This is a genomic window from Pseudomonas sp. Pme6b (genome assembly GCF_058129925.1).
Genome location: NZ_CM176704.1, coordinates 4,286,545 through 4,342,655, shown reverse-complemented (window position 1 = coordinate 4,342,655; position 56,111 = coordinate 4,286,545). Strand labels below are relative to the sequence as shown.

General features: G+C 59.1%; 51 protein-coding genes, 4 tRNA genes and 2 pseudogenes (2 of these 57 only partly in view). 39 read left to right on the top strand and 18 right to left on the bottom strand.

Annotation, left to right across the window (positions count from 1 at the left end):
* Window positions 1-1,359, top strand: partial view of a DEAD/DEAH box helicase gene (locus tag AC4ANE_RS19665; RefSeq protein ID WP_005731303.1) — the 3' portion only. The gene continues 321 nt to the left of window position 1, outside the view; 1,359 of the gene's 1,680 nt are visible here — the last part of the coding sequence; its start codon lies off the left edge, out of view; it ends in the stop codon at window positions 1,357-1,359.
* A gap of 98 nt (window positions 1,360-1,457) precedes the next feature.
* On the opposite strand, the gene AC4ANE_RS19660 is transcribed toward AC4ANE_RS19665, so the two are convergent.
* The 3 genes from AC4ANE_RS19660 to AC4ANE_RS19650 all read right to left on the bottom strand — a co-directional run bounded on the left by AC4ANE_RS19660 (window position 1,458) and on the right by AC4ANE_RS19650 (window position 4,903).
* Window positions 1,458-2,225: a DODA-type extradiol aromatic ring-opening family dioxygenase gene (locus tag AC4ANE_RS19660; RefSeq protein WP_002554538.1), complete on the bottom strand. Its 768-nt coding sequence runs from the start codon at window positions 2,223-2,225 to the stop codon at window positions 1,458-1,460.
* Between the two features lie 312 nt (window positions 2,226-2,537).
* Window positions 2,538-3,425, bottom strand: coding sequence for a protease HtpX (gene htpX, locus AC4ANE_RS19655; RefSeq protein ID WP_002554536.1), 888 nt, complete (start codon window positions 3,423-3,425; stop codon window positions 2,538-2,540).
* A gap of 266 nt (window positions 3,426-3,691) precedes the next feature.
* Window positions 3,692-4,903: a pyridoxal phosphate-dependent aminotransferase gene (locus AC4ANE_RS19650; protein ID WP_460408477.1), complete on the bottom strand. Its 1,212-nt coding sequence runs from the start codon at window positions 4,901-4,903 to the stop codon at window positions 3,692-3,694.
* A gap of 190 nt (window positions 4,904-5,093) precedes the next feature.
* Here AC4ANE_RS19650 and msrB point away from each other — a divergent pair, with 190 nt between their 5' ends.
* Together msrB and AC4ANE_RS19640 are read left to right on the top strand one after the other, a co-directional pair.
* Window positions 5,094-5,489, top strand: a complete 396-nt coding sequence (gene msrB, locus AC4ANE_RS19645) for a peptide-methionine (R)-S-oxide reductase MsrB (protein ID WP_002554534.1) — start codon at window positions 5,094-5,096, stop codon at window positions 5,487-5,489.
* Window positions 5,490-5,639: 150 nt separating this feature from the next.
* On the top strand, window positions 5,640-6,125 hold the full coding sequence (locus AC4ANE_RS19640) for a glutathione peroxidase (protein ID WP_004665941.1): 486 nt from the start codon (window positions 5,640-5,642) through the stop codon (window positions 6,123-6,125).
* A 6-nt stretch (window positions 6,126-6,131) separates the two neighbouring features.
* Here AC4ANE_RS19640 and AC4ANE_RS19635 read toward each other — a convergent pair whose 3' ends face one another.
* Window positions 6,132-8,480, bottom strand: a complete 2,349-nt coding sequence (locus AC4ANE_RS19635) for a hybrid sensor histidine kinase/response regulator (protein ID WP_002554532.1) — start codon at window positions 8,478-8,480, stop codon at window positions 6,132-6,134.
* Window positions 8,481-8,560: 80 nt separating this feature from the next.
* Between AC4ANE_RS19635 and AC4ANE_RS19630 the strand changes: the two genes are divergently transcribed.
* Window positions 8,561-9,451: an ATP-binding protein gene (locus AC4ANE_RS19630; protein ID WP_002554531.1), complete on the top strand. Its 891-nt coding sequence runs from the start codon at window positions 8,561-8,563 to the stop codon at window positions 9,449-9,451.
* Window positions 9,448-9,930 (top strand): GAF domain-containing protein, encoded by a 483-nt coding sequence (locus AC4ANE_RS19625; RefSeq protein ID WP_002554530.1) that lies wholly within the window; start codon window positions 9,448-9,450, stop codon window positions 9,928-9,930. Before AC4ANE_RS19630 ends, AC4ANE_RS19625 begins: the two co-directional genes overlap by 4 nt.
* Window positions 9,931-9,984: 54 nt before the next feature.
* On the opposite strand, the gene AC4ANE_RS19620 is transcribed toward AC4ANE_RS19625, so the two are convergent.
* Window positions 9,985-10,743 carry a hypothetical protein gene (locus AC4ANE_RS19620; RefSeq protein WP_031595469.1) on the bottom strand — a complete coding sequence of 253 codons (759 nt, stop codon included), beginning with the start codon at window positions 10,741-10,743 and terminating at the stop codon, window positions 9,985-9,987.
* 294 nt (window positions 10,744-11,037) lie between these two features.
* On the opposite strand from AC4ANE_RS19620, the gene AC4ANE_RS19615 reads away from it, so the two are divergent.
* From AC4ANE_RS19615 to AC4ANE_RS19600, 4 genes are all read left to right on the top strand, one after another.
* Window positions 11,038-11,113, top strand: a tRNA-Glu gene (locus AC4ANE_RS19615).
* Between the two features lie 2 nt (window positions 11,114-11,115).
* Window positions 11,116-11,191 (top strand) — tRNA-Gly (locus AC4ANE_RS19610).
* A gap of 100 nt (window positions 11,192-11,291) precedes the next feature.
* Window positions 11,292-11,367 (top strand) — tRNA-Glu (locus AC4ANE_RS19605).
* Window positions 11,368-11,371: 4 nt separating this feature from the next.
* A tRNA-Gly gene (locus AC4ANE_RS19600) sits at window positions 11,372-11,447 on the top strand.
* Window positions 11,448-11,537: 90 nt separating this feature from the next.
* Here AC4ANE_RS19600 and AC4ANE_RS19595 read toward each other — a convergent pair.
* Both AC4ANE_RS19595 and AC4ANE_RS19590 read right to left on the bottom strand, forming a co-directional pair.
* Complete coding sequence (locus tag AC4ANE_RS19595; RefSeq protein ID WP_223216185.1) at window positions 11,538-11,894, bottom strand: cupin domain-containing protein; 357 nt, start codon at window positions 11,892-11,894, stop codon at window positions 11,538-11,540.
* Window positions 11,895-12,127: 233 nt separating this feature from the next.
* A complete protein-coding gene (locus AC4ANE_RS19590; protein ID WP_002554527.1) occupies window positions 12,128-12,850 on the bottom strand; it encodes a pirin family protein in 723 nt (240 codons plus the stop codon).
* Between the two features lie 188 nt (window positions 12,851-13,038).
* Here AC4ANE_RS19590 and AC4ANE_RS19585 point away from each other — a divergent pair, with 188 nt between their 5' ends.
* The 3 genes and pseudogenes from AC4ANE_RS19585 (at window position 13,039) to AC4ANE_RS19575 (ending at window position 17,355) form a co-directional block, all read left to right on the top strand.
* On the top strand, window positions 13,039-13,947 hold the full coding sequence (locus tag AC4ANE_RS19585; protein WP_460408476.1) for a LysR family transcriptional regulator: 909 nt from the start codon (window positions 13,039-13,041) through the stop codon (window positions 13,945-13,947).
* Window positions 13,948-14,062: 115 nt separating this feature from the next.
* A pseudogene (locus AC4ANE_RS19580) lies at window positions 14,063-15,056 on the top strand (ABC transporter substrate-binding protein).
* A gap of 28 nt (window positions 15,057-15,084) precedes the next feature.
* Complete coding sequence (locus AC4ANE_RS19575; protein ID WP_031595464.1) at window positions 15,085-17,355, top strand: molybdopterin guanine dinucleotide-containing S/N-oxide reductase; 2,271 nt, start codon at window positions 15,085-15,087, stop codon at window positions 17,353-17,355.
* A gap of 7 nt (window positions 17,356-17,362) precedes the next feature.
* Here AC4ANE_RS19575 and AC4ANE_RS19570 read toward each other — a convergent pair whose 3' ends face one another.
* Genes AC4ANE_RS19570 through AC4ANE_RS19555 form a run of 4 tightly spaced genes read right to left on the bottom strand, consistent with a single transcriptional unit; the run spans window position 17,363 to window position 21,829 of the window.
* Window positions 17,363-18,556, bottom strand: a complete 1,194-nt coding sequence (locus AC4ANE_RS19570; protein ID WP_002554521.1) for an acyl-CoA dehydrogenase family protein — start codon at window positions 18,554-18,556, stop codon at window positions 17,363-17,365.
* Between the two features lie 32 nt (window positions 18,557-18,588).
* Window positions 18,589-19,578 carry an ABC transporter substrate-binding protein gene (locus AC4ANE_RS19565; RefSeq protein ID WP_002554520.1) on the bottom strand — a complete coding sequence of 330 codons (990 nt, stop codon included), beginning with the start codon at window positions 19,576-19,578 and terminating at the stop codon, window positions 18,589-18,591.
* Window positions 19,579-19,634: 56 nt separating this feature from the next.
* Complete coding sequence (locus tag AC4ANE_RS19560) at window positions 19,635-21,218, bottom strand: rhodanese-related sulfurtransferase (RefSeq protein ID WP_002554519.1); 1,584 nt, start codon at window positions 21,216-21,218, stop codon at window positions 19,635-19,637.
* A complete protein-coding gene (locus tag AC4ANE_RS19555) occupies window positions 21,215-21,829 on the bottom strand; it encodes a cysteine dioxygenase family protein (protein WP_002554518.1) in 615 nt (204 codons plus the stop codon). The genes AC4ANE_RS19560 and AC4ANE_RS19555 overlap by 4 nt, the downstream gene beginning before the upstream one ends.
* Window positions 21,830-22,048: 219 nt before the next feature.
* Here AC4ANE_RS19555 and AC4ANE_RS19550 point away from each other — a divergent pair, with 219 nt between their 5' ends.
* On the top strand, window positions 22,049-22,954 hold the full coding sequence (locus AC4ANE_RS19550; protein WP_031595462.1) for a LysR family transcriptional regulator: 906 nt from the start codon (window positions 22,049-22,051) through the stop codon (window positions 22,952-22,954).
* Window positions 22,955-23,015: 61 nt separating this feature from the next.
* Here the strand turns inward: AC4ANE_RS19550 and AC4ANE_RS19545 are convergent, their stop codons facing one another.
* Window positions 23,016-24,104, bottom strand: coding sequence for an LLM class flavin-dependent oxidoreductase (locus AC4ANE_RS19545; protein WP_002554516.1), 1,089 nt, complete (start codon window positions 24,102-24,104; stop codon window positions 23,016-23,018).
* A gap of 257 nt (window positions 24,105-24,361) precedes the next feature.
* Here AC4ANE_RS19545 and AC4ANE_RS19540 point away from each other — a divergent pair, with 257 nt between their 5' ends.
* The 4 genes from AC4ANE_RS19540 to AC4ANE_RS19525 all read left to right on the top strand — a co-directional run bounded on the left by AC4ANE_RS19540 (window position 24,362) and on the right by AC4ANE_RS19525 (window position 27,296).
* Window positions 24,362-25,219: an ABC transporter permease gene (locus AC4ANE_RS19540; RefSeq protein ID WP_002554515.1), complete on the top strand. Its 858-nt coding sequence runs from the start codon at window positions 24,362-24,364 to the stop codon at window positions 25,217-25,219.
* 2 nt (window positions 25,220-25,221) lie between these two features.
* Window positions 25,222-26,028 carry an ABC transporter ATP-binding protein gene (locus tag AC4ANE_RS19535; RefSeq protein ID WP_460408473.1) on the top strand — a complete coding sequence of 269 codons (807 nt, stop codon included), beginning with the start codon at window positions 25,222-25,224 and terminating at the stop codon, window positions 26,026-26,028.
* 51 nt (window positions 26,029-26,079) lie between these two features.
* Window positions 26,080-26,382: an Rdx family protein gene (locus AC4ANE_RS19530; protein WP_002554513.1), complete on the top strand. Its 303-nt coding sequence runs from the start codon at window positions 26,080-26,082 to the stop codon at window positions 26,380-26,382.
* Window positions 26,383-26,474: 92 nt separating this feature from the next.
* Entirely contained in the window at window positions 26,475-27,296 is an 822-nt protein-coding gene (locus tag AC4ANE_RS19525) for a UDP-2,3-diacylglucosamine diphosphatase (RefSeq protein WP_002554512.1), read from the top strand.
* Between the two features lie 9 nt (window positions 27,297-27,305).
* On the opposite strand, the gene AC4ANE_RS19520 is transcribed toward AC4ANE_RS19525, so the two are convergent.
* Window positions 27,306-27,617 (bottom strand): Mpo1-like protein, encoded by a 312-nt coding sequence (locus tag AC4ANE_RS19520; RefSeq protein ID WP_002554511.1) that lies wholly within the window; start codon window positions 27,615-27,617, stop codon window positions 27,306-27,308.
* Window positions 27,618-27,985: 368 nt separating this feature from the next.
* Here AC4ANE_RS19520 and AC4ANE_RS19515 point away from each other — a divergent pair, with 368 nt between their 5' ends.
* Window positions 27,986-29,194 (top strand): MFS transporter, encoded by a 1,209-nt coding sequence (locus tag AC4ANE_RS19515; RefSeq protein ID WP_002554510.1) that lies wholly within the window; start codon window positions 27,986-27,988, stop codon window positions 29,192-29,194.
* Complete coding sequence (locus tag AC4ANE_RS19510) at window positions 29,194-30,474, top strand: arsenic transporter (protein ID WP_004665931.1); 1,281 nt, start codon at window positions 29,194-29,196, stop codon at window positions 30,472-30,474. Before AC4ANE_RS19515 ends, AC4ANE_RS19510 begins: the two co-directional genes overlap by 1 nt.
* On the opposite strand, the gene AC4ANE_RS19505 is transcribed toward AC4ANE_RS19510, so the two are convergent.
* From AC4ANE_RS19505 to AC4ANE_RS19495, 3 genes and pseudogenes are all read right to left on the bottom strand, one after another.
* On the bottom strand, window positions 30,440-31,423 hold the full coding sequence (locus AC4ANE_RS19505) for a DUF1853 family protein (RefSeq protein WP_002554507.1): 984 nt from the start codon (window positions 31,421-31,423) through the stop codon (window positions 30,440-30,442). The two genes, AC4ANE_RS19510 and AC4ANE_RS19505, sit on opposite strands and share 35 nt — an antisense overlap.
* A 63-nt stretch (window positions 31,424-31,486) precedes the next feature.
* Window positions 31,487-31,924: a hypothetical protein gene (locus AC4ANE_RS19500; RefSeq protein WP_005731325.1), complete on the bottom strand. Its 438-nt coding sequence runs from the start codon at window positions 31,922-31,924 to the stop codon at window positions 31,487-31,489.
* Between the two features lie 79 nt (window positions 31,925-32,003).
* A pseudogene (locus AC4ANE_RS19495) lies at window positions 32,004-32,507 on the bottom strand (PAAR domain-containing protein); the annotation flags it as partial.
* Between the two features lie 236 nt (window positions 32,508-32,743).
* Between AC4ANE_RS19495 and AC4ANE_RS19490 the strand changes: the two are divergent.
* The 16 genes from AC4ANE_RS19490 (at window position 32,744) to AC4ANE_RS19415 (ending at window position 50,168) form a co-directional block, all read left to right on the top strand.
* Window positions 32,744-33,634 carry an NAD(+) kinase gene (locus tag AC4ANE_RS19490; RefSeq protein WP_002554505.1) on the top strand — a complete coding sequence of 297 codons (891 nt, stop codon included), beginning with the start codon at window positions 32,744-32,746 and terminating at the stop codon, window positions 33,632-33,634.
* Entirely contained in the window at window positions 33,634-34,605 is a 972-nt protein-coding gene (locus AC4ANE_RS19485) for a metallophosphoesterase (RefSeq protein ID WP_002554504.1), read from the top strand. The genes AC4ANE_RS19490 and AC4ANE_RS19485 overlap by 1 nt, the downstream gene beginning before the upstream one ends.
* Entirely contained in the window at window positions 34,602-35,474 is an 873-nt protein-coding gene (locus AC4ANE_RS19480) for a rhomboid family intramembrane serine protease (protein ID WP_002554503.1), read from the top strand. Before AC4ANE_RS19485 ends, AC4ANE_RS19480 begins: the two co-directional genes overlap by 4 nt.
* 28 nt (window positions 35,475-35,502) lie before the next feature.
* Complete coding sequence (locus tag AC4ANE_RS19475) at window positions 35,503-35,763, top strand: YeaC family protein (protein WP_002554502.1); 261 nt, start codon at window positions 35,503-35,505, stop codon at window positions 35,761-35,763.
* On the top strand, window positions 35,760-36,593 hold the full coding sequence (locus tag AC4ANE_RS19470) for a DUF2797 domain-containing protein (protein WP_004665926.1): 834 nt from the start codon (window positions 35,760-35,762) through the stop codon (window positions 36,591-36,593). The genes AC4ANE_RS19475 and AC4ANE_RS19470 overlap by 4 nt, the downstream gene beginning before the upstream one ends.
* Window positions 36,594-36,605: 12 nt before the next feature.
* Window positions 36,606-39,272, top strand: a complete 2,667-nt coding sequence (gene pepN / locus AC4ANE_RS19465) for an aminopeptidase N (RefSeq protein ID WP_002554500.1) — start codon at window positions 36,606-36,608, stop codon at window positions 39,270-39,272.
* Between the two features lie 235 nt (window positions 39,273-39,507).
* Window positions 39,508-40,161: a YjfI family protein gene (locus tag AC4ANE_RS19460; protein ID WP_002554499.1), complete on the top strand. Its 654-nt coding sequence runs from the start codon at window positions 39,508-39,510 to the stop codon at window positions 40,159-40,161.
* A gap of 26 nt (window positions 40,162-40,187) precedes the next feature.
* Window positions 40,188-40,895 carry a PspA/IM30 family protein gene (locus AC4ANE_RS19455; RefSeq protein WP_002554498.1) on the top strand — a complete coding sequence of 236 codons (708 nt, stop codon included), beginning with the start codon at window positions 40,188-40,190 and terminating at the stop codon, window positions 40,893-40,895.
* Between the two features lie 30 nt (window positions 40,896-40,925).
* On the top strand, window positions 40,926-41,480 hold the full coding sequence (locus tag AC4ANE_RS19450) for a rhomboid family intramembrane serine protease (protein ID WP_002554497.1): 555 nt from the start codon (window positions 40,926-40,928) through the stop codon (window positions 41,478-41,480).
* Window positions 41,481-41,560: 80 nt separating this feature from the next.
* Window positions 41,561-42,226: a DUF2491 family protein gene (locus AC4ANE_RS19445; RefSeq protein ID WP_002554496.1), complete on the top strand. Its 666-nt coding sequence runs from the start codon at window positions 41,561-41,563 to the stop codon at window positions 42,224-42,226.
* Between the two features lie 13 nt (window positions 42,227-42,239).
* Window positions 42,240-42,665 carry a DUF350 domain-containing protein gene (locus tag AC4ANE_RS19440; RefSeq protein ID WP_031595452.1) on the top strand — a complete coding sequence of 142 codons (426 nt, stop codon included), beginning with the start codon at window positions 42,240-42,242 and terminating at the stop codon, window positions 42,663-42,665.
* Window positions 42,666-42,692: 27 nt separating this feature from the next.
* Entirely contained in the window at window positions 42,693-43,439 is a 747-nt protein-coding gene (locus tag AC4ANE_RS19435) for a DUF1190 domain-containing protein (RefSeq protein ID WP_002554494.1), read from the top strand.
* Between the two features lie 11 nt (window positions 43,440-43,450).
* A complete protein-coding gene (locus tag AC4ANE_RS19430) occupies window positions 43,451-44,608 on the top strand; it encodes a glutathionylspermidine synthase family protein (RefSeq protein WP_002554493.1) in 1,158 nt (385 codons plus the stop codon).
* Between the two features lie 504 nt (window positions 44,609-45,112).
* Window positions 45,113-46,468 (top strand): DUF1329 domain-containing protein, encoded by a 1,356-nt coding sequence (locus AC4ANE_RS19425; RefSeq protein WP_460408471.1) that lies wholly within the window; start codon window positions 45,113-45,115, stop codon window positions 46,466-46,468.
* 232 nt (window positions 46,469-46,700) lie between these two features.
* On the top strand, window positions 46,701-47,750 hold the full coding sequence (locus AC4ANE_RS19420) for a WD40/YVTN/BNR-like repeat-containing protein (RefSeq protein WP_080718877.1): 1,050 nt from the start codon (window positions 46,701-46,703) through the stop codon (window positions 47,748-47,750).
* A gap of 27 nt (window positions 47,751-47,777) precedes the next feature.
* On the top strand, window positions 47,778-50,168 hold the full coding sequence (locus AC4ANE_RS19415; protein ID WP_031595448.1) for an efflux RND transporter permease subunit: 2,391 nt from the start codon (window positions 47,778-47,780) through the stop codon (window positions 50,166-50,168).
* 249 nt (window positions 50,169-50,417) lie between these two features.
* Here AC4ANE_RS19415 and AC4ANE_RS19410 read toward each other — a convergent pair whose 3' ends face one another.
* Window positions 50,418-51,131 carry a FadR/GntR family transcriptional regulator gene (locus AC4ANE_RS19410; RefSeq protein ID WP_002554489.1) on the bottom strand — a complete coding sequence of 238 codons (714 nt, stop codon included), beginning with the start codon at window positions 51,129-51,131 and terminating at the stop codon, window positions 50,418-50,420.
* A gap of 93 nt (window positions 51,132-51,224) precedes the next feature.
* A complete protein-coding gene (locus AC4ANE_RS19405) occupies window positions 51,225-52,967 on the bottom strand; it encodes an IlvD/Edd family dehydratase (protein WP_002554488.1) in 1,743 nt (580 codons plus the stop codon).
* A 214-nt stretch (window positions 52,968-53,181) separates the two neighbouring features.
* Between AC4ANE_RS19405 and AC4ANE_RS19400 the strand changes: the two genes are divergently transcribed.
* The 4 genes from AC4ANE_RS19400 to AC4ANE_RS19385 all read left to right on the top strand — a co-directional run.
* The gene (locus tag AC4ANE_RS19400) at window positions 53,182-54,495 is read left to right on the top strand and encodes an MFS transporter (protein ID WP_002554487.1); all 1,314 of its coding nucleotides are present in this window, start codon (window positions 53,182-53,184) and stop codon (window positions 54,493-54,495) included.
* Between the two features lie 35 nt (window positions 54,496-54,530).
* On the top strand, window positions 54,531-55,523 hold the full coding sequence (gene araD1 / locus AC4ANE_RS19395) for an AraD1 family protein (RefSeq protein ID WP_002554486.1): 993 nt from the start codon (window positions 54,531-54,533) through the stop codon (window positions 55,521-55,523).
* Window positions 55,524-55,650: 127 nt separating this feature from the next.
* On the top strand, window positions 55,651-55,935 hold the full coding sequence (locus AC4ANE_RS19390; RefSeq protein ID WP_005781808.1) for a DUF5629 family protein: 285 nt from the start codon (window positions 55,651-55,653) through the stop codon (window positions 55,933-55,935).
* A gap of 80 nt (window positions 55,936-56,015) precedes the next feature.
* Window positions 56,016-56,111, top strand: the 5' end (the start) of a protein-coding gene (locus tag AC4ANE_RS19385; protein WP_002554485.1) for a lactonase family protein. Its footprint extends 1,077 nt past the window's final position; 96 of the gene's 1,173 nt are visible here — the first part of the coding sequence; it begins with the start codon at window positions 56,016-56,018; the stop codon falls past the right edge of the window.

Here is a 56,111-nt window from a genome sequence, read left to right as displayed (position 1 = left end):
GCGGTCTACGGCGGCGCGCCAATGGGCCCGCAGCTCAAGGCCATCCGCAACGGCGCACAAATCGTTGTCGCCACCCCGGGCCGTCTCTGCGACCACCTGCGTCGTGACGAGAAAGTCCTGGCAACCGTGAACCATCTGGTTCTCGATGAAGCGGACGAAATGCTCAAGCTGGGCTTCATGGACGACCTCGAAGTCATCTTCAAGGCCATGCCTGAAACCCGCCAGACCGTACTGTTCTCGGCAACGCTGCCACAGTCGATCCGTGCCATCGCCGAGCGCCATCTGCGCGATCCGAAGCACGTCAAGATCCAGACCAAGACCCAGACCGTTACCGCGATCGAGCAGGCTCACCTGCTGGTTCACGCTGACCAGAAGACCTCCGCTGTACTGAGCCTGCTGGAAGTCGAAGACTTCGACGCCCTGATCATGTTCGTCCGCACCAAGCAGGCGACCCTGGACCTGGCAAGCGCCCTTGAAGCCAAAGGCTACAAGGCTGCTGCACTGAACGGTGACATCGCTCAGAACCAGCGCGAGCGCGTTATCGATTCCCTCAAGGATGGCCGTCTGGACATCGTTGTAGCGACCGACGTTGCTGCCCGTGGTCTTGACGTTCCGCGTATCACCCACGTATTCAACGTGGACATGCCTTACGATCCAGAGTCCTACGTTCACCGTATCGGCCGTACCGGTCGTGCCGGTCGCGAAGGTCGTGCACTGCTGCTGGTAACTCCTCGCGAGCGCCGTATGCTGCAGGTGATCGAGCGTGTAACCGGTCAGAAGGTTGCTGAAGTCCGCCTGCCGGATGCCCAGGCCGTTCTGGATGCCCGCATCAAGAAACTGACCAACAGCCTGTCGCCACTGGTTGCCGATGCCGAATCGACTCATGGCGATCTCCTGGATCGTCTGACTGCCGACATCGGTTGCAGCCCGCGTGCCCTTGCTGCTGCACTGCTGCGCAAGGCTACCAACGGTCAGGCTCTGACCCTGGCAGCCATCGAGCGCGAGCGCCCGCTGGTTCCGAACAACGCCCCTCGCGGTGATCGTCCAGAGCGTAGCGGCAGCAGCGATCGCGGTGATCGTCCTGAGCGTGAGCGTCGTGCGCCGGTCCCGCTGGCCGAAGGTCGTGCTCGTTGCCGTACCGCGCTGGGTGCGCGTGATGGTATCGCTGCCAAGAACCTGCTGGGTGCCATTCTCAACGAAGGCGGCCTGGCCCGCGAAGCTATCGGCCGCATCCAGGTGCGTGACAGCTTCAGCCTGGTCGAGCTGCCGGAAGATGGTCTTGAGCGTCTGCTGACCAAGCTCAAGGACACCCGTGTTGCTGGCAAGCAGCTCAAGCTGCGTCGCTATCGCGAAGACTGATCGGCTTCTGAGCTGATAGGTCAATAAAAAAATCCCCGACTGGTTCGGGGATTTTTTTGCGCTGAATTCAGGATTCAGGCGGGAAGGCGTTTTCGGTATCAGCCGAACCGGTAGATGTCCATTCCGAGCGCACCCATGGTGAAGCCTTGATGGGCAACACTGAATGCTCCGCCTGCGCCCCGTGCGAAATACAGCGGCAGCAAATGCTCGTCACTCGGGTGTGCTCGCACCGCATGAGGAGCAAGACTGCGGTAGTGGTGCAGTGCGGCGTCATCGTCGTTTTGCAGCTTGTCGATCATCCAGTCACGAAACGTTGCAGCCCATGGCTCTGTGCTTCCAGGGCCGGCGTTCCAGTCCAGATCGCGCAGGTTATGCGTGATGCTACCGGAGCCGATAATCAATACACCCTGTGCGCGCAGGCTGGCCAGCGCGCGGCCCACCCGTGTCTGTAGCTCGGGGCCCTGGCGGCTGGGCAGTGAGACCTGAACCACCGGAATATCGGCATTCGGGTACATCAACGACAAGGGCACCCAGACACCATGGTCGAACGGTCGTCTGCTGTCGATGCGTGCGGGCAGATCGCTGGCGGCCAGCAACTCGACTATCGTGCGGCTCAGCTCAGGCAGACCTGGTGCCGGGTACTGCACCGCAAACAGTTCAGCCGCAAAGCCACCGAAATCATGCCAGGTCTCGGGCTCAGGGTTGGCGTTAACGGTAAGTTCGTGGCTTTCCCAGTGTGCAGACACCACTATGATGGCGCGAGGCCTGGGCAGGCTGGCGGCCAATCGCGTCAGGGCGGGGCCACTCTCGCCGGGCTCCAGCGCGAGCATGGGAGAGCCATGGGAAATAAACAGGCTTGGGAACATTTACAGCTCCAGAATATGAGAATGCCCCATAGTCGGTCATTCTCATGATCTAAATCTAATATAAGTTCTGGCGCTTTTTGATCTAATTTTCAGGAGGTTTCATGCAGGCGGAGTTTTGGCTGCAGCGTTGGAAGGCAGGGTAGATTGGCTTTCATCAGGCGCAGGTCAATCGGGACCTGCGACAGCACGATATTGGTCATTTCGCAGCCTTTTACGACCGTGCCGCCTTTCCTGCCGTGCCATTCACTCAGGACCGGACGCAGAGCGTCCATAACGGCGTGCCGACGCAGAGCGCCGATCTCGAAACCTGAATCAACCGCGGCGGCGCAGCGCCTCGATACGTTGCTCCAGCGGCGGGTGGCTCATGAACAGCCCTGCCAGGCCTTTCTTCAGGCCGGCGTTGATGCCGAACGCCGTCAGGCTGTCAGGCATGTTCACCGGTACGCCCTGCTCGGAACGCAGGCGTTGCAGCGCACCGATCATCGCGTCCGTACCGGCCAGTCGAGCCCCTGCGTCGTCAGCGCGGAATTCGCGTTTGCGCGAGAACCACATGACGATGGCGCTGGCCAGAAAGCCCAATACCAGCTCGGCGAAAATCGTCGTGATGTAGTAGGCAATACCCTGACCGTTCTCGCTCTTGAAGATCACCTTGTCGACGAAGTTACCGATGATGCGGGCAAAGAACATCACGAACGTGTTCACCACACCCTGCACCAGCGCCAGTGTGACCATGTCGCCGTTGGCAACGTGGCCGATTTCGTGCGCCAGTACGGCTTTCACCTCATCCGGCGAGAACCGCTCGAGCAGGCCCTGGCTTACCGCAACCAGTGCATCGTTCTTGTTCCAGCCCGTGGCGAATGCGTTGGCTTCATACGCCGGAAAAATACCGACTTCCGGCATCTTGATGCCCGCATCGCGGGACAGTTGTTCAACGGTCTGCAGCAACCATTGCTCATGGCGGGTGCGAGGCTGACTGATGATCTGAGTGCCGGTACTCATTTTCGCCATCCACTTGGAGATGAACAGCGAGAACAACGAGCCCGCGAAACCGAACACAGCGCAGAAAACCAGCAGCTGATTGAGGTTCAGATCAACCCCGTTGGCCGCCATGAACCCATTGAAGCCAAAAAGGCTCAGGGTGATGCTGGCAATCAGCACGACCGCAAGGTTAGTGGCCAAAAACAGCAAAATGCGCATCATGGTCGAAACGTTCTCCTCAGGTAAATATGTAACTCGATGCCGGGTATATAAGGTGATGCCCGCTGCTATTCAACAGAGGGACTATTTCAAACTGTGTCCTCTTCACGCAATCGATGGTAATCCTGCAAAGCTGAACGGGGCCTGAGCCAGAGTGGTCGATGCCTGAAGGGTTGAGGGCGGGGCGCTCATGCTGTTTTGGCAGGGCACAAATAAACTGCCCCGAACAGGTCGGGGCAGGGATGCGGCGCGAGAGGGGCGGTGTCTGTTTACTGACGATAACCCTTCAGAAAGTTACCGATGCGGCCAATGGCCTGCTCCAGCTCATCAACGTGCGGCAAGGTCACGACGCGGAAGTGATCAGGGTATGGCCAGTTGAACGCGGTGCCCTGAACTACCAGCAGTTTTTCCGAGAGCAGCAGGTCGAGGACGAATTTTTCGTCGTTGAAGATCGGGCACACCTTCGGGTCGATGCGCGGGAATGCATACAGCGCGCCCATCGGCTTGACGCAGCTGACGCCGGGAATATCGTTGAGCAGCTCCCAGGTGCGGTTGCGTTGCTCCAACAGACGGCCTGGCGGCAGGATCAGGTCGTTGATGCTCTGATAGCCGCCCAGCGCAGTCTGGATGGCGTGCTGGCTCGGCACGTTGGCACACAGGCGCATGTTGGCCAGGATGTCGATGCCTTCGATGTAGCTCTGTGCGTTGTGTTTCGGTCCGGAAATGGCAATCCAGCCGGAGCGGAAGCCTGCGACCCGATACGACTTGGACAGACCGTTGAAGGTCAGGCACAGCAGGTCCGGTGCCAGCGAGGCAGTGCAGATGTGCACGGCGTCGTCGTAGAGGATCTTGTCGTAGATTTCGTCGGAGAACACCACCAGATTATGCTGGCGAGCCAGCTCCAGCATGCCCAGCAATACCTCGCGGGAATATACTGCGCCGGTCGGGTTGTTGGGGTTGATGATCACCATGGCCTTGGTGTTCGGCGTGATTTTGGCCTTGATGTCTTCAAGGTCCGGCCACCAGTTGGCCTGCTCGTCGCACAGATAATGCACCGGGCTGCCGCCGGACAGCGCCACTGCCGCAGTCCACAATGGGTAATCGGGTGCCGGAACCAGCACTTCGTCGCCGTTATTGAGCAATGCTTGCATCGACATCACGATCAGCTCGGACACACCGTTGCCCAGATAGATGTCTTCGATGCCGACGCCTTCGACCTGCTTCTGCTGGTAGTACTGCATGACGGCCTTGCGGGCGCTGAACAGGCCCTTGGAGTCGCTGTAGCCCTGGGCAGTCGGCAGGTTGCGGATCACGTCCTGCAGGATTTCGTCCGGCGCCTCGAAACCAAACGGTGCCGGGTTGCCGATGTTCAGCTTGAGGATGCGATGGCCTTCCTCTTCCAGGCGTTTGGCGTGCTTGAGCACCGGCCCGCGAATGTCGTAGCAGACGTTTGCGAGCTTGTTCGATTTGTTGAACTGCATGGTGATGATCCCGAAAATGGACGAGCTGTTGCCGGCTTGCAATGAAGGTCGCAGCACGTTCGCCATGAAAATGGGTTTGTATGCGACAAACGCGGGTGCCAGACTGACGTCTGACCTGGCGCAATCATACGTGCCACCTGATCTGTGGAAAAGGTACAGATCGGGGTTTTTCGAATTTGGAGGTGTACCTGTGGACAAGTTGCAGAAAACGCTTGAAGAGTGGAAAGAGATGCTCGACCCGGCGCAGTATCAGGTTTGCCGCCTGAAAGGCACCGAGCGGCCGTTTTCCGGTAAGTACAACGAGACAAAGACAGAAGGCGTCTACCACTGCATCTGCTGCAATGAGCCGCTGTTCGATTCCACTACCAAGTTCGATTCGGGCTGCGGCTGGCCCAGCTTTTACGCGCCGCTGGAAGGTAGCGCGGTGGTCGAAGTGCGCGATGTCAGCCACGGCATGATTCGTACCGAAGTGGTCTGTGCCAAATGCGACGCTCACCTGGGTCATGTGTTTCCCGATGGTCCGCCACCGACCGGGTTGCGTTACTGCATCAACTCGGTGTGCCTGGACCTGGTCCCGCGCCAGTAGCCGGGCGATTGCTGTGCCGCTGCGCGCAGCGGCTCCGGGCTTATCGACCTGTATCAATACCGAAAATTGGCGTGCGCCGCACGCCGTTGCAGGCTAACGTCAGTGCTCACATTCCGATCCAGCCACCGCCTGGTCTTGAGGCCTCTTTTGATGAGCGAAAACCTGCTGAGTATCCCGGTCACTACGATCAAGGGAGAACAGAAAACCCTCGCCGACTACGCTGGCAAGGCGGTGCTGGTGGTCAATACAGCCAGCAAATGCGGCTTTACCCCGCAATATAAAGGCCTGGAAAAACTCTGGCTGGACTACAAGGATAAAGGGCTGGTAGTGCTGGGCTTCCCTTGCAATCAGTTCGGCAAGCAGGAGCCGGGTGACGAGGGCGCGATTTCCGGGTTTTGCGAACTGAACTACGGGGTCAGCTTCCCGCTGTTCAAGAAGATCGACGTGAACGGCGCTCAGGCCCATCCCTTGTTCGTTCAGCTCAAGCAGCAGGCACCGGGGTTGCTGGGGACCGAGCGAATCAAGTGGAATTTCACCAAGTTCCTGATTGGCAGGAATGGCGCGCTGGTCAAGCGTTTCGCCCCGTTGACCAAGCCCGAGGAACTGACCGGTGAAATCGAAGCGCTGCTGCGCTAAGCCGTTTCAGCGGATATCAGCGATGGGAATCCACTGGTCCAGAATGCCCGCCAGTTCGGCGCGCCGGAATGGCTTGGCCAGGTAGTCGTTCATGCCTGCCGCCTTGCAGCGCTCACGTTCATCGGGCATGGCGTTGGCGGTAAGCGCCACGATCGGCAGGTTTGGCCAGCGGCCGCTGCTGCGGATCTGGCGGCTGGCTTCATAGCCGTCCATAACGGGCATGTTGCAGTCCATCAACACCAGATCAAAGTGGCCTTGCTCCAATTGTTCCAAGGCCTCGCCGCCGTGACTGCTGATGATCACTTCGCACCCCAGCTTGCCAAGTATGCCCTTGGCCACCAGCTGATTGACCGGGTTGTCTTCCACCAACAGTACTCTGGCCATGCGCTGAGCCGTTTGCTCTGGCGCTTTTGTGTCCCTGACGCCTGTCTCTTCCTGACCCAGTACACGCCGCAGCGTGTGGTAAAGCGCGTTGCGCGCCAGTGGTCGAGCCTGCTGTTGCAGCGGGGCAAGGGCTGTAACCTGTTCGCCGGGCATGAAATTGCCATAGGCAGTGACCAGCAGGATCGGCACGGGTGTAGTGGGGCGAATCGCAAACAGGCATTCGGGGCAGTCGGTAATGACCAGGTCCGGGCTGCTGTCGAGGTCCACGTCTTCCGGGCGATCATCAATGCTGCGTCGCTTGAGATCGACCCCCCAGGTTGGCAGCAGGTTGCCAAGCAGCTCCACCAGGCCGCTGCCGGCCGAGCTGACCACAGTGACCCGGCCCCTGAGCGCGGTCTGAGTGACAGCGGACACATGCACCGGCAGCGGCAGCTCGGCGCAGAACTGACTGCCGAAGCCGGACTGTGACTGGATACTCAGCGTGCCATTCATGGCCTCGCAGAGATTGTTGGTCAGCGCCAGACCCAGCCCGGTGCCGCCATACTGCCGAGTGATGGCGGTTTCTGCCTGAGTGAACGGCTGGAATATTTTCGCCTGGGCGTCCTGCGCAATCCCGATGCCGGTGTCACGGACTTCGATGCGTACCCGGTTTTCTCCGCTGACATCTTTATGGTTAGTCAGACGCACATCCACGCGCCCAAAACGGGTGAACTTGAGTGCGTTGGACAGCAGGTTGCTGACGATCTGCCGCACCCGGGTAGGGTCGCCGGTAACCATGGCCGGAAAGTCCGGCGCAATCAGGCAGGTCAGCTCCACGCTGGGGGCCGCATTCTGTGACAGCAGGTTGGCGGTGTCCTCGATCAACACCCCAAGGTCGAAGGGAATGCGCTCGATCTCCAGATGACCTGCGTCGAACTTGGACATGTCGAGAATATCGTTAAGCAGTTCGACCAGCACCTTGCCGGAGTCGTGGGCGATCATCAGTTGCTGGCGCTGCTCGGCGCTGAGCGGGCTGTCCAGTGACAGCGCCAGCATACCAAGCAGGCCGTTGAGCGGGGTGCGGATTTCGTGGCTCATGTGCGCCAGAAACGCCGAGCGCGCATGGGCCATATCCAGCGCCGTACTGCGCGCTATCTGTAGTTCCTCGTTGGATTCGCGCAGGCGTATGTTGCTGGCCTTGAGCTCATTGGTGCGTGCCGAAACAATGTTTTCCAGTTCGTTGAGATGTTCGGTCAGCCGATCTTCGGCCGCGCGTCGTCTGGAGAACTCGCTGCCCATGGTTTCGAATTGACGGTTGAAGGTCGCGACCAGTACGCCGATTTCATCCTGCTCATGGTGAGGCGGGCAGGTTATTTTCCCTTGGTCGGGGTTGCGCGGGTCGCGACTGCTCAGTTCGCGGATCACCCTTACCAGCGGCTTGGTCAGGGTGGCGTAGAACAGAATGGTCAGAATGCCGGCCAGCGCCAGGCTGCGCACGAAGCCGTTGAGTAGAGTGATCTCGGCGCGCTGCAGAAAGTGGCTGCCGAAAGCGAAGGTGTCCACGGTCAGGTACAGTGTGCCGATGGTTTCATCGGGCAAATGGTTAAGGTGCAGTTTTTCCTGAAACTGACGGCTTTCACCGAACAGCCAATCGCTGAACACTCGATAGCGCCCTGTCGCCATGGGGCGTTCAACGCTTGCAAGCACGGCGTCATTGTTATCGGTCAGTCTGGCGCTGACCACGGCAGGCGAGCGCAGCAGCCCGAGTGTCAGCTCCTGAGCCAGCTCCGAGTCGATGTTGTAGGCAATGCGCGATGCCGGGTTCTGGATGATTTCCAGCAGTGATTTGATTTCACGATTGATGGACGCGTCTTCGCTGGCATAATCGATTGCAATCTGGAACAGGCTCAGCAAGGTCCCCAGCGCGAAGCCGATCAATACAGCCAGGCGCGCCTGCTTGAACGAAAGCCTGTTTTTGAGCGATATATCCATGAGTACTTACTGCCACTTCTGGTTGGCCAAGCATAGCTGATAGGCACTGCTGACCAATCAGTTAAATATAAGGGGATCCCGTGGATTCTCGGTTGGATGCTTTTCTGCAACGCGCCGATGCCGTGCTGGCCCGGCTGGAACCGCTGTTGCCAGCCGTGCGCGAGCCGGTCGACTGGTCACAGACGCTTGCGGCGCGCTGGGTTCAAGAGGGCCGTAGCGGCTACCTGATGCCGTTGCAGGTGAGCCTGGATACGCGCCTGACCGATCTGATCGGCGTCGACCTGCAGCGCGATCAGTTGGGGCGCAATACACGTCAGTTTATCGATGGCCTGCCTGCCAACCATGCCTTGCTCTGGGGCTCGCGCGGCACCGGCAAGTCGTCCCTGATCCGCGCTCTGCTGGCCGAGCACGCCTCGGCCGGTCTGCGCCTGATCGAGATCGAGCGTGATCATCTGGGCGACTTGCCGCGTGTGGTCGAACAACTGCACAAACTGCCGCAGCGCTTTGTACTGTTCTGCGATGACCTGTCGTTCGAGTCGGGCGAGGGTGATTATCGCGTACTGAAAAGCGTGCTTGACGGCTCGCTGGAGCAGGCACCGGATAACGTATTGCTGTATGCCACCTCCAATCGCCGCCATCTGGTGCCCGAAAAGGAAAGCGACAACGTTGACTGGAAGCACGTCGACGGCGAGCTGCACCCCAGCGAAGCCGTGGAAGACAAGATCGCATTGTCTGACCGCTTCGGCCTGTGGCTGTCGTTTTATCCGTTTACCCAGGAACATTACCTGAACGTGGTCGAGCACTGGATCACGCAGCTGGCAGACAAGGCCGGCTTGCAATGGCAGCGCGACGAAAGCCTGGAAAAGGCTGCGATTCGCTGGGCGACCGCGCGTGGCAATCGCAATGGCCGCTGCGCGTATCAATTTGCACGTTACTGGGTAGGACTTGAATTGTTGGAGCAACACACATGATCGATTTGCAAAACACCGGTGCCGGCCTCAATGGCTACGGTCTGCTGGCGGCCCAGCTTGAGGCATTGCTGGCCGACGAGCGCGACTTCATCGCCAATGCGGCGCAGTTCTCGGCATTCCTCTATACGCAGATCGACGATCTGAACTGGGCGGGTTTTTACCTCAATCGCAATGAAGAGCTGGTGCTGGGTCCGTTTCAGGGGCAGATTGCGTGCGTGCGCATTCCATTTGGTCGCGGCGTTTGCGGTGCAGCAGCGCAGAGTCGGCAAACCCAGCGTGTTCAGGACGTTCACGAGTTTCCCGGACACATCGCCTGCGACAGCGCATCGAACAGCGAGCTGGTGGTGCCGTTGGTCAAGGATGGGCGTCTGATCGGCGTGCTGGACCTGGACAGTCCGAGTGTGGGGCGTTTCAACGAGGTGGATCAGGCGGGGATCGAACGTCTGGCGGCTATCTTTCTGGCATCGACCGACTGTTGAGTCGCTCGACCTGCCGCTGTCCGGAGCACAGGTCCGGCAGCGGCGGGGCAGTCATCAATCGTAGATGACTTTCTTCTTCCATTCGGATTCGGTTTCGTCTGCCTTCAAGCCTTCGGTCAGCGCGTTGTCGTCGTCTTCGGATGGCGCGGTATTGGTCAGTACCATTGAGTTGGCGCGGGCCAGTTGTTTTTCCATCGCCAGCAACTGCTGTTGGTACGTCACCGGGTCCGGCTGGTTGCGCAGATACTGCACGCCGCGTTCGAACGCCAGACGAGCCTGGCCCGGCTGGTCCTGGCTGAGGGCCATCTGACCGAGGTTGTTGAAGAACTCGATGTGCAGCGTGACCAGAATCGTGCGGATTTCGCGGATCCAGTGTTTGGCTTCGCTGGTTTGCAGAAAGCCGTCATGTGCAGCTCGGGTCACCTGACCATGCAGGGCTTCCAGAAGGAAACGCACGTCCTTGGCCTTGGCTTCGGTCTGGATCGGCGTGACCTGGTTGGGGATGTCGATGCGTTCGCCTTTGCCGATCTGCTCTTCCAGCTCGCCGATGCGGTGCTTGAGTTGAGCGTTACCCTTGTCCAGGCTGAGCATGCGCTGCACGACGTTCAGTTCCAGACGCGTAAGCAGCAGCTTCAAGGCTGGTGACATCAACTGGCCGGGGAATACTTCGGTGATTTCGCTGCAGCGACGCAAGCGATCACTGAGTTCGACCTTGGTGCGGGCCTTTTCCAGTTTGCCGTTTTCAGCGACGTGATTCAGGTAGCCGATCGCGATGAGCAGAGCGATACCTGCTAATACCATCAGCGTGATCATGAGTGGAGTCACTGTGCAAACCTCATTTGTTCAATTAGTTTTAGTGCGAGTGTAGTGGCTAAGCACTACTGCGCATAGATGTCCCTCCTGGAGTTTGTCGGCATCTCTTCTATATAGATTAGGCAGCTGAACGATTGGCGACAGTCGGTCAGCGTCCGAACGGCATCGAAGTTATTGATTTCAATAAATTTTCACATGGGGGTTGACGACCCCTCAATCCATCCATAGAATGCGCGCCACTTACAGCGTAAAGCACACAGCGTAGCGCAAATAAGTAGTGAATGTTGTACGTGTGTCCCCTTCGTCTAGTGGCCTAGGACACCGCCCTTTCACGGCGGTAACAGGGGTTCGAGTCCCCTAGGGGACGCCATTGCGGGAATAGCTCAGTTGGTAGAGCACGACCTTGCCAAGGTCGGGGTCGCGAGTTCGAGTCTCGTTTCCCGCTCCAATTTTAAGCAGCTTTGCCTCAGGGCAGGGTTGAGTGAAACCAGAATACATCTTCGGATGATGTCTGGAACTGAAACACACACCATTGTGTTTCAGGCAGTGTCCCCTTCGTCTAGTGGCCTAGGACACCGCCCTTTCACGGCGGTAACAGGGGTTCGAGTCCCCTAGGGGACGCCATATTGCGGGAATAGCTCAGTTGGTAGAGCACGACCTTGCCAAGGTCGGGGTCGCGAGTTCGAGTCTCGTTTCCCGCTCCAAACTCACAAAAACGCCGCTCATCAGAGCGGCGTTTTTGTTTGTGTGTTTTGAGCATCTTTATAAAAGATCATCTTTCTCGCATGTCACGCTCAGTCCTGTCTGGATGCCAGTAACTCGTCGAGCTCCGGCATCAGGGTCACGCTCTCCTGCTCATTGGGATCAGTACGCGCGACCAGAACCGTTGCTTCGCGCTCGTTGCTGCGGTTATAGGGCACATGCGGCATTCCCGCCGGGATATAAAAGAAGTCGCCTTGTTCCACGATGGCATGCTTTTCCAGCGACTCGCCGTACCAGCAGCCGGTGGCTTCACTCAGGGCATAGATGGCGGTTTCATGCTCCTGATGTTTGTGAGCCTTGCCCCTGCCTCCAGGGGCAATTGTCATCAGCTGCATATGGATATGTCGGGCACCTGCACTTTGTGCGGAGATGCCGACCTGATAATCCATACCCTGCTTGCCTTGAGAGGGTTTGGCGGGTTTCAAAAGGATACAATCAAGTTGATCACTGGCCACGGTTTTCTCCTCGCCTGATGCTCGATAGCGCTGACCCACCCGGCCCGCTGCACGGCAAGGGCAGGGGGGAGTGAATACTATGCCTTGTAGGGCGAAGCGTGGCTCAGGCGCAGGCGTCGATCAAGTGAAAGAAACGCCATGTCGATCCCGGTAACGGGCCCGATACATCAGGGCATTTGCGGCAGTTCATTGGGCCGCATGTCAAAGACCAACACTTCTGCGTCAACGCCTTCGCTCAGGCTAATGACCTGTTCGTTGCGCAAACGCACCCCGTCACCTTCGTCAAGCGGCTGCCCATTGAGCACCACACTGCCACGGGCCACATGCACGTAGGCATATCGGTTGGCAGCCAGTTCCAGGGTCGCAGTTTCATTGCCATTGAACAGACCGGCATACACACGAGCGTCCTGACGGACCTTGAGCGCACCGTTCTCGCCTTCTGGCGAAATGATCAGCTGCAAATGACCGCGTTTCTGTTCAGCGCTGAAATGCTCCTGCTGGTAGTTCGGGGTTGCGCCTGCAACATTCGGCACGATCCATATCTGCAGAAAATGCACGCCCTCGGTGTGCGAATGATTGAACTCGCTGTGCGCCACGCCGCTGCCGGCACTCATCAATTGCACGTCGCCAGGGCGAATCACCGACCCGGTGCCCAGCGTATCCTTGTGTTCCAACGCACCTTCCAGAACGTAGGAAAAGATTTCCATGTCACGGTGTGGGTGCTGGCCGAAACCTTTGCCCGCAATCACGCGGTCGTCATTGATCACCAGCAGATCGGAAAAGCCCTGCTCCTGGGGGTTGCGATAACCGGCAAAGGAAAAGGTATGAAAGGATTTCAACCAGCCATGGTTGGCAGCGCCGCGGTCGGAAGCTTTACGAAGAGTCAGCATGATTCTTTCTCCATCCGTCTATCGACGCTGCACATTCAGCAATCGATCAAGTGAGACAAAGGTTACGGCTTATCGACTGTCGCAATAAGTAGCTGGAACATGAATGACTGTCTCGCTGTGGTTGACAGTGCCGGGTGGCACGTTACGCTCTGTCGAACAGCACCCAGCGTTCACTCAGGCCACGACACATGAACCCTTTTGAAGACATGCGGATTTTCTGCCAGGTCATGGAGTCCGGCAGCTTCACGGCGGCGTCCGACAAGCTGGGCCTGTCCAAGCAATTTGTCAGTCGGCGCCTGATGCAACTGGAGGAACGGCTGGGCGTACGTTTGCTCAACCGCTCGACGCGACGTCTGGATGTCACGCCGCTGGGGCAGAGTTACTACGAGTCTGCCCTGCGCCTGCTGGCCGAGGTCGAACAGGTCGAGCAGGGGATTACCGGGCAGAACAACGAGCCACGCGGCACCCTGCGCCTGAGTGCGCCGCTGTCGTTTGCCGTTGCGCATCTGGGCTGTCTGCTGCCGCTGTTTTTGCAGCGCTACCGCGACGTGGCGGTGGAGGTGGACCTGAGCGACCGTGCGGTGGACTTGATCAGCGAAGGCTATGACCTGGTGCTGCGTATCGGGGTGCTGGAAGACTCCAGCCTGATCGCCCGGCGCATTGCCTCGATTGATCGGGTCTACTGCGCCAGCCCTGCCTACCTGGCCGAGCGCGGTACGCCGCAAAAACCCGAAGATCTGCACGCTCATGATTGCCTGCCCTATTGCCACAGCCGTCAGGCGCAATGGCGTTTTCAGGTGCAGGGCAAGCCTTTGATATTGAACATCAGCGGGCGGATGCGCGCCAATAATGGCGAGCTGCTGAGAGACACGGCTGTGGCCGGGCTGGGCATCACCTACCTGCCGACGTTCATTGTTGGCGCGGCGCTGCGTGACGGCAGCCTGGTGCGGGTGCTAGATGACTTGCGGCCCGAGCCCTTGACGCTGTCAGCGGTTTATCCCCAGCACCGTCAGGCCTCACGTCCAGTGCAGGCATTCATCGAATTCCTGCGCGAGCGTCTGGAATCAGCTATCGAGCTCAATGAACCGCCTGGGTGAGCGCTTCGTCGGACAGGTTTAGATAATTTTTTTGCATCTTAGGCTAGAACAAAAATGAATTTAGCTAATTTTTGTTCGGGTGTTAGGGTCGTTGCCGATCAATTCGATCTGCCCGATGCTTCTGGAGACCCTGCCTGTGCCGACAACTATCATCTGCTGGAGCCAACGCCTGCTGACGGGCCTGGCGCTGGGCCTTGTGGCCACGCTGAACACCCAGGCTGCCGACCTGATTGTCGGTGATCAGAGTTACAGCGCCCGGACCGTGATGGAAGCGGCCGGTGTACTCAAGGATCTGCCCTACGAGCTTGAATGGAAGCAGTTCACCGCAGGCTCCCCGGTCGCCGAAGCGTTGAACGTCGGTAGCCTGGACATCGGTTTGCTGGGCGATTCGCCTGCGCTGTTCATGGGCGCGCTGGGTGCGCCGATCAAGGTCATCGGCGTATCGCGGCAGAACCTCGACGGCGTTGCGATCGTAGTGCGCAAGGATTCGCCGATCAAAACCGTCGCGGATCTGGCCGGCAAGAAAGTCGCCATCTGGAAGGGCTCGTTCAGCCAGCAATTGATGCTCACCGCGCTGGACAGGGCGGGTGTCGCCCGCGATGCCGTGGACTATCGCTACCTTAGTGCACTGGATTCCTCTCACGCGCTGGATGGCTGCTCGGTGGACGCGATTGCGACCTGGGAGCCCTTATGTCACTCAACAGGAGCGTCAGGGCGCACGAATCATTGCAACTGCCGACGGCTTGATCCCTGCGCAAAGCTTTATTGTCGCCAACGATCAGGCCATCAAGGACAAGCGCGCGCAGATCAGCGATTTCCTGCAGCGCCTGCAAGCTGCGCGCGCCTGGTCGGTCAGCGACCCGCAGCACAATGAAATCTACGCCAACGCCTGGGCTGCGCTGACCAAAGCCGATGCTCAAGTAGCGCGCCGCTGGTTTTCCCGCGCTCAGGTCGTGGTGGTGCCGATCACCCCGCAAGTGGTGGCAGGCGCACAGCAGACTATCGATTTTTTCAACCACGCCGGGCTGACCAAACGCTATCCTGCTGCCAGCGTGTTTGACGAGTCGTTCAATGCGGCGCTGGACAGCCAGACGCAGGTTGCCCGCTGAACGACTGCCTTGTCCTGGAGCCTTCATCATGAGTTTTACGTCATTGCATTGGGGTGTTTATCGCCCGCAGGTCGAGGAAGGCAAGTTGAAAGCCCTGCTGCCTGCGGAGTGGGACAAGGACCCTTCACCGATTGGCGATTCGGTTGCCGATGCCATTACCTCGCCCACACGCGTCATGCGCCCGGCGATACGTCGCAGTTTTCTTCAGCAAGCCGGCGGGCGACCCGATCTGCGTGGGCAGGAGCCGTTCGTCGAGGTCTCCTGGGAGGTGGCGCTGGATCTGGTCGCCAGTGAGTTGCAGCGCGTCAAAGGCGAGTATGGCAATCAGGCAATTTTTGGCGGCAGCTACGGCTGGGGCAGCGCGGGGCGTTTTCATCACGCACAAAGCCAGCTGCATCGCTTCCTCAACTGCATCGGCGGTTATGTATTCAGTACCGACAGCTACAGCCTGGGGGCCGGGCGGGTGCTGATGCCGCACATTGTCGGCAACATGGACTGGCTGCTGGCGGCGCATACGTCCTGGAAGAACCTCGCCGAGCACTGCGAGCTGTTCGTCGCCTTCGGGGGGTTGCCCGCCAAGAATGCGCAAACCAGCCCCGGCGGTGCCAGTGACCATCTGCTCGCCGACGCTTTGCAACGCATGTCCGACGCGGGCGTGGAGTTCGTCAACGTCAGCCCGCTGCGTGATGACCTGGCTGGCCCGGCGCCCAACCAGTGGCTGGCGGTACGCCCCGGCAGCGACACGGCGTTGATGATGGCGCTTGCCTGGGTATTGATCAGCGAAGGGCTGCACAACGAAGATTTCGTTCAGCGCTACACCGTGGGCTATGAGCGTTTTCGCGATTATCTGCTGGGTCACGTCGACGGCCAGCCTAAGGGCCCGCAGTGGGCCGCTGCATTGACTGATATCGCTGCGCAGCAGATTGTCGACCTGGCGCGGCGCATGGCCAGCAAACGCACCATGATCAACGTCGCTTATTCATTGCAGCGTTCTATACATGGCGAGCAACCGTTCTGGATGACCGTCACCCTGGCGGCGTTGTTGGGGCAGATCGGTTTGCCCGGTGGCGGCTTTGGCCTGGGTTATGGCTGCATGAACAACACCGGCAGCGGCCGCAAGGCGTTCTCCGGGCCGCGCTTTTCCCAAGGCAGTAATCCGGTCAAGGACTTCATTCCGGTTGCGCGGGTGACAGATATGTTGCTCAACCCCGGCACACCCTTCGATTACAACGGGCAGCAGCAGACTTACCCGGATATTCGCCTGGTGTACTGGGCGGGTGGCAATATCTTTCACCACCATCAAGACCTCAATCGGCTGCTGGAAGCGTGGCAGCGGCCGCAAACCATCATCGTTCACGAGCAGTTCTGGACCGCTCAGGCACGCTATGCCGACATCGTGCTGCCAGCCACCACGGCGCTGGAACGCAATGACATCGGCAGCTCGGCGTCTGATCGTTTCATGATTGCGATGCAGCAGGCCATCGCACCGGTGGGCGAGTCTCGTGATGACTATTCGATTCTGGCCGGGCTGGCCGAGCGGCTGGGTGTGGCGCAGGCGTTTACCGAAGGACGTGATGTCCAGGCCTGGCTGCATTTTATTTACGATGAGTCTCGGCAGCGCGCTGAAACCTTTGGTATTACCCTACCGGATTTCGACCAGTTCTGGCGTGACGGATTACTGGAAATAGACTATCCCCAGACCGATAACGTACTGCTCAAGTCCTTTCGCGATGACCCTGACGCGCATCCACTGCCGACGCCGTCCGGGCGTATCGAAATTTTCTCCGAGCGCATCGCAGGCTTCGCTTATGCGGACTGTCCTGGCCATCCGGTATGGCTGGATAAACCTGCGCCTACCCACGCGCTGCACCTGCTGTCCAATCAACCCAAAACCCGCCTGCACAGTCAGTACGACCACGGCAGCTACAGCCGTTCCTCGAAAATTCAGGTACGCGAGCCGCTGACCCTGAACCCGCTGGATGCGCAAATGCGCGGGTTGGTCGATGGTGATGTGGCCAAGGTCTTCAATGAGCGGGGGGCGTTTCTGGCTGGAGTAATCGTATCGGACAGTATTCGGCCCGGCGTTGTGCAGATTGCCACCGGTGCCTGGTTCGATCCATTGGTGCATGGCGAGCCGGGCAGTCTGGAAAAGCACGGCAACCCTAATGTGATCACCCAGGACATCGGTGCTTCCAGCCTGTCGCAAGGGTGTGCGGCGCAGACCGCGTCGGTGGATATCGTCAAATGGGATCAGGCACTGCCGCCCGTGACGGCGTTCGAGCCGCCGTCACTGCTCTGAGCGCGTTTTACTGCTCTTTATTACGCGCCGCAAAAACCGCCTTGCCCACACCCGCCAATACCGCATCGTTCTGCGGCGTGTGCACCCGGCCGCACAGCACGTTGCGGTAATGGCGCTGCAGCGGGTTGCTGCGTGACAGTCCTGGATTCCCTGAGGCCTCGATGGCCAGTTCCACCGCACGGATAGCGTTGCCGGTCACCAGGTATTTGATCTGCGCAGCATGCTGTGCGGGCGTGTGGCCCTGGGCCGCGGATTGCAGCAGGCTCTGGTTGGCGAACAGCAAGGTGTCGATCTGCCCGACGGTTTCCTGAAAGCGCGGCAGGGTCGACAGCGCGGCCCCGAGGTTGGACGGCTTGCGCTGTTCCAGCCAGTGCACCAGCCAGTCGCGGGCGGAGTGGGCGATGCCGTCGTAGACTGACGACAGCAGCACCGACATCCACAGCATGCCCGACCCATCAAGTTCGGATTGCGGGGCGCTCCACGGGCTGACGCTGACGGCATGATCGAGCGGCACCAGCACGTCGTCGAAGCGGACTTCGTGGCTGCTGGTGGCGCGCATGCCCAAGTGGTCCCAGTCCTCGATGATCCTGATGCCCGGCGTGTCCTTGTGGACCAGCCAACTGCCCACCAGCGGGTCATCGTCGTCGCTGCGCGCCCATACGGCGAACCAGGTCAGGCCATGACTGCCGGTGGAGTAGATCTTGCTGCCGCTGATGCGCCAGCCGTCGGCGCTGCGGCGGGCGACGGTGCCCGGCAGGCCGCCACGCGCAGGGGTGCCCAGGTCAGGCTCGACGCGCAGGGCGTTGATCAGCGCACCTTCGCGTACCGCCTCTTCGGCAACTTGTACACGTAGATGGCTCGGCCAGTTACGGTTCTCTTGCAGCCTTGAATGCTGCAGGTATTGCATGACCAGAATCAGCGCCGTCGACGGTTCGCCCTTGGCCACTGCGCTGACTACTTGCTGCGCGCGCGGCAGATCGGCACCGCCGCCGCCCAGTTCAGCCGGTACGGTCAGGCCGAGCAGGCCGTGGGTGTGCAGTAACTGAAAGTTGGCATGCGGGAACTGGGCGCTGATGTCGTACTGCTCGGCAGTTTCAGCCAATGTGGCGGTCAGCGTAGCCAGTCGTTCGCTGAAGTCTTCAGCCGACTCGGCTGCCGGATAATGCTGGCGCGGGGTAGGGCGCAGGGTCGAGAGTGTCATGCGGGGTCCTTTTCGCAGCGGTTATGCAGCGGTCATTGCGTGGCGGCCTGAGCGATCTGCGCGCGCGAGGCGTTGAAGCTCTTGTCGAAGCCGGTTGAAACGTCGATTTTTTTAGTCAGGATGCCTTCAGCCAGATAGGTGTCCGCAGTGTTCTGCAGTCCCTGAACGATCTGATCATCAATCGGCGTACGTTGCATTTTCGTCGCCTTGGCCACCGCCAGATGCACCGCCAGCGGCAGGCCGGTGACTTTCGCCTGAGCGGCCGCGTACTCTTCGGGATGAGCATTGGACCAGTTGAAGGCGCGCTCCACGCGGGCTACAAAATCATCCAGTTGGGCACGTTTGCCTTCAATGGCCTTGCTGGTGGCGGCGAGGTAGAGGTGATTGCTCAGCAACTCGCTGCCACTGACCAGCACACGAGCGTCGCTTTGCGCGATGGAAATCGTCGTGTAAGGGTCCCAGGTCGCCCAGGCATCGGCGTCGCCGCTGTCCAGCAACAGACGCGATTCGCTGGGCAGCAGGTTGATGAAGGTGACGTCACTGGTTTTCAGCCCGGCTTCATGCAGGGCGCGGATCGCCAGGTAGTGGCCGATGGAGCCGCGCCCGGTGACGATGCGCTTGCCCTTGAGGTCGGCAACGGTCTTGATCGGCGAGTCCTTCGAGACCAGCACCGCCGTGGTGAAACGGCCCTGGGCATGGGTAATGCTGACCACTTTCAAGGGCGCACCCGCGCCCAGCGCGAACACATAGGGCGCATCACCCAGCGCACCGATATCCACAGCGCCAGCGTTCAATGCCTCTCCCAGAGGGGCCGCCGAGGGGAACTCGGAAAACTGGATCTGGTAAGGCACGTCCTTGAGTTCGCCGGAGACCTGCAACAGTATTTTCAGCAGCGACTTCTGATTGGCGACCAACAGCGGAGCCTGCTCGGCAGCCACCACCTGCTGGCCTGCCAGCACACTGAGCAACGCGCCCAGCAGCAGGCTTTTGAGCGGTAGAGGTGATTTGAAAAAAGGCAGCATTGAGGTGTTTCTCCATTGAGTTGATCGGTCGGCCAGACACTTATCGTTCCTCACGCTCAAATCACGTAAAACCCGTGCGTCCCGTCCCGGCCCAATTGCTCCACCAGGCCAAACTCCCAGTCCAGGTAGGCCTGCATGGCTTCGCGCGGCGCATCGGTGCCTTCGTACGGGCGGCGATAGCGATCGATGCGTGGCGAGGCCAGTCGGCTTTCGACATGCTCCAACGGCAGGCCAGCCTTGATCCAGCTGGCGGTGCCGCCATCGAGCAAAAACACCGGCTTGTCGGTCAGCGCTTCGACGTCGGCCACGGCAAAGCGCGCCAGACGGCTGCTGCCACAGGTCAATACGTAGCGGTCGGCGGCAGGTATTTTTTCCAGCGCCTGTTTGAGGTCGGCGCGCAAGGTCCACCAGGCACCGGGAATGTGCTGGTTGACGTAATTGGCGCTGGCGGTGAAATCCAGCACCGCCACCTTGACCTGTGTCTGCCATTGAACAAGCGTCTCGACGCTGATCGCCTCCACTTGCGGTGGCGCAGGGAACGGCGCATCCCAGTCACCCGTTTCGCTGAAGTCTGCTGCATGCAGATCATCGAGCACCCACACGTCCCAGCCCAGTTGCGCCAGCCAGGAGGCCGACATGTTGGCGCGCACGCCGTCGTCGTCCACCAAGGCTATTCGTGCGCCGCGTACGCTGGCGAAGTGATCGGTTTCCTGCACCAGTTGCCCGCCCGGTGTGGAGCGCGCACCGGGCAGATGGCCTTTGGCAAACTCTTCCGGTGTGCGCACATCGAACAGGTACGTGGTGCGCGAAGTCTCGGCTTGCCAGCGTTGCAGGTCAGCGCGGCTGGCGCGTTTGACCTTGGCGCGATCAGCCACCTTGCGCGCATCGGCACTGGCGGTTTCGCGGGTTTCCTCACTGACTGCTGCAAAACGCCGGTCTTGACCATGATCCAGCGTCTGACCGGCCAGTAACCAGCCAATCGTGCCATTGCGCAGCGCATTGATCTGATTGGGCAGGCCCGCATTGACCAGTGACTGAGTGCCGATGATGCTGCGCGTGCGACCGGCGCAATTGACGATGATTCGCGTGTTCGGGTCCGGTGCCAGCTCCCGTGCCCGCAGCACCAGTTCCGCGCCCGGTACGCTGATGCCACCGGGGATGCTCATGGTCTGGTATTCGTCGTAGCGCCGGGCATCGAGCACCACTACATCGGCGTTGTTGTCGAGCAGGGCCTTGACCTCTTCAGCCGCCAGAGACGGGGTAGCACGATGGTGTTCCACCAGTTCGCCAAACGCCTTGCTCGGCACATTCACATCGATGAACAACTCGCCGCCAGCCTCACGCCAGCCTTGCAGGCCGCCGTCGAGCAGTCTCACATCGCTGTAGCCCAGCGCCTGTAAACGTTGCAGCGCAACCTGCGCCAGGCCCTCGCCATCGTCGTACAGGGTTATGGCTGTGTCGCGTCGCGGGATGCGCGGGAACACCTCCAGCTCCAGCTTCGACAACGGGATGTTCACCGCAAACAGAGGATGGGCCTGGGCAAAGGGTGCCTCTTCGCGGACGTCTACCAAGGCCAGTTCCTGGCGGTCCAGCAAGGCCTGACGAACGTCGGCAAATGATCGGGTGGCGGGTGTGGTCATCGGGCGGGGCTCCCTGTTGGCTGATCCTGAGTAGCGTGGGTGATGGCTGCGGCATTCGAATAGCCGGAGATGAACAGTTTTTCTGTGCCGTCCAGGTCGTAGACCGCACGTTTCACGGTGCCAATATCGGCGCCGTAAACGTGGATGCTGATCGACACTTGATCGTTGAAAGCATTGCTGACCTGATGCACATCGTTGCTTTTCGGTGACAGCGCTTCGACCTGGCCGGGTTGCAGGCGAATTGCCGGGCCGCTGGTTTCCAGGCGTCCTTGCGCGTTGCGGGTATAGCCCTGTGAATGCTCGGCACCGCGCAGCATGCCGATCAGGCCCCAGACTCGATGGTCATGAATCGGCGTGCGTTGCCCCGGTCCCCAGACAAAACTGACCACTGAAAAGCGCTGCTGCGGGTCGGCATGCAGCAGAAATTGCTGATAGCGGTCGGGGTCGGGTACGGCAAATTCTTCTGCCAGCCAGTCATCGTGGCTGACCAGTTGCGCCAGCAGCTTGCCGCCGCGACGCAACAGATCGCCTTCGTGCGGCTCGCTGCCAATCAGCTCGCCCAGCGCGTCGATAAAGGCCCCGAGTCGTTCCGGGTGTCGGTTCTGAGTCATGTCCATTTCCAGGTCAGGGTCAGGGAATGGTTTGATATAAGCATAATATGGATATTTAATATGCTATTTTTTAATGATTAGGTTATAACGAAAACGTCTTTTACTTCCGTGCTGCAATGCGTGAAATCTAGCGTCGGTCTGTTGGACGGGCTATGAATGGACGTCTGCCGGGACTATTCTTTTTGCCTGTGTTTCTTCTCTTCTTTATGTGCGGTCCGAATGAAAATTGATGATATCGATGCGTTCGTTGCAGTCATCCGCTGTCAGTCGATCAGCCATGCCGCTGAATCGCTGGATCTGACCCAGCCGGCGATTACTCGCCGGGTGCAGAATTTCGAGCAGGCCCTTGGGGTCGAGCTGTTCGATCGTAATACCAAGCCGCTCAAGCCAACGCCGATGGGCATCCAGGTGTACCAGAAGTGCCTGGCAATCCTGCGCGAGATGGATGCGTTGCGCGAGCTGGTGGCCAGCGACACGCCGCCCAGCGGCCTATTGCGTCTGGGTGTGCCGCAAACCATCGGTGACGTGGTGCTGCTCGATGCGCTCAAGCAGCTACGCGGAGAATTCCCGGATTTGCGCGCCCAGGTCAGCACCGGCTGGGGCAGTCACCTGATCGGCAAGATCGAAAACGGTGAGCTGGATGCTGCGGCAGCGCTGTTCCCTGCTGGCAAGATATTTCCGGACAACATCGTCGGTCAGTCCATCGGTAAGATGGAACTGGTGGTGGTCTGCGCCAAGGGACTGGTGTCGAAAAAGCCCGGCAAGCTGGCGGATTGCTACGAGCAGGGCTGGGTACTCAACCCCGACGGCTGCGGTTTTCGCGCAGGTTTGCAGCGTACGCTGACCGATCAGGGGCTGAGCATGAAGGTCAATCTGGAAACCTTCGGCACCGAGCTGCAACTGGGGCTGGTAGCCGATAGCATGGGGTTGGGTCTGGTGCCAAGGCCGTTGCTGGAGCGCAGCGCTCACCGCGAGCAACTGGCGGTGCTACCGCTCAAGGACTTCAAACCGGTGATGGACCTGTGGCTGTTCTACCCACGTTTTCTGGGCAATCTGCAAGCACCGGTCGAGGCTTTTGGCGCGCTGGTGGCGCGCTCCCTCAAGCCGGTTTCAGCAGCCGCCTGAAAACGTCATTGCGGGCGGGCAGTCTTCAGTCAGAAGCCTCGCCCGCCCGCATGGCGTTGAATCAGGCCACTTGTTCGCGAGCCTGCCGTTCACGCTGAGCCACCAGTGCGCGGGTCAGCGGGATCAGCTTCTTGCCATAATCGATAGCATCTTCCAGCGGGTCGAAGCCGCGAATCAGGAAGGTGGTAATCCCCAGGTCGTAATAGTCCAGCAGCGCTTCGGCGACCTGTTCCGGGGTGCCGACCAGCGACGTGGAATTGCCCTGCGCGCCGAGCAGGCCAGCGATGCCGGTCCACAGGCGCTTGTCCAGACGTGAACCTTGTGCCGCTGCGGCCAGCAGGCGACGCGACCCTTCGTTGGGTGGTTCGCGACGGACAAAGCCGTTGCGGTCTGCCAATGCCTTGGCTTTTTCCAGAATGCTGTCGGCGCGTGCCCAGGCTTGTTCTTCGGTGTCGGCCAGAATCGGGCGCAACGACAGGCTGAAACGAATGGTCCGGCCATGTTTGGCGGCTTCGGCGCGCACCTGTTTCACCACATCGCGCACCTGCTCGTACGTCTCGCCCCACAAGGCGTAGACGTCGGCGTGTTTGCCGGCCACCGCAATCGCCGCTGCCGAGGAACCGCCAAAGTACAGCGGGATGTGTGGCTGCTGTGGGGACTTGACCAGCGAGTGCGCGCCCTCGAACTGGTAGTAGGTGCCCTGATGATCGAACGGCTTGTCGCTGGTCCATTCCTGACGCACCACACTGAGGTATTCATCGCTGCGTGCGTAGCGCTCGTCCTTGCCGATGTGGCTGCCGTCGGCACGCAGTTCCTTGTCGTCGCCGCCGGTAATGATATGCACCGCAGTGCGCCCGCCATTGAACACGTCCAGCGTCGCAAATTGCCGGGCTGCCACGGTGGGGGAGATGAAACCGGGACGATGTGCGACAAGAAACTTCAATGTGCTGGTCACGCTGGCGGCATGCGCAGCCACCAGTGTGCTGTCCGGACTGTTGGAGTGGTACGCGATCAACGCACGATCAAAACCTGCGTCTTCATGAGCCTTGGCCACTGTCTTCACGTAGTCGGGCTGGATGGTCGCGCCGCTGCGCGGGTGGATTTCAGAACCGGGTTGCGTGGCGATATAGCCAATGAATTCGATGCTCATGAAAACTCCTGCCAATGGTTGAGGTCCGTTCGACCTTGTCGAGAAGCACCATAAAGGCAAGCAGACGGGGCTGTGAAATTCGATTTTGGTCTAAGTTAATTATAAAAAATATGCATTATAAGTTATGTCGGTAATCAAATATTTTAACTATTAGCTTAGAGCCAAATAGAATTTCACTCGGCTTTCTTATGCACATAGCATGGTGTTCATACTGCGTCGGGTGCGTCACGCCCGATTTGCCCAGAAAGGATGCGCCCATGTCCGACACAACGCTCAACCCCGCCGACCCCGGTTTTCTTGTGGTCAACAAGCCTGAACAGCGTCGCGCCTCTGAACAGCATCGTCAGCGTCGGCAAGTGCCGGGCTCTGTTTTGCGTCTGCTCAGCCCGCTGGCACTGTTGCTGCTCTGGGAGCTGGCCTCACAAACCGGTCTGCTGCCCAGCCGAGTGATCGCCGCACCGTCGCAGATCGGCGGTACGCTATGGTCGATGATTGTTTCAGGCGAACTGGCCGTGCACCTGTGGGTATCGCTGCAGCGCGCATTGCTGGGCTTGAGCATCGGCGTCAGTATTGGTGTGGTCGCTGCATTGATAACCGGGCTTTCCCGGCGCGGCGAAATCGCCCTCGACTCGCCGATGCAAATGCTGCGCACCATTCCGTCGCTGGCACTGGTGCCGCTGTTCATCCTCTGGTTCGGCATTGGTGAATTCACCAAAGTGGCGCTGATCGTGATGGGCACCACCTTTCCGGTGTACCTGAACCTGTTTTCCGGCATCCGCAACATCGACCCGAAACTGATCGAGGCCGCCAACACCTTGGGGCTGAGCCGTCGCGAGCTGATCTGGCACGTGATTCTGCCCGGTTCGCTGCCTTCTTTTTTTGTCGGACTGCGCTATTCGCTGGGTATCTCCTGGCTGGCGCTGGTGTTTGTCGAACAAATCAACACCACCGCAGGAATCGGCTTTCTGGCCAGCGATGCCCGCGACTTCATGCGCACTGATGTAATCGTTATCTGTCTGTTGATCTACAGCGTCCTGGGCCTGGTGATCGACGGCATCATTCGCACGCTGGAGCGCTATGCGCTGGCCTGGCGACCGACCTTCGTGAGGAATTGAGCATGGCGACCCTTGAGTTGCGTAACACTTCATCAGTCACGCCCCCGGTTCAGTTGCGTAACGTGGTTCGCCAGTTTGGCCCACAACGGGTGATTGACGGGCTGGACCTGGACATTGCCGCGGGCGAGTTTGTCGCTTTGCTGGGTGCCAGTGGCTCCGGCAAGACCACCTTGCTGCGCACTCTGGCCGGGCTGGACGACATCGACAGTGGCGAGCTGCGTGTGCCGGTGGCACGTGCCGCGGTGTATCAGGAACCGCGGCTGATGCCGTGGAAAAGCGCCTGGAAAAACGTGGTTCTCGGCCTGCGCATCAACGATGCCAAGGCTCGGGCCGAAGCAGCATTGACCGAAGTCGGTCTGGCCCATCGGCTGAATGCCTTTCCGGCCACATTATCCGGTGGCGAGGCGCAACGTGTAGCGTTGGCGCGCGGCCTGGTCCGTGAGCCGAAACTGCTGTTGCTCGACGAGCCTTTCGCCGCCCTCGATGCTTTGACCCGCATTCGCATGCACCAGTTGATCATCGACCTGTGGCGCAAGCACACCCCGGCGGTGCTGCTGGTAACGCACGATGTCGATGAGGCGATCCTGCTCGCTGACCGGGTCATCGTGCTGGCCGACGGTAAACTTGCCGATGACATCCGCGTTGACCTGCCACGCCAACGTGACAGCGGGCAGGCCGGGTTTCAGGCAATTCGTAGCCGCTTGCTGGGTTTGCTGGGCGTGAAGACGCAGGCTGCCGATACTGCAACGCAGGAGCCAGCCCGCGACGTGACGCTCAGCGCACTGCGTCGTTTCGCCTATGCTCGTTGATCCTGCGCAGGGTGCGTATCATGGGCGTCTGAATTTCTGGAGGGGACGTCCATGTCTGCCGAAAAGCCCGAAGTCATCATCACCTATTGCATTCAATGCCAGTGGCTATTGCGCGCCGCCTGGCTCGCCCAGGAGCTGTTGAGCACGTTCAGTGACGACCTGGGCAAGGTCTCGTTGCAGCCGGGCACCGGTGGTGTGTTTCGCATTACCTGCGATGGCGTGCAACTCTGGGAACGCAAGGCCGACGGCGGCTTTCCCGAGGCCAAGGTGCTCAAGCAGCGGCTCCGCGACCAGATCGACCCGGCCCGTGATCTGGGCCACAACGACCGTCATACTCCCGCCAGTCCTCAGTAATACAGGCCATTGTCACGACATCGCCACGCACGTGTCACATTCGGTTAACCGGCATGCTCCACTCTCTTGGAAACCCTGCCGGAGGTCATCCCATGACCAGTGCTCAGCTCGCCACACCCAGCCGCAAACAACGCGTGCGCACCTTGTGGATTTCCGACGTTCATCTGGGCACGCGCGATTGCCAGGCCGAGCACTTGTCCGCGTTTCTCAAGCGCTATCAGGCTGACAAGGTGTATCTGGTGGGCGATATCATCGACGGCTGGAAGCTGCGTGGCGGCATGTACTGGCCGCAGGCGCATACCAACGTGATCCGTCGGCTGCTGACCATGAGCAAGCGCGGCACCGAAGTCATTTATGTCACGGGCAACCACGACGAATTCCTGCGTCGTTACTCCAAATTGGTTCTGGGCAACATCCAGCTGGTGGACGAAGCCGAGCACGTGACGGCCGATGGTCGTCGTCTTCTGGTCATCCACGGCGATCAGTTCGACGTGATCACCCGTTATCACCGCTGGCTGGCCTTTCTCGGCGATTCGGCCTACGAATTCACCCTGACCCTCAACCGCTGGCTGAACCATTGGCGCGCCAAGTACGGCTATGGCTACTGGTCGCTGTCGGCTTACCTGAAGCACAAGGTCAAGAGTGCGGTGAATTTCATCAGCGATTTCGAGGAAGCCATCGCCCACGAATGTGTGAAGCGCGGACTGGATGGCGTGGTCTGCGGGCACATCCACCATGCGGAAATCCGCCAGGTGGGCGGCGTGGAATACCTCAATTGCGGCGACTGGGTTGAATCCTGTACCGCCCTGATCGAACACCTGGACGGCACTATCGAACTGTTTCGTCTGGCCGACGCGCACTTGAAAGCAAGCCAGCCGGTGGTTCAGGAGCCGGTCAGCGAAACGGTTGCCTGATTCAACCGGCTAGAACGATACCTTGCCCAACAGCATATCGCGGTACATGACGAAATCGCCGAGCAGGCTGTAGAACGGATGCTTGAACGTGGCCGGCCGGTTTTTCTCGAAGAAGAAATGCCCGGCCCAGGCAAAACCGTAACCCGCGACGGGTAACAACCACAACAACCCCCAGCGACCGCTGCCCACACCGAACGCCAGCAGGAAGATCACCAATGAGGTGCCCACAAAGTGCAGGCGCCGACTGGTACTGCTGCTGTGCTCGGCGAGGTAGAAAGGATAGAACTCGGCAAAGCTTGAGAAACGCTTGATGGTATCCACGGCGCGCACCCTCGTGTTGGTTCTTCTTGTTATACACAAATTTAGCCGACTGTCGTGCCGATGTGGAGCGTGGGCACGATGGACGTGACTAGCTTGCTGATGTTTACGACTATCGTGCCAATGCTCCGCGTTGGCATAAGGCATTACCACGCTGAGCGTGGGAACGAGAATCTGAGCCGAACCTCAATCCACCTGACATCACAGAACCGCTGTGCAGCGCGGAGCAGTTCTCGACCCGTCAGCAAAAACGCAACAAAACATGGCACAGTTGCCCTGAAAAATGGCACATTGGCGCGCCTTGGTACGCGTGACACATCTTGTAATCATCCGTCCGGGGAACCCGAAAACCTTTTTACGGATGAATACCCATGGCGACCAGCGCTCAGCCCGTGACGGCGAAGGCCTCGACCCCCCCTCAAGCCAGCCCGCTGGTGATGCGCATTATTGGTGCCGTTGCCCTTGCTCACCTGATCAACGACCTGATTCAGGCCATTCTTCCGTCGATCTACCCGATGCTCAAGGCCAGCTACGACTTGAGCTTCACCCAGATCGGCCTCATTACCCTGACGTTTCAGATCACCGCATCGCTGCTGCAGCCGTGGGTCGGTTATTACACTGACCGCCATCCTAACCCGCTGGTACTGCCTGTAGGGTCGATCTGTACGCTGGTCGGCATTGTGATGATGTCGATGGTGGGCAGTTTTCCATTGATTCTGCTGGCTGCCGCCTTGATCGGCATCGGTTCTTCGACATTCCACCCGGAAGCCTCGCGTATCGCGCGACTGGCTTCCGGTGGCCGTTACGGGCTCGCGCAGTCGACCTTTCAGGTGGGCGGCAACACCGGCTCCGCGTTCGGGCCATTGCTGGCGGCGGCGATCATCATCCCGTTCGGCCAGGGCAACGTGGCCTGGATCGGCTTGTTCGCATTGTTCTCGCTGGGTTTGCTGTATGCGATAAGCCGCTGGTATCGCGCGCACCTCAACCTGTTCAAGCTCAAGGCAGGTCAGGCGGCCACTCATGGACTGTCCAGAAAACGCGTGATTGCCTCACTGGCAGTGCTGGCATTTCTGGTGTTTTCCAAGTTCTTCTACATGACCAGCCTGACCAGCTATTTCACCTTCTACCTGATCGAGAAGTTTGACCTTTCAGTCGCCAGTTCGCAGTTGCACTTGTTCCTGTTTCTGGGCGCAGTGGCGGCCGGGACCTTTTTCGGCGGTCCGATCGGCGACCGCATTGGCCGCAAGGCGGTGATCTGGTTTTCGATCCTTGGCGCTGCACCGTTCACCCTGGCCCTGCCTTATGCAGACCTGTTCTGGACCAGCGTTCTTAGCGTGATCATTGGCTTTGTACTGGCGTCGGCTTTTTCCGCCATCGTCGTCTACGCCCAGGAGCTTGTACCTGGCAACGTGGGCATGATTGCCGGGCTTTTCTTTGGCCTGATGTTCGGCTTCGGCGGCATTGGCGCAGCCTTGCTCGGCTATCTGGCTGACAGCCACGGCATTCTGTTCGTCTACACGTTGTGCTCATACCTGCCGCTGCTTGGCATCCTCGCTATTCTTCTACCCCGGACCAAATAATGCTGATAGCAACGCTGATCTTCCTGTTCACCATTACGCTGGTCATCTGGCAGCCCAAAGGCCTGAGCGTAGGCTGGAGTGCGGTACTCGGGGCGGTTCTGGCGTTGCTGACAGGGGTTGTGCACCTCAGCGACATCGCTGTGGTGTGGGGCATCATCTGGAATGCCACGGCGACGTTCATTTCGCTGATCATTATCACGCTGTTACTGGATGAGGCGGGTTTCTTTGCCTGGGCCGCGCTGCATGTGGCGCGCTGGGGCAAGGGTAAGGGACGTCGTCTGTTCGCCCTGTTCGTGCTGTTCGGTGCGCTGGTATCAGCCTTGTTCGCCAACGACGGTGCCGTGCTGATTCTCACGCCTATCGTCATTGCCATGATGCTGGCGTTGCGCTTCTCCGCTGCGTCGACCCTGGCGTTCGTCATGGCGGCCGGCTTCATTGCCGATACGGCCAGCCTGCCGCTGGTGGTATCGAATCTGGTGAACATCGTTTCGGCGGATTACTTCAAGATCGGTTTCAACCGTTACGCAGCCGTCATGGTGCCGGTGAACCTGGCCAGCGTCGCCGCCACTCTGGCCGTGCTGATGTGGTATTTCCGTCGGGATATTCCCAGCGAGTTCGAGCCCGAACATCTGGACAAGCCCGAAACGGCTATCCATGACCGCGCTACGTTTCTGGCCGGTTGGGCCGTGCTGCTGATTTTGCTGGTGGGCTGTTTCGCTCTTGAGCCGCTGGGCATCCCGATCAGTGCGATTTCGTCGGTCTGCGCGTTGCTGCTGCTCGCCATTGCCGCCAAAGGGCATACGATCAAGACGCGCAAGGTGATGAAAGAAGCGCCGTGGCACATCGTGGTGTTTTCGCTGGGCATGTACCTGGTGGTTTATGGTCTGCGCAACGCCGGACTCACCGGTTATCTGGCCAGTCTGCTGGACTGGTTTGCCGGCTATGGCATCTGGGGCGCAGCGATGGGCACCGGCGTCATGACCGCGTTTCTGTCTTCGATCATGAACAACATGCCCACCGTGCTCATCGGGCTGCTGTCCATCGATGCAAGCCATGCCAGCGGTGCCATTCAGGAAGCGATGATCTACGCCAACGTGATCGGCAGCGACCTGGGGCCAAAAATCACCCCGATCGGCAGTCTGGCGACGCTGCTCTGGCTGCATGTGCTGGAGCGCAAGGGGATCACCATCAGTTGGGGCTATTACTTCAAGGTCGGCATCGTACTGACCGTGCCGGTGTTGCTGATTACACTGGCTGCGCTGGCACTGCGATTGAGTTGAGCGGGTGGCTGGTGTCGGCCAGATTCGGCCACATGTCCGACACCAGAAACAGGCGCTCGGCTTCTTCCCAGTTGCCCTCGGTATTCTCTTTCAGGCGCACCAGCAATTGCGCCGGGGCCAGCGGGTCGAGTTCGGCCAGCCAGTCGCGTAGCTGCTGATCGCTCCACGCTTCGTCGTACAGCGCCGGTGCCAGCCAGGCATGACGCGGCAGGGGTTGCCAGCGTCCGGGGCTGCTTTGCGCCACAAACGGCTTCCAGTCACGTTGATGCAACCAGCGGCCCTTGAGATGCTGCGGGTGAACACCTGCGGGCGATTCGCATGAGCCTGGCCACGGATACAGCAGATAACCGCCCAGCCACAACTGCGCGCTGAAGGCCTCGACACCCAGCGCTGCCAGGGCCGCTCGGCTTTCCGGACGTGCAGACATCGGCAACTGATGCTGGCTCAGGTGGGCAAGCTTGCGGTCCAGCCGATCCTGGCAGCCAGGCCCCAGCCAGCTGGCCGGGTCGCGGCCGTCTCCGTCCTGCGGCCCTAGGTAGAGCTTGATTGCCAGTTCGACGTGATGCACGCCTTCACGATCACGCAGCAGCATGTCCAGTTCGCCCAGCGTCTGGCTGCCGAGCCGGATCGGCAGGTTGGCGGCAATGATTTCCACCCCCGGCGCGTGCTGCACCGCGAACTGCCAGAGCCGTTCGTAATAGCGGCCCAGCCGGCGTGTGGTTGCCAGCGCCAGCCAGTCTTCCAGCGGGCGACTGTCACGGTCGAGTTGCCAGAGAAAGTCCGCCAGTCGCTGCGGGTCCTGTACCCAGTCACTGCCGGCCAGCGGATGACGCTGTGGCCACGGCGCGACTTCCAGCATGGGCGGCGCGAGGATCACCCAGGCAAGGTCGCGCACTTCGGAGTGCCGTAGTTGGCGGGGGAGGTCGATCAGGCTGGGGAATAGAGTCATGTGCCGAGGATAGCGTGAGTTGAGGTTCAGGTGAGCTGATTGTGAAGGCGAAAAGATGCGGTGCTATTCAACGGGCCTGGCCAGTCCGAGAAAATCAGGGTCTTCACCACCGGGGCAGGGCGAGAATCGCTTGACGTCGGTTGCCCCCTTGACGTTCAGGTCGATGCGGCCGTTGGCATCTATGAAGATTGTAGTCTCTGGCCATTGCGGATCTATGTTTACGCAACCGCTGATTCCTGCGTTGTCCCACCATTGGAAATACATGAAGAAATCTTTTTTTTGAAATATATGGCCGCTGTCCCCAGTTGCTCCGCCAGGCCTTATGCCACCTCTGCTTATGCGGTGATCGGTAATCCATGTATAGCTAAGCTCTCCGTCTGCCTTGTCTGAGTAATAGACGCTTACGTAGGGCGTAGCGAAATCCCATAGTGCGAGGATGAGAAAGGTCGCCGTTAACTTCGGCCAGCGGGCTATGGCGTGTATCAGGATTTTTCGTTTCATGCAGTGCCCTCGCTTTCAGTCGCGTTGAAGCATGAGTGCACTCTTACTCCTTTACCCCAACTGCTCTTGGGTATCTGTGGTTCATCTCGTCAGCGATGTAGCGGGTCAGTTCTTCCATTTGATCCGGGTGGTTGCAGGCTGGCGCTATGGCCGTGTTGGAAGTTGCAGATGAGAACAGTGCTTCAGCCGCTTTGGCTTTCTCCTGCAACCCAGGGTCGTTCACAAGCTGATTCAGCTTCGGTTCGTCCAGTGTGCCGTCCTTGCGAAGGATGCCGAGCCTGGAGAAATCGATGGCTGGGCCAGCGGCATCGCCGAAGTCGGAGCCGCCACCCACATCGGGGCTGCCGGAAATGATCGTTCCGCCGTGGCTGGTCGGGCTGCCCAGGTGGGCCATCGGGCGACCGTTGATGAGGATCGAGGGAAAGCCGGTAACGATCACCGCGCCGCAGCCGCACATATCGCCTACTCTGGCGGCGGATATGCCGTTGATCAGGGTGTCGGAGGAGGCTGTGACAATCGGGGTGCAACCGTGGCCCGGCAACGGGCAGAGGTGCATGTCGCCCTGGCGGCCTGAGGGAATCATGTGTCGTCCTTAGGTGTATTGAAAACGGACGAAGCTAATGAATACCTTGTGTGGGGTATGTAAGGAAAATCCGGTTTTTTTGCGGGAATTCGCTCATTCGTTCAGAGCCAATCTGCTGATTGAAGCGCTTCGTGATGAGGCGTTTCGCTTGATCTTTACGTGCCGGTTTGCTGCTACCGGGCCGTTTCGCCCATAATCGCTGTTTTAAGTCGTCTCGAAACCGCAGCAGGAGCCTCATGGAGCAATTTCGCAATATCGGCATCATCGGTCGCCTGGGCAGTGTTCAGGTGCTCGATACCGTTCGCCGACTCAAGAGATTCCTGCTGGACCGCCACCTGCACGTCATTCTTGAAGAGACGATTGCCGAAGTCCTGCCCGGTCATGGCCTGCAAACCTCGTCGCGCAAGATGCTCGGTGAAGTCTGTGACATGGTCATCGTGGTCGGTGGCGATGGCAGCCTGTTAGGGGCAGCACGGGCACTGGCCAGGCACAACGTTCCGGTGCTGGGTATCAACCGCGGCAGCCTGGGCTTTTTGACCGACATTCGTCCTGACGAACTGGAGGTCAAATGCGCTGAAGTGCTCGACGGGCACTATCTGGTCGAAAACCGCTTCCTGCTTCAGGCCGAAGTGCGCCGCCACGGCGAGGCCATCGGTCAGGGCGATGCGCTCAACGACGTTGTGCTGCACCCCGGCAAATCCACGCGCATGATCGAGTTCGAGATCTATATAGATGGTCAGTTTGTGTGCAGTCAGAAGGCCGATGGCCTTATCGTCGCCACGCCGACCGGATCGACAGCCTATGCGCTGTCGGCGGGCGGGCCGATCATGCATCCCAAGCTCGACGCCATCGTCATCGTGCCGATGTACCCGCACACCTTGTCCGGGCGGCCCATCGTGGTCGACGGCAATAGCGAGCTGAAAATCGTGGTGTCCAAGGACATGACCATTTATCCGCAAGTGTCCTGCGATGGCCAGAATCACTTTACCTGCGCACCGGGTGACACCATCACGGTCAGCAAGAAACCGCAGAAGCTGCGTCTGATTCACCCGCTGGATCACAATTATTACGAAGTCTGCCGCACCAAGCTTGGCTGGGGCAGCAAGCTCGGCGGCGGGGGCGATTAATGCTCGATCCGGCGCGTGGCTACGATCTGATCGGTGACGTGCACGGGTGCGCCCATACCCTGGAGCACTTGCTGGAGCTTCTCGGCTACCGTCTGCAGGCTGGCGTCTGGCGTCACCCTGAGCGCGTTGCAATTTTCCTCGGCGACATCATTGACCGTGGCCCGCGTATTCGCGAGTCGCTGCATATCGTCCGCGATATGGTTCAGGCCGGTCATGCCCTGTGCATCATGGGCAACCATGAGTTCAACGCGCTGGGCTGGATGACGCCAGCCTTGCCGGAAAGCGGTCATGAGTTCGTGCGTGAGCACACCCCGCGCCATGCCCGGCTGATCGGCGAAACCCTGGCGCAGTTCGAGCGCTACCCGGATGAATGGAGCGAGTTCGTCAACTGGTTCTATGAGCTGCCGCTGTACATGGACGCCGGTCGCTTCAGGGTGGTGCATGCCTGCTGGGATGCGACTCTGATCGATCCGTTGCGCGGCCTGCATGGCACCGGCTGTATCGACAAGCATTTTGTCCAGGCCTCGGCAGTGCCCGGCAGCTTCGCCAGCAATGTCTTCAACCGTCTGCTGCGCGGCACCGACATGCGTTTGCCGCACGGTCTTACCCTGACCGGCGGCGACGGGCTGACCCGCGAGTTCTTTCGTACCAAGTTCTGGGAAGATGACCCGCAGACCTATGGCGACGTGGTATTTCAGCCCGACGCGCTGCCTGAAGGCGTAGCCAAGACCCCGCTGTCCACGTCGGAAAAAAACGCATTGCTGCGTTACGGTATCAATGAGCCGCTGCTGTTTGTCGGTCATTACTGGCGCAGCGGCGTCCCCGCGCCTATCCGGCCTAATCTGGCCTGTCTGGATTACAGCGCCGTGCTCTATGGCAAGCTGGTCGCCTATCGGCTGGATCAGGAAACACAGATCGACCCGGACAAGTTCGTCTGGGTCGACGTGCAGCGTCCCGAGGTTTCACAATGAGTGCTGTTGCAGTACTGCGGTTGCCGTTGACCACCAACCTGAGCGGCTTTGTCAGCCTGTTGCAGCGCTTGCGGATTCCCCACAGGGTCAGCGAAGAGGCTGGCGAGCAGGTGCTTTGGGTGCCGGATGCGCCGCAACTGGCCGATGAAGTGCGCGAGTTGTACACGCGCTTCCCTGAAGGGGACGAGCATTTTCAACTGGCGCAAGACGCCCCAAACGTGACGTACAAGTCGCCGGGCCTGATCGAGCAGCTACGCAACAGCCCGGTAACGGCCCTGGTGTTGCTGGTCACCCTGCTGGTGGCGGGCATGACGCTGCTGGGCGACAACCTCGAAGTCATCCGCTGGCTGACCTTTCAGGGTTTCCGGATCAGTGGCGAGTACGCGACGTTTCTGCCGTTGTCCGACAGCCTGGCCGCCGGGCAATGGTGGCGGATCGTCTCACCGATGCTGATTCACTTCGGCATCCTGCACCTGGCCATGAACGGCATGTGGTTCTGGGAACTGGGCAGGCGCATCGAAATTCGTCAGGGCGGTCTGTCTTTATTGCTGCTCACGCTGCTGTTTTCAGCTGTTTCAAATTACGTGCAGTACCTGTTCAGCGGCCCAAGCCTGTTTGGCGGACTGTCCGGCGTGCTGTACGGCCTGCTCGGGCATTGCTGGATTTTCCAGATGCTGGCGCCCAACCCGGTCTATCGCCTGCCGCGCGGGGTATTGATCATGATGCTCATCTGGCTGGCGCTATGCCTGTCCGGCCTGGTGAGCATGCTCGGTTTCGGCGAGATCGCCAACGGCGCGCATGTCGGCGGTCTGATCATCGGTTGTGCTACCGGCCTGGTCGGCGGTGCGATTGCGCGCCGCAAGTCGTAAAATTACCCGCTATTTTCTGGAGTGCGCCATGTCGTCTTTTATAGAAATGATCGAAAACATCACCCCGGATATCTACGAAAGCCTGAAGCTGGCCGTGGAAATCGGCAAATGGTCCGATGGCCGCAAGCTTACTCAGGAACAGCGTGAGCTGTCGTTGCAGGCGCTGATCGCCTGGGAAGTGCAGAACCTGCCGGAAGACCAGCGCACGGGCTACATGGGGCCGCAGGAATGCGCCTCCAAATCAGCGCCAGTGCCCAATATCCTGTTCAAATCGGATGCTATTCATTGATCGAAATTGGTCGCGGAGCAGTCAACAAAATGTCGGCGCGTCAGGATGATGCGTCATGTGTGCAATACGCTTTTCGTCTGGGCGAGACCGAGATTGCGGTCAACCCGCTGATCGGCAAGACGCTGCGCCTGGAGTTTCTTGGTGCCATTCATTGCAGTCATTGCGGGCGCAAGACCAAGTCCAGTTACAGCCAGGGCTACTGCTACCCGTGCATGCTCAAGCTGGCGCAATGCGACATGTGCATCATGAGCCCGGAAAAATGCCATCACGATCAGGGCACCTGTCGCGATCCGGCATGGGGCGAACAGTTCTGCATGACCGATCACATCGTCTACCTGGCCAATTCGTCAGGCGTGAAGGTCGGTATTACCCGGTCCACGCAGTTGCCGACCCGCTGGCTGGATCAGGGCGCAAGTCAGGCGTTGCCGATTCTGCGTGTGGCCACCCGTCAGCAGTCCGGCTTTGTCGAAGACCTGCTGCGCAGTCAGGTGGCCGACCGTACCAACTGGCGTGCGCTGCTCAAAGGTGATGCCCAGCCGGTCGATCTCAAGGCCATTCGCCAGGAATTGTTCGACAGTTGCGGCGCGGGCCTGCTGGGATTGCAAGAACGATTCGGTCTGCAAGCCATCCAATTGCTACATGACGCCGAGCCTGTCGAGTTTCGTTACCCGGTCGAGGCGTATCCGACCAAGATTGTCAGCTTCAACCTGGACAAGAACCCGATTGCCGAAGGCACGCTGCTGGGGATCAAGGGCCAATACCTGATTTTCGATACCGGCGTGATCAATATTCGCAAGTACACGGCCTATCAGCTGGCCGTGCATCAGTAGAAGGATTCCAGCATGCGCACCGAGCAACCGAAAATGATTTACCTGAAGGACTACCAGGCTCCCGAGTACCTCATCGATGAGACGAACCTGACCTTCGAACTGTTCGACGACCACTCGCTGGTCCACGCCCAACTGGTCATGCGCCGCAACCCCGAGCGTGGCGCAGGCCTGCCGCCGCTGGTGCTGGACGGTCAGCATCTGGAACTGGTCTCGGTCAAACTGAACGATGTGGAGCTGAGCGCTGCGGATTATCAACTGACAGAAGATCACCTGACGCTGCATCCGCAAGCCGAAAGCTTCACGGTCGACAGCACCGTGCGCATTCATCCTGAAACCAATACCGCGCTGGAAGGCCTGTACAAATCCAGCGGCATGTTCTGCACCCAGTGCGAGGCCGAAGGCTTTCGCAAGATTACCTACTACCTCGACCGCCCCGACGTGATGAGCAAGTTCACTACCACGCTCAGCGCCGACAAGCAGAATTTCCCTATTCTGCTCTCCAACGGCAATCCGATTGCCAGTGGTGAAGAAGAGGGTGGACGGCACTGGGCGACGTGGGAAGACCCATTCATGAAGCCGGCTTACCTGTTCGCGCTGGTGGCCGGTGATCTGTGGTGCATCGAAGACACCTTTACCACCATGGGCCAGCGGGAAGTCACCCTGCGCATCTATGTCGAGCCAGAAAACGTCGACAAGTGCCAGCACGCCATGACCAGCCTGAAGAAATCCATGCGCTGGGATGAAGAAACCTACGGTCGTGAGTATGACCTGGACATCTTCATGATTGTCGCGGTCAACGACTTCAACATGGGCGCGATGGAGAACAAGGGCCTCAATATCTTCAACTCCAGTGCCGTACTGGCGCGTGCCGAGACTGCGACCGATGCCGCGCATCAGCGGGTCGAAGCGATCGTTGCCCACGAATACTTCCACAACTGGTCGGGCAACCGCGTGACCTGCCGTGACTGGTTCCAGCTGTCGCTCAAGGAAGGCTTCACGGTGTACCGCGACGCCGGTTTCTCGGCGGACATGAACTCGGCCACGGTCAAGCGTATTCAGGACGTTGCTTACCTGCGAACTCACCAGTTTGCCGAAGACGCAGGCCCGATGGCCCACGCAGTGCGTCCGGACAGCTTCATCGAAATCTCCAACTTCTACACCCTGACCGTTTACGAAAAGGGTTCGGAAGTGGTTGGCATGCTCCACACCCTGCTGGGCGCCGAAGGCTTCCGCAAGGGCAGTGATCTGTATTTTGAACGCCATGACGGCCAGGCCGTGACCTGCGACGACTTCATCAAGGCCATGGAAGACGCCAACGGCGTCGACCTGACCCAGTTCAAGCGCTGGTACAGCCAGGCGGGTACGCCGCGTCTGGCGGTCAGCGAGTCGTATGACGCTGCTGCGAAAACCTACAGCCTGACTTTCCGGCAGAGCTGCCCAAGCACACCAGGCCAGCCTGGCGATCAGAAACAGCCGTTTGTGATTCCGGTCGAACTGGGGCTGCTGGACAGCAAAGGCGGCGAGATTGCTCTGCGTCTGGCGGACGAAACCGCAGCTTCCAGCACCACGCGAGTGCTCTCGGTTACCGGGTCCGAGCAGACCTTCACCTTCGTTGACGTTGCCGAAAAGCCACTGCCGTCACTGCTGCGCGGTTTCTCTGCGCCGGTCAAGCTGAGCTTCCCGTATGACCGTGATCAACTGATGTTCCTGATGCAACACGACAGCGACGGTTTCAACCGTTGGGATGCCGGTCAGCAACTGTCGGTTCAGGTATTGCAGGAGCTGATCGGTCAGCACCAGCAAGGTCAGGCACTGGTCATGGACCAGCGTTTGATCACTGCGCTGGGCACCGTGCTGGCGGATGAGCGTCTGGATCAGGCGATGGTCGCAGAAATGCTCTCGTTGCCGGGTGAGGCTTATCTCGCCGAGATCAGCGAGGTGGCGGATGTCGATGCCATTCACGCCGCTCGCGAATTTGCTCGCCAACAACTGGCCGATGGCCTGTTTGACAGTCTGCTGACACGCTACAAGGCCAACCGCGAGGTATCCAGGGCCACGCCATACGTCGCCGAGTCCACGCATTTCGCCCGTCGCGCGCTGCAGAACATTGCGCTGTCGTACCTGATGCTTAGCGGCAAACCTGAAGTACTGGCGGCGACCATCGACCAGTTCGATACCAGTGACAACATGACCGAGCGCCTGACTGCGCTGGCGGTGCTGGTCAATTCGCCGTTTACGGCCGAACGCGACAAAGCGCTCGCCGTGTTCGCCGAGAACTTCAAGAGCAACGCGCTGGTCATGGATCAATGGTTCAGCGTACAGGCGGCCAGCACTCAGCCGGGCGGCCTGCAACGCGTGCAGGAACTGATGAAGCATCCTGCATTCAGCATCAAGAACCCGAACAAGGTCCGCGCCCTGATCGGTGCATTTGCCGGGCAGAACCTGATCAATTTCCACGCAGCGGACGGCTCCGGCTATCGCTTCCTCGCGGACCTTGTGATCGAGCTGAACGCCCTGAACCCGCAGATCGCCTCCCGCCAATTGGCACCACTGACCCGCTGGCGCAAATACGACAGCGCCCGTCAGGCGCTGATGAAGGCCGAGCTGGAGCGTATCCTCGCCTCCGGCAAACTGTCGGCGGACGTGTATGAAGTGGTGAGTAAAAGCCTGGCTGAATAAGGGTTGCCCAGTGCCTGACAGGCACTTGTGAGAAAGGCGCTGTCCGCTGATGCGGACAGCGCTTTTTTTTGGAGTGTGCGTCGCCGTGCGGTGTTTTGACTATCGTGCCAACGCGGGGCGTGGGAACGAGAATTTTGGCGTCCATAAAAATCTCACATGTGATGCGTATCTATCTTCAAAAACATCTGATACGTTGCTCACCTGATCCACGGCCAGCAGCAAGGGGGAAGCGCCAATGCCTCGTAAAACCCAGGGCGATAACGCAGCGGTCCCGGCCAAGGCTCCGAAGAGCTCCACCGATTACATGCGTGAAATGCGTCTGCGACTCAAAGAGGCGGGGCTGGTCAAGCGGGAATTCTGGATCCGGCCCGAGAACGTCGATGCCCTGCGTGGCATTGAAAAAGCCTTAAGACAGCCCTTTTTGGGCGACAGAATAAAACTGGAGGATTTCATGACCGAGAATACCCACTGGACCATCAGCTCTCTGCAGAAGGCACTTTGCGAACTGGAGCTGGTGACGAATGGAAAGATCGAGCTCGATGTAACCGAGGGTGATGCCTCGGGCATCAGGCTGACCATGGCCGAGTATGGCGATCTGCCGATTTATATCGCGGTGGAAGGCGAGCAGATTCTGGCTGACGCGACCTTGATCGAGGTGAACAAGATCAAGAACGTGCAGGCGTTCAACGATGTCGTCCTGCGCAGCCGCGATCTGTTTCCGCTGTCATCGGTCGGTATCGAAAAGCTGGGTGACGGTCAGGAAGTCTACTGCCTGTTTGGCGCGTTGAGCGCAGCATCGTCGCTCACAGTAGTCGTGCAGGAAATCCTTACCCTCGCGGACAACGTGATCCGTGCGGCCGATGCTTTTGAAGATCATTTCATCTACTGAACAGCGCTGTCAGGCGGAGAACATTCATGACTACGAGTATCTGGAAAAAACTGGTGACCGCCGTTCGTGGTGGCGCTTCCGAAGTGGGCGAGTCGATTGCCGATGCCAATGCCATCCGCATTCTGGATCAGGAAATTCGTGACGCCGACAATGCGCTGGTCAAGGCCCGCGACGGGCTGATTACCATCAAGGCCAAGCACAAGCTTTCGGCACAGCGTCTTGAAGAACACGCCACCAGCATCGCCAACTGGGAAGGCCGCGCCATGCAGGCTCTGAACAAGGGTGAAGAAGCGCTGGCTGTGGAGTGCGCGAACAAGATCGCCGAGATCGAGGCCCTGCGTGATCAGGAGCAGGAACTGGCCGATCAGTTCAACAAGCAGGTCAGCCTGCTGCAAGAACAGGTGGTCAAGGCCGAATCGCGAATCAAGAGCCTCAAGCAGCAGGTCGAGATGGCCAAGGCCCGTGAAACCGTGCAAAAAGCTCGCGTTGCAACGGCCACTGCAACCGGTGGTGCCAGCGGCGCAGTCGAAACCGCAGTAGGCTCGCTGGCGCGTCTCAAGCAACGTCAGGATGAACAGGACGCCAAGCTCGAAGCGGCCGAAGAACTGGCCAGCCAGTCCAGCGGCAGCGATCTGGAGCGTCGTCTGCAGGATGCCGGTATTGGTGCCAAAAGTGGCGGTGCGCAAGATGTGCTGGCACGTCTGAAAGCCAAAAACCAGACGCCGGCTCAGTAAGCGAAGCCACAGGGCAGGCGAGGGTGGTGAATGGAGTTTTCCAAACGACTCAAGGTCATCCTCGCCCTGGCAGCAGTTATGATTGCGGTGCAAGTGCTGAACTCGATCACCGGCAACGGCCTGATTCATTTCGGTATCATTCCGCGCAATGCGACCGGGTTGCGCGGCATTGTGTTTGCGCCTTTTCTGCACGGTTCGATTCAGCACTTGCTCAGCAACCTGCTGCCGTTCATTGTGCTGAGCTGGCTGGTCGCCACTGAGGGTGTCAGGCGTTATGCATGGGTCGCCGGGCTGGTCTGTCTGCTGGGCGGGTTGCTGGTGTGGAGCTTCGGTCGCAGCAATATCCATGTCGGTGCGAGCGGTCTGATTTTTGGTTTGTGGGCTTACCTGCTCGCGCGGGCATGGTATCAGCGCAGTATCGCCAGCGTGCTGGTCGCGCTGTTGGTACTGGCGGGCTACAGCGGACTGGTTTTCGGCTTTGTCCCGGTAGCTGGCATATCGTTTGAATCACATATTGCCGGCGCACTGGCGGGTATTTGTGTAGCGTGGCTGATGCATTCCAAGGCATTGCTGGCGCAGAAGTGAGCCAGTCTTTTGAACAGTGTGTTTATTCCGGTTAAAGACATGTCCATACCGGCTCCAGTCGACTTCAAGGGAACTGCACTATGAGTTGGTTCAAACGTGCCATGGGGCTGGAAGCACCCAAGGCATCAGGTCGTGATGGCGTGCAATCCGTCAGCACGGTCAGCCCGTTAGGGTTGGCGTCCGGTCGCATGTTATGTCTGGACAGCTCGTTGAAGCTGTTGCTCGACGGGCATTCGCAAGTGGTTGTCCCAGACGATGAAAAGGTCTGGGCCGTGGGGCGCGTAGATCTGGGCCAGTCGATGGCGTTGCATCGCTTCTACCTGGATAATGAGGACTACTTCCTGCAGGTGGTCAGCAACGGCCCCAATCCGGAAGACGTGCAGGACATTATTCTGTTCGGTTACTACAGCGCCGAGCCGATCACCAGCAAGGATGAGTTGCTGCGCCTGACCGGTCCGTCGTCGAAGATCGGCCTGCCCACCTACGAACACGATGGCGAGGTATTCGAACGGCAATGGGGCACGTCGCCCGGCCAGACCGAGCTGACGCCACTGGATGAGGACATTGTCAGCCCTGATGCTGCGTATCGCGTCAAACACCTGAGCATGCTGTATGCCCGCGAAACGGGGCTGATCAACCGCCGCGAGTTTCTGCTGTTTTCCGTCGAGGAAGACGAAGAGGGCAGCATTACCCTCACCACGGCCGTTGGCATAACGCTGCAATCCACTGATATCAACGTTCTTTGACAAGGAAATCTTCATGATCGACGCGCTGCGTATGTCGCTCAATGCCCCTGCCGTGATTGGCTTCGTCATGTACATTCTGGTTGCGGCCATTCTGTTCGCCCTGTTCCAGTTCATCTACAGCAGGATCACGCCGCACAAGGAATTTGCGCTGATTCGCGAGAACAACAGTGCTGCCGCGTTGGCGTTGGGCGGTTCGCTGATCGGTTTCGCGCTGCCAGCCAGCAACATCATCAGTTACAGCATCAGCATTCTGGATGTGATCGTCTGGGTGGTGATTGCAGCCGTTGTGCAACTGCTGGCGTTCGGTGTTACCAGCCTGGTGCTCAAGGGCCTGTCGACACGTATTGCCAAGGGCGAAATGGCTGCCGCCATTTACTCGGCCAGCGTCGCAATCAGCGTCGGTCTTCTCAACGCAGCCTGCATGACCCCTTCGGTCTGACGGCAGCCTTGAACAAGGAGACTCACGATGAGACGCAGTTCAGTAAAGCTGGTACTTGCCAGCACGCTTCCGCTGGCCCTTGCCGGGTGTGGCCCGTCGCAAGACAAGGATACTTTCAACGCGCAGGCCAACTTCAGTTCGGTGCAGGAGTGCGTTGATGCCAAGGTGCCGGTAAATGTCTGTTCGGATGCCTACATGCAGGCGCTGTCCGACCATCGCCGCATCGCGCCGACCTATGATGACAAGGCGTCTTGCGACGCGGACTTTGTACCGGATTATTGCCAGGTCACTTCGGATGGCAAGTACATGCCGAAACTCGGCGGCTTTGAGCTGGGTTTTTCCGGGCGTGTGCCCAAAGAGGCGCTGGACCGGGCCAATCAGGAAGTCGCCCAGTCCGCTCCCGCAGGCATGAGCGGCACCACCGGGCTGATGGCCGGTCTGCTGATCGGTAATCTGCTCAGCAATGGCTTCGGCAACAATCGCTATTACTCGCAACCTATCTACCAGACGCGCGATGACCGCGGCGGTTACTACAGCTCGTCCTTGCCAAGTCAGATTGATCGCGGCAAAACCTTTGGCCGTTCGACCCAGGCGCAATCCAGTCCGGATCGCAGCTATGGCAAGAGCACACTGGGGCGAAACCTGGGCAGTTCGGGCTCCGGCTCGTCCTCGGTGTCGTCGACTATCTCGCGCGGCGGCTTCGGCAGCCAGGCCTCGGCACGCAGTGGCTGGGGCGGCAAGAGCAGCGGTGGCAGCAGCAGTTTCGGAGGCTGACGGTCCGGGCCATGAAAAAGATCAGTATCGAGGAACGCCCGGACTGGCGCGCAACGGCGGAACGTGAAGGGTTCAACTTTCATACCATCGATGGCGAGCGCTATTGGGATGAGCGCGGGTATTATCTATTCACCGAGCAGCAGATTACCCGCGACCTTGAAGTGCCTACCCAGGAACTTCACCAGATGTGTCTGGACGCAGTCGCGCGGGTGGTGGACAGCGAAGAGTTGTTGCACCGCCTGGCGATTCCGGAAGCGTTCTTTGATGTGATCCGCGCGTCATGGAAACAGGGGCATCCACACCTTTACGGGCGCTTCGACTTTGCCTACGACGGCACGGGCCCGGCAAAGATGTACGAAATCAATGCTGATACGCCCACCAGTCTGATGGAGGCAGGTGCGTTCCAGTTGCTCTGGCTGGACGAGCAGATGGCGCGCGGTGTTCTGCCCGCGCATGCCAGCCAGTTCAATTCGATTGCCGAGGATCTTGTTCGGGCGTTTGCCGAGTTTCCGGGGGCGAGCCCGTTCTACTTTTCGGCGATGTCCGGCTCTGTCGAGGACCGTGGTACTACCGACTTTCTGCGGCGCATGGCTGCGCACGTGGGCATTGATGCCCGGCATATCGATATCGAGGACATCGGGCTCAGTGCCGAGGGGCGTTTTGTCGACCTGGACGGACGCTGGATCGAGCGGCTGTTCAAGCTTCACGCCTGGGAACATATCTTTCACGAGGAGTTTGGCCAGCACGTTCCAGCCAGTGGCACTCAGTTCGTTGAACCTGCCTGGAAGTCGATTCTCAGCAACAAGGGAATTCTGCCGTTGTTGTGGCAGTTCAATGAGGGCCATCCGAACCTGCTGCCTTCGCGCGTCGATCAGGACCCGAGCAGACCGGTTCCCAAGGGCTGGGTACGCAAACCCTACTTTTCTCGTGAAGGTGCCAACATTGAAATGCGCACGCCTGGCGATCAGGTGATTTCAGTCGATGGGCCTTACACTGATGCGCCTTATATTTTGCAGGCGTACTCGCCGCTGCCGCGATTCGGTGACAGCTACACGCTGATCGGCTCCTGGGTCATCGGCGACCTTGCCTCCGGAATCGGCATTCGCGAAGACGACAGTCTGATCACCAAGGACACCAGCCGGTTCCTGCCCCACGTGGTCATCGACTGAACGCTGCTTATTCTCAATAAGTGTTACTTGTCCAATACACGTAACACCCTCGCTGTTACCGAACGTTTATCGAGTCCGCAATGACCGGTATCAACCGGTTATATTTTGATGCTATGTCTGACAATCAAACAGGCTGTACTCGTGTTTTTAATTCTGGCGATACAGAAGGTCCGTTAATGAATTGATCTGTACCGGCTCTCTATGTTGATCTGTATGTTGACGCTTATTGGCATTCGCGTTGCATTACTGCGGACAACTCTGGGTGCCTGCTGTGTCGGTCATCTTGTAAAGTATCGTAAGTTTAGGAAGTTTCCTACAGACTCTTGCCTGACCTCCACAGTGTTCGCGGGATCAATAATTACATTGACGGGTTCATCCGTTTAATAAGTCTTTATGAACGGACGGTAAGTTTATTCGTCTCTCACGACACCTCGTTTACATCGCAAATACTATCGGCCTGAGTTCGGACACTTGTCCCGGACAGGCCACGCAAGGAGAGCCCACATGCTCATGAAACAACTGCCGGGGTTCGCGCTGGCGATGCTGCTCGCGCTCAACACCAGTCTGGCAGCTGAGGCTACGCTGCTCGGAAACCGCCTGACACCGCTGGGAGGCGAGGTGGCGGGTAACGCAGCAGGGACCATCCCGCCATGGCGCGGCGGAATCACTCGGCCTCCGCCTGGATACAAGGGCTCAGGTACGCGGCATGTCGACCCGTATGCCGCAGACAAGCCCTTGTTCACTATTACGCACGCCAATATGCAGCACTATCGCAGCTACCTGACACCTGGGCAGGTGGCGATGTTCGAAACCTGGCCTGATAGTTATCAGATGCCGATATACACCACCCGACGTTCCGGGTCGGCACCGCAATGGGTGTACGATAATACACGGCATAATGCACAAAACGCCCGGTTGATCGGTGGCGGTAACGGTTTTATCGATGCCTATGGCGGCATTCCATTTCCTGTTCCGGAAAAGGGTATTCAGGCTGTGTGGAATCATATTGCCCGCTATCGCGGTCATTACGTGGTGCGAGGGACTTCGGAGGTCGCCATACAGCGTGACGGCAGTTTCAAATTAAACACCTCGCGTCAGAAAGTGCTGTTCCGCTTTTATGACCCCGCGGGCAGTTTTGCCAGTCTGGATAATGTGCTGTTTTATTACCTGTCGTTTATCCAGTGCCCGACCCGCATGGCCGGTTCCGCCGTGCTGGTCCATGAAACACTTGATCAGGTGCAGGAGCCTCCGCAAGCGTGGGCTTACAGTGCTGCGCAACGTCGGGTGAGACGGGCGCCGAGTCTGGCTTACGATATGCCGATCCCGGCCTCCGAGGGGTTGCGTACCGCAGATGATACCGACATGTTCAATGGTTCGCCGGACCGTTACGAGTGGACGTTGCTGGGCAAACGCGAAATTTATATTCCTTACAACAATTACCGGATATCCAGCCCTGATATTACCTACCGACAGTTATTGCAGGTCGGCCACCTCAACCCGGCTTATACACGCCATGAGTTGCATCGTGTATGGGTGGTGGAGGGCAGGCTCAAACCTACCGCGCGGCACGTCTACTCCCGGCGCACGCTGTACCTGGATGAAGACAGCTGGCAGGCCGCAGTTGTCGATCAATATGACGGCAGAGGGCAATTGTGGCGGGTCTCCATGGCGTACCTGAAAAACTATTACGAGCTACCGACCACCTGGTCTGCACTGGACGTTTTCCATGACTTGCAGGCACGCCGTTACCACGTACAGAGCCTGGACAATCAGGAGCCCGGCACCAGTGATTTCTCCCAGCCTGTGCCCAGCGTAAATGCCTTCAAACCCGCCGCATTGCGTCGCCGGGGTATTCACTGACAGGCGTCTGGGGAAGCTGCGCGATTAACCATCGTGATGATCCATCAATCACATTCGTGCGCTTAACAAAAGATAACGACATGTCGATTGTCAGGCATTTGCAAAGCTGCCTAGGATGAACGGTCTTCCACACAGGTAAAGCCGGACGGCTGTGGACGTCCGGGGCAATACGAGTCGGTTGATACCCGCAGTTGATAGCAGCCACCTGATAATAATAAGAGCGGAGAAGTTCATGCGTGCCCCTTTCCATCGACGCATCCGGTTATACGCGGGCCTGCCCCTGGCGATTTTTACTTCATGTTGTTTTGCCGTCCCTGCAACGGCCGGGTCCGACTCTGCATCGACATCAGCCGCTGCTGCAGACAAGGCTGTTTATGCTGTCGAATCGGCCAGAGCCTCACGCGGTTTGTTGCTGGACGTCGCCCATGCCGGCGCACGGCTGGTCGTGGTGGGTGATCATGGGCATATTCTGTTCTCCGACGATCAAGGCAAGACCTGGAGCCAGGCTCGCGTGCCGACCCGCCAGCTGTTGACGGCTGTGTTTTTCGTGGATGAACAGCATGGCTGGGCGGTGGGTCATGACGCACAGATACTGGCCAGTAACGATGGTGGCAAGAGCTGGGGCAAGCAGTTCGAGGACTTGAAGCGCGAGGCGCCACTGCTGGACGTCTGGTTCAAGGACCTCGACACCGGTTTTGCCGTGGGCGCTTACGGTGCGCTGTTGAGCACCGTTGATGGCGGTCAGCATTGGGAAGATGTCAGCGAGCGGCTGGACAACGAAGACCAGTATCACCTGAACAGCATTGCTCAGGTCAAAGACGCAGGCCTGTTCATTGTCGGCGAGGCGGGCAGCATGTTTCGCTCAAGTGACCAGGGGCAGACCTGGGAGAAACTCGAAGGCCCCTATCAAGGCTCGCTATTCGGCGTGATCGGCACGGCTCAGCCTTCTACGCTGCTGGCTTATGGTTTGCGCGGCAATCTGTTTCGTTCCAGCGATTTTGGTGACAGCTGGCAGCCTATAGAACTGAAGGGCGCACGCGGCCCGGTCGAGTTCGGTCTGGCCAGCGCCACATTGCTGGCCGATGGTTCGCTGGTGCTGGTCGGTAACGGCGGTAGCGTCATGCGCAGCAATGATGATGGCGAAACGTTCAAGGTGTTCAATCGGCCCGATCGCATCTCGCTGGCCGGGGTCACCGGCAACCTTCAAGGCAATCTGATTCTGGTAGGACAAGGCGGCGTGCGCGTCACCTCGCCGACGGGCGCCGATACGACCCAACAATAAGACCTTTCAGGGCGGGGACATTCCGGCATGAGCACTGTTCAACACACGCAACACTCGGACGAAAAGGCAACCTTCCTTGAACGCCTGATTTTCAATCATCGCCCTGCGGTGATTATCCTTTGTCTGCTGGCGAGTATTTTTCTGTTCTGGCAGGCCACGCAGGTTCGGCCTTCCACCAGTTTCGAAAAAATGATCCCCCTGTCTCATCCGTTCATTCAGAACATGATGAAGCACCGCAACGATCTGGCGAACCTGGGCAATACCGTGCGCATCTCTGTCGAGGCGGTGGATGGCGATATTTTCTCCAAAGAGTACATGGAGACCCTGCGCCAGATCAGTGACGAGGTGTTTTACATTCCCGGGGTGGACCGCTCCGGTCTCAAATCCCTCTGGAGCCCCAGCGTGCGCTGGACCGAAGTGACGGAAGAGGGATTTGCGGGGGGCGAAGTCATACCGCAGAGTTACAACGGCTCGGACGCCAGTCTGGATCAGTTACGCAACAACGTGCTCAAGTCCGGGCAGGTCGGGCGACTGGTCGCCAACGATTTCAGGTCGAGCATCATTGAGGTTCCGCTGCAGGAGTCTTACCCGGACCCGGCCGATCAGGGCAAGTTGCTGGCGCTGGACTACCAGCAATTCTCTCATCAGCTTGAAGAGAAGATCCGCGACAAATACCAGGTACAAAACCCCCATATCAAGATTCATATCGTCGGTTTCGCCAAGAAAGTCGGCGACTTGATTGACGGTCTGTTCATGGTGGTGATGTTCTTTGGCATCGCGTTTCTGATCACTCTGGTATTGCTGATCTGGTTCACCCGTTGTATCCGCAGTACCGTGGCGGTTCTGAGCACCACGCTCATTGCGGTGATCTGGCAACTGGGGCTGATGCACGTCGTCGGCTTCGGTATTGACCCGTATTCGATGCTGGTGCCGTTTCTGATTTTTGCTATCGGCATCTCTCACGGCGTGCAGAAAATCAACGGTATCGCCCTGCAATCCAGCGAGGCCGAAAACGCTCTGACTGCTGCGCGTCGCACGTTTCGTCAGCTGTTTCTGCCGGGCATGATCGCCATTCTGGCTGATGCCGTCGGGTTCATCACGTTGCTGATCATCGACATCGGCGTGATCCGCGAACTGGCCATCGGCGCGTCCATAGGCGTTGCGGTGATCGTGTTCACCAACCTGATTCTGTTGCCCGTGGCCATTTCCTACGTGGGTATCAGCAAACGGGCGGTGAGCCGTAGCAAGCAGGATGCGGTCTGCGAGCATCCTTTCTGGCGACTGCTGTCGAACTTTGCCAGTGCCAAAGTCGCGCCGGTGTCGATTGTGTTGGCGTTGCTGGCCTTCGGTTGCGGGCTCTGGTACAGCCAGAACCTGAAGATCGGTGATCTGGACCAGGGCGCCCCTGAGCTGCGCCCTGACTCGCGCTATAACAAGGACAACGCGTTCATCATTAATCACTACTCGACCAGTTCCGATGTGCTGGTGGTCATGGTCAAGACAGCCCCCGAGGGCTGCTCGGCGTATTCGACTATGTCAGCGATCAACGAACTGGCCTGGAAGATGGAAAACACCCAAGGCGTGCAGTCAGCCATTTCGCTGGTGACCGTTTCCAAGCAGGTCATCAAGGGCATGAACGAGGGCAACCTGAAGTGGGAAAGCCTGTCGCGCAACAAAGACGTGCTGAACAACTCCATCGCCCGCGCTGATGGTTTGTACAACACCGACTGTTCCCTGGCCCCGCTGCTGGTATTCCTCAACGACCATAAAGCCGAAACCCTGGACCGTGCCGTACATGCCGTCCAGGACTTCGCCAAAGAGAACGACACGCCGGACCTGCAGTTCCTGCTGGCCGCAGGCAATGCCGGGATCGAGGCCGCGACCAACGAGGTCATCAGGCAGTCCGAGCTGGTCATTCTGGTGCTGGTCTACCTCTGCGTGGCAGCCATGTGCATGATCACTTTCCGCTCATGGGCCGCGACCCTGTGCATCGTCCTGCCGCTGGTGCTGACCTCGGTGCTGGGTAACGCGCTGATGGCGTTCATGGGCATCGGCGTCAAGGTCGCGACCCTGCCGGTTGTGGCGTTGGGAGTGGGGATTGGTGTCGATTACGGCATCTACATCTACAGCCGCCTGGAAAGCTTCCTGCGCGCCGGTCTGCCGCTGCAGCAAGCCTATTACGAAACCCTGAAGTCCACCGGCAAGGCCGTGCTGTTTACTGGCCTTTGCCTGGCCATTGGTGTGTGCACCTGGATCTTCTCGGCAATCAAGTTTCAGGCCGACATGGGCCTGATGCTGACCTTCATGCTGCTGTGGAACATGTTCGGCGCACTGTGGCTGCTGCCCGCGCTGGCACGGTTTCTGATCAAGCCGGAGAAGATGGCGGGGAAGGTGGGCAATTCGTTGTTTTCGCATTAAGGCCGTGGCGGCCTGTAACTCCGGGTCCTTTTAACTATCGTGCCAATGCTCCGGCGTTGGCATGCAGTTCGTGACGCTCTGCGTCATTAATTCGTATCGCGCCGCTTACTTGGGACAGGATGCAGAGCTTCCAGAACGGCATTCCCACGCGGCACGTTGGAATGATGACTTACGCTTCAATATGACTTGCGTCTCTAATAAACACGGCGAATACACAGGCTCAACGAGTTATCGACTCAGTCGAGCCAATCAACCGCCACCCAGCACCACACTCAGCGCATTGCGCGCATCGTCCAGTTGCACCAGCGAAGCATGGCGTGCGCCCAGCGCGTCGCGGTTCTGGATGGCGGTGAGGATTGCCTTGTGACGAGGCATGGCCAGTTCGTGCAGGTTGGGGCGTTTGTTGGAGTATTTGAGCGCTTCACGCAACGCCAGCGACAGCATGTTGCACAAGTGCGCCAGCAGGTCGTTATGGGTGGCATCGGCGATGCGGCTGTGGAAGTCGAGATCGGGTTGCAGCAGGTCTTCCGGGGTCGGTGCGGCCTCCATACGCAGGTAGGCTTCGTGAATCGACTCGATTTCTGCGTCCGTGGCATGTTGCGCAGCCAGTGCTGCAACAGCCGGTTCGATGACTGCGCGAACACTGGTCAGCAGGTTGAAGAATTCATTCTGCGGCGAACTTTGCATCACCCAGTGCAGCACATCCGGGTCCAGCAGGTGCCATTCGCGTCGGGCCTTGACCACCGTGCCGACACGCGGCCGCGAGTAGACCAGCCCCTTGGCGACCAGAACCCGTGTGGCTTCGCGCAGTACCGGGCGGCTGACGGCGTACTCTTCACAGAGCAGCGCTTCGGCAGGCAGCTTTTCGTCAGGCTTGAAACGGCCGGATACGATTTGCATGCCCAGTTCCTGGACAATGCGCGCGTGCATGCTTTTTCGGTCGGAAGGCTTTCGATAATCCATGAGAGCGCAATTGGGTCCTGGCAGTGATTGCTGGGCATCATACCATCGCACAACAGTGACGGCGGTCGCCAGAACAAGGGACCGCCGCTTCTTTTAGTGCGAGTGGCGAGGCACTTCTGAACCTCTGCAACCGACCAGAAAGTCGAAGTCGCAGCCTTGATCCGCCTGCATCACACGGTCCACGTACAGTTGGCGATAGCCACCGAGTAACAGCTGCTGCGGTGCCTGCCAATCGGCGAGGCGTGCCGCCAGTTCGGCTTCCGGGATGTCCAGATGCAGACGTCCGCCAGCGCAGTCCAGCTCGATCCAGTCACCTTCCTTGACCACGGCCAATGGCCCGCCGGCTGCGGCTTCCGGTGCCACATGCAAAACCACTGTGCCGTAGGCCGTGCCGCTCATACGTGCATCGGAAATACGCACCATGTCAGTCACGCCCTGCGCCAGCAGCTTGGCTGGCAAGCCCATGTTGCCGACCTCGGCCATGCCGGGATAACCCTTGGGGCCACAGTTCTTGAGGACCATGACCGACGTGGCGTCGATGTCCAGATCCGGATCGTTGATCCGCGCCTTGTACATTTCAAAGTTCTCGAACACCACCGCCCGGCCCCGATGCTGCATCAGTGCTGGCGTGGCGGCAGACGGTTTGAGCACTGCGCCGAGGGGGGCGAGGTTGCCGCGCAATACGCAGATACCGCCATCGGCGCGAATCGGATTGTCCAGCGCACGGATTACCTGGTCCTCGCCATAGATCGGTGAATTGCAGGTGTTTTCGCCAATGCTTTTACCATTGACCGTAAGTGCGTCCGGATTGGGCAGCAAATTGGCTTCGTTCATGCGCCGCAGCACGGCAGGCAGGCCACCGGCGTAGTAAAACTCTTCCATCAGGAAGCGCCCTGAGGGTTGCAGGTCGACGATGGTCGGCATACCGCGGCCCATGCGCGACCAGTCGTCCAGGTCCAGGTCGACGCCGATGCGCCCGGCAATCGCCTTCAGGTGAATAACGGCGTTGGTCGAACCGCCAATGGCCGCATTGACCCGGATGGCGTTTTCGAATGCGGCCTTGGTGAGAATCTTTGACAGGCGCAGGTCTTCACGAACCATGTCCACCGCACGCATGCCGGACATGTGGGCCAGCACGTAACGTCGCGAATCCACCGCAGGAATGGCGGCGTTGTGTGGCAATGAAGTGCCCAGCGCTTCGGCCATGCAGGCCATGGTCGAGGCCGTGCCCATTGTGTTGCAGGTGCCTGCCGAGCGAGACATGCCGGCTTCGGCGGACAGGAATTCATCCAGGCTGATGGTGCCGGCCTTGTAGGACTCATGCATCTGCCAGACGATGGTGCCGGCGCCGATGTCCTTGCCCTGATGCTTGCCGTTGAGCATCGGTCCGCCAGTCACGACGATGGCAGGGATGTCGCAACTGGCGGCACCCATCAGCAGGGCAGGCGTGGTTTTGTCACAGCCAGTCAGCAGCACGACGCCATCGATGGGGTTGCCGCGAATCGCTTCTTCAACGTCCATGCTCGCCAGGTTGCGAGTGAACATTGCGGTAGGGCGCAGGTTGGATTCGCCGTTGGAAAACACCGGAAACTCGACCGGCCAGCCGCCTGCTTCGATCACGCCACGTTTGACGTGTTCGGCGATCTGCCGGAAATGCGCGTTGCAGGGGGTCAACTCCGACCAGGTATTGCAAATGCCGATGATCGGTTTGCCCTGGAACTGATGGTCGGCAATACCCTGATTCTTCATCCAGCTACGGTACATGAAGCCATTCTTGTCAGCGGTGCCAAACCACTGGGCAGAACGGAGGGTCGGTTTTTTATCGGAGTCAGACATGATCGGCTCTCTTATTGTAAGACTTAATGGCGATGCTGCTGGCTAAGGTAAGCCTAAAAAACGCGTATTGGAAGAGTTGTCAGTTCAAATAGTATTACTATATAGTCAGTCGTAGACGAGGGATCATCCTGGCATATGTGCAGCTTCATTCGGCACCCAGTCACAGAGGTGATCCCCGCAGGTTCCATAACAAAAACAATGGGAGACCGCCTACATGAGCCAGGAATTGCGGCTTATACGCCGCATTACGTTCAAACTGATTCCATTTCTTATCCTGCTTTACCTGATCGCTTATGTGGACCGCTCTGCCGTGGGCTTTGCCAAGCTGCACATGGGCGCCGACATCGGTATCGGCGACGCGGCCTACGGGCTGGGTGCCGGACTGTTTTTCATCGGCTACTTCCTGTTTGAAATCCCCAGCAACCTGATGCTCGAGCGTTTTGGCGCACGCCGCTGGTTCGCACGAATCATGATCACCTGGGGCGCGATCACCATCGGCATGGCCTTCGTCCAAGGGCCGCACAGCTTCTATGTGATGCGTTTTCTGCTCGGTGCTGCCGAGGCGGGCTTCTTTCCCGGTGTGCTGTACTACATCACCCAGTGGTTTCCGGTGCGCCATCGCGGCAAGATCCTTGGCCTTTTCATCCTCTCGCAACCCATCGCCATGATGATCACCGGGCCGGTGTCCGGTGGTTTGCTGGGCATGGACGGCATACTCGGCCTGCATGGCTGGCAATGGCTGTTCATCGTCATCGGCACGCCAGCGATTCTGTTGACCTGGCCGGTGCTGCGCTGGTTGCCGGACGGTCCGCAACAGGTCAAATGGATGGACCAGACCGAGAAAGACTGGCTGACCGGTGAGCTGAAAAAGGACCTGGAAGAATACGGCCAGACTCGCCACGGCAATCCCTTGCATGCCTTGAAAGACAAGCGCGTGCTGCTGCTGGCGCTGTTCTACCTGCCGGTGACGTTGAGTATCTACGGTCTGGGCCTGTGGCTGCCGACGCTGATCAAACAGTTCGGTGGCAGTGACCTGACCACCGGCTTTGTGTCTTCGGTGCCGTACATTTTCGGCATCATTGGCCTGCTGATCGTGCCGCGCAGTTCCGACCGCCTCAACGACCGTTACGGGCATCTGGCCGTGCTGTATGTGCTGGGTGCCATCGGCCTGTTCTGCAGCGCCTGGCTGACCCTGCCGGTGGCGCAGCTGGCTGCATTGTGTGTCGTGGCGTTTGCGCTGTTCTCCTGCACGGCGGTGTTCTGGACATTGCCAGGGCGGTTCTTTGCCGGTGCCAGTGCCGCAGCCGGTATCGCGCTGATCAATTCGGTCGGCAACCTGGGCGGCTACATCGGGCCGTTCGTGATCGGTGCGTTGAAGGAAATCACCGGCAGCCTGGCATCGGGCCTCTATTTTCTGTCGGGCGTCATGGTCTTCGGGCTGCTGCTGACCGGCATCGTCTATCACGTGCTGGAGCGCAAGCATGTGCTGCCAGTGTCCGACTTCGCGGCGAGTGCCAAGGCGAGATAGGTTTTCAGCGGCCCATTATCTGGAAGGAGAATTTCATGCGGTTAGTACAGTTTGAATTGAGCGACGGTCAGCGCCGGGTCGGTCTGGTCGACGGTGATCAGGTACGTGAGGTCCAGGGTGTCGAAAGTGTTCGCGAGCTGGCGCTGGCGGCAATCGAGGCGGGTTCGGCTCTGGCGCACCAGGTCGAGCAGCGTGGCGTTGGCGAGACGCACGACTATTCGCAGTTGCTTGAGGCGTTGCTGATCCTGCCGCCGCTCGACCATCCTGATCCGGCGCACCTGCTGGTCAGCGGCACCGGGCTGACCCATCTGGGCAGTGCGTCGGCACGCGACAAGATGCACCAGCAGTCCGGCGACGAAGCTTCGATGACCGACACCATGCGTATTTTCAAATGGGGCGTCGAAGGCGGCAAGCCGGCTGCGGGGCAGGCCGGTGTTCAGCCAGAGTGGTTCTACAAGGGTGATGGCAGCATTGTCGTGCGCCCCGGCCATTCGTTTTCGCTGCCGCCCTTTGCCGAAGATGGCGGGGAAGAGCCCGAGCTGAGTGGCCTGTATGTGATCGGTCATGACCGCAAGCCTTATCGTCTGGGCTTCGCCATTGGTAATGAATACTCCGACCACGTCATGGAACGTCGCAACTACCTGTATCTGGCGCATTCGAAACTGCGCGCTTGTTCGTTCGGGCCGGAGTTGCGCGTGGGCGACTTGCCGCAAAGCCTGTCGGGCACCAGTCGGGTCTGGCGCGACGGCAAGGTGCTGTGGGAAAAAGAGTTCCTCAGTGGCGAAGCGAACATGTGCCACAGCCTGGAAAACCTTGAATACCATCACTTCAAGTACGCACAGTTCCTCAGGCCCGGTGACGTGCATGTGCATTTCTTCGGCACCGCGACACTGTCGTTTGCCGATGGCGTGCGCACCCAGCCGGGCGATCGTTTCGAGATCAGTCAGGCCGAGTTCGGCAAGCCGCTGGTCAACGGTTTGGCACCGAGCGAGCCGGTGTTTCAGCCGGGCGGCATCGGCAAGCTGTAAGCGCAGTCCCTGTTTGATTGCTCACCGTGCCAGCGCTCGGCGCTGGTACGGCTCTACTTACGCTCCGACTGTATCTACGCCTGCCTTTTGCCCTATCATTCGCGCTTTTGCTGGCCGGATGAATTTCATGACTACCACACCCACCACACTGCTCGCCGCACTCGAAGCCACCACCATGCTGGAAATCGACGGTCTGCACGCTTGGGATTTCTCTCTGGGCGATGAACTGAACGTCGAATGCATGGACGGCCGTGAGCGCAAGGTCTGGCGCTTCACCAAGGCGCAAGTCGATGCTGCGACCTTCGATGAATCCCTGCAAAGCTGGGTGATCAATGACGGCAACGCCGATCACCGGATCATCTGCCTGGATGCCTTTACACCCTCCGATGAAGATGATTCTGCGCAGGATTGAGTAAATGCGGGCTGGCGCTGTCATAGACCCCGACAGTGCCGTAACAGGCATCAATAATTTCGACAAAAAGGGATGCCCCCATGCCTCATAAATTTCTGCCGTGGCTGGCGATTGCCAGTGCCATGAGCGCGTTTACCCTGCAGGCCCAAGCCATGCCCGATACTGAATTGCTGATA

Excerpts from the sequence above, each read along its gene's own strand:
- AC4ANE_RS19660 (WP_002554538.1), bottom strand. The coding sequence starts at position 2,225 with ATGTTCCCAAGCCTGTTTATTTCCCATGGCTCTCCCATGCTCGCGCTG.
- htpX (WP_002554536.1), bottom strand. The coding sequence starts at position 3,425 with ATGATGCGCATTTTGCTGTTTTTGGCCACTAACCTTGCGGTCGTGCTG.
- AC4ANE_RS19650 (WP_460408477.1), bottom strand. The coding sequence starts at position 4,903 with ATGCAGTTCAACAAATCGAACAAGCTCGCAAACGTCTGCTACGACATT.
- AC4ANE_RS19640 (WP_004665941.1), top strand. The coding sequence starts at position 5,640 with ATGAGCGAAAACCTGCTGAGTATCCCGGTCACTACGATCAAGGGAGAA.
- AC4ANE_RS19635 (WP_002554532.1), bottom strand. The coding sequence starts at position 8,480 with ATGGATATATCGCTCAAAAACAGGCTTTCGTTCAAGCAGGCGCGCCTG.
- AC4ANE_RS19625 (WP_002554530.1), top strand. The coding sequence starts at position 9,448 with ATGATCGATTTGCAAAACACCGGTGCCGGCCTCAATGGCTACGGTCTG.
- AC4ANE_RS19620 (WP_031595469.1), bottom strand. The coding sequence starts at position 10,743 with ATGATCACGCTGATGGTATTAGCAGGTATCGCTCTGCTCATCGCGATC.
- AC4ANE_RS19595 (WP_223216185.1), bottom strand. The coding sequence starts at position 11,894 with ATGGATTATCAGGTCGGCATCTCCGCACAAAGTGCAGGTGCCCGACAT.
- AC4ANE_RS19590 (WP_002554527.1), bottom strand. The coding sequence starts at position 12,850 with ATGCTGACTCTTCGTAAAGCTTCCGACCGCGGCGCTGCCAACCATGGC.
- AC4ANE_RS19585 (WP_460408476.1), top strand. The coding sequence starts at position 13,039 with ATGAACCCTTTTGAAGACATGCGGATTTTCTGCCAGGTCATGGAGTCC.
- AC4ANE_RS19575 (WP_031595464.1), top strand. The coding sequence starts at position 15,085 with ATGAGTTTTACGTCATTGCATTGGGGTGTTTATCGCCCGCAGGTCGAG.
- AC4ANE_RS19570 (WP_002554521.1), bottom strand. The coding sequence starts at position 18,556 with ATGACACTCTCGACCCTGCGCCCTACCCCGCGCCAGCATTATCCGGCA.
- AC4ANE_RS19565 (WP_002554520.1), bottom strand. The coding sequence starts at position 19,578 with ATGCTGCCTTTTTTCAAATCACCTCTACCGCTCAAAAGCCTGCTGCTG.
- AC4ANE_RS19560 (WP_002554519.1), bottom strand. The coding sequence starts at position 21,218 with ATGACCACACCCGCCACCCGATCATTTGCCGACGTTCGTCAGGCCTTG.
- AC4ANE_RS19555 (WP_002554518.1), bottom strand. The coding sequence starts at position 21,829 with ATGACTCAGAACCGACACCCGGAACGACTCGGGGCCTTTATCGACGCG.
- AC4ANE_RS19550 (WP_031595462.1), top strand. The coding sequence starts at position 22,049 with ATGAAAATTGATGATATCGATGCGTTCGTTGCAGTCATCCGCTGTCAG.
- AC4ANE_RS19545 (WP_002554516.1), bottom strand. The coding sequence starts at position 24,104 with ATGAGCATCGAATTCATTGGCTATATCGCCACGCAACCCGGTTCTGAA.
- AC4ANE_RS19540 (WP_002554515.1), top strand. The coding sequence starts at position 24,362 with ATGTCCGACACAACGCTCAACCCCGCCGACCCCGGTTTTCTTGTGGTC.
- AC4ANE_RS19535 (WP_460408473.1), top strand. The coding sequence starts at position 25,222 with ATGGCGACCCTTGAGTTGCGTAACACTTCATCAGTCACGCCCCCGGTT.
- AC4ANE_RS19530 (WP_002554513.1), top strand. The coding sequence starts at position 26,080 with ATGTCTGCCGAAAAGCCCGAAGTCATCATCACCTATTGCATTCAATGC.
- AC4ANE_RS19525 (WP_002554512.1), top strand. The coding sequence starts at position 26,475 with ATGACCAGTGCTCAGCTCGCCACACCCAGCCGCAAACAACGCGTGCGC.
- AC4ANE_RS19515 (WP_002554510.1), top strand. The coding sequence starts at position 27,986 with ATGGCGACCAGCGCTCAGCCCGTGACGGCGAAGGCCTCGACCCCCCCT.
- AC4ANE_RS19510 (WP_004665931.1), top strand. The coding sequence starts at position 29,194 with ATGCTGATAGCAACGCTGATCTTCCTGTTCACCATTACGCTGGTCATC.
- AC4ANE_RS19505 (WP_002554507.1), bottom strand. The coding sequence starts at position 31,423 with ATGACTCTATTCCCCAGCCTGATCGACCTCCCCCGCCAACTACGGCAC.
- AC4ANE_RS19500 (WP_005731325.1), bottom strand. The coding sequence starts at position 31,924 with ATGAAACGAAAAATCCTGATACACGCCATAGCCCGCTGGCCGAAGTTA.
- AC4ANE_RS19490 (WP_002554505.1), top strand. The coding sequence starts at position 32,744 with ATGGAGCAATTTCGCAATATCGGCATCATCGGTCGCCTGGGCAGTGTT.
- AC4ANE_RS19485 (WP_002554504.1), top strand. The coding sequence starts at position 33,634 with ATGCTCGATCCGGCGCGTGGCTACGATCTGATCGGTGACGTGCACGGG.
- AC4ANE_RS19480 (WP_002554503.1), top strand. The coding sequence starts at position 34,602 with ATGAGTGCTGTTGCAGTACTGCGGTTGCCGTTGACCACCAACCTGAGC.
- AC4ANE_RS19475 (WP_002554502.1), top strand. The coding sequence starts at position 35,503 with ATGTCGTCTTTTATAGAAATGATCGAAAACATCACCCCGGATATCTAC.
- pepN (WP_002554500.1), top strand. The coding sequence starts at position 36,606 with ATGCGCACCGAGCAACCGAAAATGATTTACCTGAAGGACTACCAGGCT.
- AC4ANE_RS19460 (WP_002554499.1), top strand. The coding sequence starts at position 39,508 with ATGCCTCGTAAAACCCAGGGCGATAACGCAGCGGTCCCGGCCAAGGCT.
- AC4ANE_RS19455 (WP_002554498.1), top strand. The coding sequence starts at position 40,188 with ATGACTACGAGTATCTGGAAAAAACTGGTGACCGCCGTTCGTGGTGGC.
- AC4ANE_RS19450 (WP_002554497.1), top strand. The coding sequence starts at position 40,926 with ATGGAGTTTTCCAAACGACTCAAGGTCATCCTCGCCCTGGCAGCAGTT.
- AC4ANE_RS19445 (WP_002554496.1), top strand. The coding sequence starts at position 41,561 with ATGAGTTGGTTCAAACGTGCCATGGGGCTGGAAGCACCCAAGGCATCA.
- AC4ANE_RS19440 (WP_031595452.1), top strand. The coding sequence starts at position 42,240 with ATGATCGACGCGCTGCGTATGTCGCTCAATGCCCCTGCCGTGATTGGC.
- AC4ANE_RS19435 (WP_002554494.1), top strand. The coding sequence starts at position 42,693 with ATGAGACGCAGTTCAGTAAAGCTGGTACTTGCCAGCACGCTTCCGCTG.
- AC4ANE_RS19430 (WP_002554493.1), top strand. The coding sequence starts at position 43,451 with ATGAAAAAGATCAGTATCGAGGAACGCCCGGACTGGCGCGCAACGGCG.
- AC4ANE_RS19425 (WP_460408471.1), top strand. The coding sequence starts at position 45,113 with ATGCTCATGAAACAACTGCCGGGGTTCGCGCTGGCGATGCTGCTCGCG.
- AC4ANE_RS19420 (WP_080718877.1), top strand. The coding sequence starts at position 46,701 with ATGCGTGCCCCTTTCCATCGACGCATCCGGTTATACGCGGGCCTGCCC.
- AC4ANE_RS19415 (WP_031595448.1), top strand. The coding sequence starts at position 47,778 with ATGAGCACTGTTCAACACACGCAACACTCGGACGAAAAGGCAACCTTC.
- AC4ANE_RS19410 (WP_002554489.1), bottom strand. The coding sequence starts at position 51,131 with ATGGATTATCGAAAGCCTTCCGACCGAAAAAGCATGCACGCGCGCATT.
- AC4ANE_RS19405 (WP_002554488.1), bottom strand. The coding sequence starts at position 52,967 with ATGTCTGACTCCGATAAAAAACCGACCCTCCGTTCTGCCCAGTGGTTT.
- AC4ANE_RS19400 (WP_002554487.1), top strand. The coding sequence starts at position 53,182 with ATGAGCCAGGAATTGCGGCTTATACGCCGCATTACGTTCAAACTGATT.
- araD1 (WP_002554486.1), top strand. The coding sequence starts at position 54,531 with ATGCGGTTAGTACAGTTTGAATTGAGCGACGGTCAGCGCCGGGTCGGT.
- AC4ANE_RS19390 (WP_005781808.1), top strand. The coding sequence starts at position 55,651 with ATGACTACCACACCCACCACACTGCTCGCCGCACTCGAAGCCACCACC.